The organism is Glycomyces sp. NPDC047010 (genome assembly GCF_040644205.1).
Taxonomy (GTDB): domain Bacteria; phylum Actinomycetota; class Actinomycetes; order Mycobacteriales; family Micromonosporaceae; genus Glycomyces.
Genome location: NZ_JBEYVY010000011.1, coordinates 1 through 57,542, shown reverse-complemented (window position 1 = coordinate 57,542; position 57,542 = coordinate 1). Strand labels below are relative to the sequence as shown.

Annotated in this window: 46 protein-coding genes; 20 read left to right on the top strand and 26 right to left on the bottom strand. The window is 71.4% G+C overall.

The window, feature by feature from the left end; translation table 11 throughout:
* The first annotated feature begins 17 nt into the window (after window positions 1–17).
* Both AB0A65_RS21150 and AB0A65_RS21145 read left to right on the top strand, forming a co-directional pair.
* On the top strand, window positions 18–788 hold the full coding sequence (locus AB0A65_RS21150) for an alpha/beta fold hydrolase (RefSeq protein WP_359953587.1): 771 nt from the start codon (window positions 18–20) through the stop codon (window positions 786–788).
* Window positions 781–1,275: a DUF308 domain-containing protein gene (locus AB0A65_RS21145; RefSeq protein ID WP_359953585.1), complete on the top strand. Its 495-nt coding sequence runs from the start codon at window positions 781–783 to the stop codon at window positions 1,273–1,275. The genes AB0A65_RS21150 and AB0A65_RS21145 overlap by 8 nt, the downstream gene beginning before the upstream one ends.
* A gap of 207 nt (window positions 1,276–1,482) precedes the next feature.
* On the opposite strand, the gene AB0A65_RS21140 is transcribed toward AB0A65_RS21145, so the two are convergent.
* The gene (locus tag AB0A65_RS21140; RefSeq protein WP_359953583.1) at window positions 1,483–2,112 is read right to left on the bottom strand and encodes a hypothetical protein; all 630 of its coding nucleotides are present in this window, start codon (window positions 2,110–2,112) and stop codon (window positions 1,483–1,485) included.
* A complete protein-coding gene (locus tag AB0A65_RS21135; protein ID WP_359953581.1) occupies window positions 2,109–3,458 on the bottom strand; it encodes an NAD(P)-binding domain-containing protein in 1,350 nt (449 codons plus the stop codon). The genes AB0A65_RS21140 and AB0A65_RS21135 overlap by 4 nt, the downstream gene beginning before the upstream one ends.
* Window positions 3,459–3,617: 159 nt before the next feature.
* Here AB0A65_RS21135 and AB0A65_RS21130 point away from each other — a divergent pair, with 159 nt between their 5' ends.
* Together AB0A65_RS21130 and AB0A65_RS21125 are read left to right on the top strand one after the other, a co-directional pair.
* Window positions 3,618–4,742, top strand: coding sequence for a cytochrome P450 (locus AB0A65_RS21130; RefSeq protein ID WP_359953580.1), 1,125 nt, complete (start codon window positions 3,618–3,620; stop codon window positions 4,740–4,742).
* Between the two features lie 80 nt (window positions 4,743–4,822).
* Window positions 4,823–5,308 carry an NUDIX domain-containing protein gene (locus AB0A65_RS21125; protein ID WP_359953579.1) on the top strand — a complete coding sequence of 162 codons (486 nt, stop codon included), beginning with the start codon at window positions 4,823–4,825 and terminating at the stop codon, window positions 5,306–5,308.
* 138 nt (window positions 5,309–5,446) lie between these two features.
* Here the strand turns inward: AB0A65_RS21125 and bioD are convergent, their stop codons facing one another.
* From bioD to bioA, 3 genes are read right to left on the bottom strand one after another with little or no spacing between them, the layout of a single operon-like run.
* Window positions 5,447–6,100: a dethiobiotin synthase gene (bioD, locus tag AB0A65_RS21120; RefSeq protein WP_359953577.1), complete on the bottom strand. Its 654-nt coding sequence runs from the start codon at window positions 6,098–6,100 to the stop codon at window positions 5,447–5,449.
* Window positions 6,097–7,227, bottom strand: a complete 1,131-nt coding sequence (locus AB0A65_RS21115) for an aminotransferase class I/II-fold pyridoxal phosphate-dependent enzyme (RefSeq protein ID WP_359953576.1) — start codon at window positions 7,225–7,227, stop codon at window positions 6,097–6,099. Before AB0A65_RS21115 ends, bioD begins: the two co-directional genes overlap by 4 nt.
* Complete coding sequence (bioA, locus tag AB0A65_RS21110; protein ID WP_359953574.1) at window positions 7,224–8,546, bottom strand: adenosylmethionine--8-amino-7-oxononanoate transaminase; 1,323 nt, start codon at window positions 8,544–8,546, stop codon at window positions 7,224–7,226. The genes AB0A65_RS21115 and bioA overlap by 4 nt, the downstream gene beginning before the upstream one ends.
* Window positions 8,547–8,941: 395 nt before the next feature.
* On the opposite strand from bioA, the gene AB0A65_RS21105 reads away from it, so the two are divergent.
* From AB0A65_RS21105 to AB0A65_RS21090, 4 genes are all read left to right on the top strand, one after another.
* A complete protein-coding gene (locus AB0A65_RS21105; protein WP_359953572.1) occupies window positions 8,942–10,240 on the top strand; it encodes an MFS transporter in 1,299 nt (432 codons plus the stop codon).
* 122 nt (window positions 10,241–10,362) lie between these two features.
* Window positions 10,363–11,607, top strand: coding sequence for a TIGR00300 family protein (locus tag AB0A65_RS21100; protein ID WP_359953570.1), 1,245 nt, complete (start codon window positions 10,363–10,365; stop codon window positions 11,605–11,607).
* A gap of 224 nt (window positions 11,608–11,831) precedes the next feature.
* Window positions 11,832–14,540 (top strand): cellulose binding domain-containing protein, encoded by a 2,709-nt coding sequence (locus AB0A65_RS21095; RefSeq protein ID WP_359953568.1) that lies wholly within the window; start codon window positions 11,832–11,834, stop codon window positions 14,538–14,540.
* A 329-nt stretch (window positions 14,541–14,869) separates the two neighbouring features.
* The gene (locus tag AB0A65_RS21090) at window positions 14,870–15,991 is read left to right on the top strand and encodes a right-handed parallel beta-helix repeat-containing protein (RefSeq protein ID WP_359953566.1); all 1,122 of its coding nucleotides are present in this window, start codon (window positions 14,870–14,872) and stop codon (window positions 15,989–15,991) included.
* A gap of 75 nt (window positions 15,992–16,066) precedes the next feature.
* On the opposite strand, the gene AB0A65_RS21085 is transcribed toward AB0A65_RS21090, so the two are convergent.
* Complete coding sequence (locus AB0A65_RS21085) at window positions 16,067–17,026, bottom strand: ROK family glucokinase (protein WP_359953564.1); 960 nt, start codon at window positions 17,024–17,026, stop codon at window positions 16,067–16,069.
* A gap of 282 nt (window positions 17,027–17,308) precedes the next feature.
* Here AB0A65_RS21085 and AB0A65_RS21080 point away from each other — a divergent pair, with 282 nt between their 5' ends.
* From AB0A65_RS21080 to AB0A65_RS21070, 3 genes are read left to right on the top strand one after another with little or no spacing between them, the layout of a single operon-like run.
* Window positions 17,309–19,120: an AMP-binding protein gene (locus AB0A65_RS21080; RefSeq protein ID WP_359953562.1), complete on the top strand. Its 1,812-nt coding sequence runs from the start codon at window positions 17,309–17,311 to the stop codon at window positions 19,118–19,120.
* A gap of 12 nt (window positions 19,121–19,132) precedes the next feature.
* Complete coding sequence (locus tag AB0A65_RS21075; protein ID WP_359953560.1) at window positions 19,133–20,890, top strand: GAF domain-containing sensor histidine kinase; 1,758 nt, start codon at window positions 19,133–19,135, stop codon at window positions 20,888–20,890.
* A 12-nt stretch (window positions 20,891–20,902) separates the two neighbouring features.
* Window positions 20,903–21,574, top strand: a complete 672-nt coding sequence (locus AB0A65_RS21070) for a response regulator transcription factor (RefSeq protein ID WP_106362196.1) — start codon at window positions 20,903–20,905, stop codon at window positions 21,572–21,574.
* 5 nt (window positions 21,575–21,579) lie between these two features.
* On the opposite strand, the gene AB0A65_RS21065 is transcribed toward AB0A65_RS21070, so the two are convergent.
* Complete coding sequence (locus AB0A65_RS21065; protein ID WP_359953557.1) at window positions 21,580–22,716, bottom strand: glycosyltransferase family 4 protein; 1,137 nt, start codon at window positions 22,714–22,716, stop codon at window positions 21,580–21,582.
* 131 nt (window positions 22,717–22,847) lie between these two features.
* Between AB0A65_RS21065 and AB0A65_RS21060 the strand changes: the two genes are divergently transcribed.
* Window positions 22,848–24,263, top strand: coding sequence for an NYN domain-containing protein (locus AB0A65_RS21060; RefSeq protein ID WP_359953555.1), 1,416 nt, complete (start codon window positions 22,848–22,850; stop codon window positions 24,261–24,263).
* A 1-nt stretch (window position 24,264) separates the two neighbouring features.
* Here the strand turns inward: AB0A65_RS21060 and AB0A65_RS21055 are convergent, their stop codons facing one another.
* Window positions 24,265–24,696 (bottom strand): RDD family protein, encoded by a 432-nt coding sequence (locus tag AB0A65_RS21055; RefSeq protein WP_359953553.1) that lies wholly within the window; start codon window positions 24,694–24,696, stop codon window positions 24,265–24,267.
* Window positions 24,697–24,972: 276 nt separating this feature from the next.
* Here AB0A65_RS21055 and glnA point away from each other — a divergent pair, with 276 nt between their 5' ends.
* The 3 genes from glnA to AB0A65_RS21040 all read left to right on the top strand — a co-directional run bounded on the left by glnA (window position 24,973) and on the right by AB0A65_RS21040 (window position 27,503).
* Window positions 24,973–26,397, top strand: a complete 1,425-nt coding sequence (gene glnA / locus AB0A65_RS21050; protein ID WP_359953551.1) for a type I glutamate--ammonia ligase — start codon at window positions 24,973–24,975, stop codon at window positions 26,395–26,397.
* A 99-nt stretch (window positions 26,398–26,496) separates the two neighbouring features.
* Window positions 26,497–27,195 (top strand): AzlC family ABC transporter permease, encoded by a 699-nt coding sequence (locus tag AB0A65_RS21045; RefSeq protein ID WP_359953549.1) that lies wholly within the window; start codon window positions 26,497–26,499, stop codon window positions 27,193–27,195.
* The gene (locus AB0A65_RS21040) at window positions 27,192–27,503 is read left to right on the top strand and encodes an AzlD domain-containing protein (RefSeq protein WP_359953547.1); all 312 of its coding nucleotides are present in this window, start codon (window positions 27,192–27,194) and stop codon (window positions 27,501–27,503) included. The genes AB0A65_RS21045 and AB0A65_RS21040 overlap by 4 nt, the downstream gene beginning before the upstream one ends.
* An 86-nt stretch (window positions 27,504–27,589) precedes the next feature.
* On the opposite strand, the gene AB0A65_RS21035 is transcribed toward AB0A65_RS21040, so the two are convergent.
* Both AB0A65_RS21035 and AB0A65_RS21030 read right to left on the bottom strand, forming a co-directional pair.
* A complete protein-coding gene (locus tag AB0A65_RS21035) occupies window positions 27,590–28,690 on the bottom strand; it encodes an LPXTG cell wall anchor domain-containing protein (RefSeq protein WP_359953546.1) in 1,101 nt (366 codons plus the stop codon).
* Between the two features lie 266 nt (window positions 28,691–28,956).
* A complete protein-coding gene (locus AB0A65_RS21030) occupies window positions 28,957–30,060 on the bottom strand; it encodes a sugar-binding protein (RefSeq protein ID WP_359953544.1) in 1,104 nt (367 codons plus the stop codon).
* Window positions 30,061–30,333: 273 nt separating this feature from the next.
* Between AB0A65_RS21030 and AB0A65_RS21025 the strand changes: the two genes are divergently transcribed.
* The gene (locus tag AB0A65_RS21025) at window positions 30,334–31,239 is read left to right on the top strand and encodes an MBL fold metallo-hydrolase (protein ID WP_359953542.1); all 906 of its coding nucleotides are present in this window, start codon (window positions 30,334–30,336) and stop codon (window positions 31,237–31,239) included.
* On the opposite strand, the gene AB0A65_RS21020 is transcribed toward AB0A65_RS21025, so the two are convergent.
* Entirely contained in the window at window positions 31,236–31,769 is a 534-nt protein-coding gene (locus AB0A65_RS21020; protein ID WP_359953540.1) for a MarR family transcriptional regulator, read from the bottom strand. The two genes, AB0A65_RS21025 and AB0A65_RS21020, sit on opposite strands and share 4 nt — an antisense overlap.
* 134 nt (window positions 31,770–31,903) lie before the next feature.
* Here AB0A65_RS21020 and AB0A65_RS21015 point away from each other — a divergent pair, with 134 nt between their 5' ends.
* Window positions 31,904–32,809, top strand: a complete 906-nt coding sequence (locus AB0A65_RS21015) for an EamA family transporter (protein ID WP_359953539.1) — start codon at window positions 31,904–31,906, stop codon at window positions 32,807–32,809.
* A 49-nt stretch (window positions 32,810–32,858) separates the two neighbouring features.
* Here AB0A65_RS21015 and AB0A65_RS21010 read toward each other — a convergent pair whose 3' ends face one another.
* From AB0A65_RS21010 to AB0A65_RS20970, 9 genes are all read right to left on the bottom strand, one after another.
* A complete protein-coding gene (locus tag AB0A65_RS21010; RefSeq protein WP_359953537.1) occupies window positions 32,859–33,668 on the bottom strand; it encodes an ABC transporter permease in 810 nt (269 codons plus the stop codon).
* A complete protein-coding gene (locus AB0A65_RS21005; RefSeq protein ID WP_359953535.1) occupies window positions 33,665–34,678 on the bottom strand; it encodes an ATP-binding cassette domain-containing protein in 1,014 nt (337 codons plus the stop codon). The genes AB0A65_RS21010 and AB0A65_RS21005 overlap by 4 nt, the downstream gene beginning before the upstream one ends.
* A 159-nt stretch (window positions 34,679–34,837) precedes the next feature.
* On the bottom strand, window positions 34,838–35,527 hold the full coding sequence (locus tag AB0A65_RS21000) for a hypothetical protein (RefSeq protein WP_359953533.1): 690 nt from the start codon (window positions 35,525–35,527) through the stop codon (window positions 34,838–34,840).
* A gap of 77 nt (window positions 35,528–35,604) precedes the next feature.
* Window positions 35,605–39,498, bottom strand: coding sequence for an ATP-dependent RNA helicase HrpA (gene hrpA / locus AB0A65_RS20995; protein ID WP_359953532.1), 3,894 nt, complete (start codon window positions 39,496–39,498; stop codon window positions 35,605–35,607).
* Between the two features lie 61 nt (window positions 39,499–39,559).
* Window positions 39,560–40,066 (bottom strand): hypothetical protein, encoded by a 507-nt coding sequence (locus AB0A65_RS20990; RefSeq protein ID WP_359953530.1) that lies wholly within the window; start codon window positions 40,064–40,066, stop codon window positions 39,560–39,562.
* A gap of 112 nt (window positions 40,067–40,178) precedes the next feature.
* Window positions 40,179–41,771: an ATP-binding cassette domain-containing protein gene (locus AB0A65_RS20985; RefSeq protein ID WP_359953528.1), complete on the bottom strand. Its 1,593-nt coding sequence runs from the start codon at window positions 41,769–41,771 to the stop codon at window positions 40,179–40,181.
* Between the two features lie 336 nt (window positions 41,772–42,107).
* Window positions 42,108–42,920: a lytic polysaccharide monooxygenase gene (locus AB0A65_RS20980; RefSeq protein WP_359953526.1), complete on the bottom strand. Its 813-nt coding sequence runs from the start codon at window positions 42,918–42,920 to the stop codon at window positions 42,108–42,110.
* A 217-nt stretch (window positions 42,921–43,137) separates the two neighbouring features.
* A complete protein-coding gene (locus tag AB0A65_RS20975; protein WP_359953525.1) occupies window positions 43,138–43,248 on the bottom strand; it encodes a methionine/alanine import family NSS transporter small subunit in 111 nt (36 codons plus the stop codon).
* On the bottom strand, window positions 43,245–44,777 hold the full coding sequence (locus tag AB0A65_RS20970) for a sodium-dependent transporter (RefSeq protein WP_359953523.1): 1,533 nt from the start codon (window positions 44,775–44,777) through the stop codon (window positions 43,245–43,247). Before AB0A65_RS20970 ends, AB0A65_RS20975 begins: the two co-directional genes overlap by 4 nt.
* A 262-nt stretch (window positions 44,778–45,039) precedes the next feature.
* On the opposite strand from AB0A65_RS20970, the gene AB0A65_RS20965 reads away from it, so the two are divergent.
* Both AB0A65_RS20965 and AB0A65_RS20960 read left to right on the top strand, forming a co-directional pair.
* Window positions 45,040–47,256, top strand: coding sequence for an ATP-binding domain-containing protein (locus AB0A65_RS20965; RefSeq protein WP_359953521.1), 2,217 nt, complete (start codon window positions 45,040–45,042; stop codon window positions 47,254–47,256).
* A gap of 47 nt (window positions 47,257–47,303) precedes the next feature.
* Window positions 47,304–49,103, top strand: a complete 1,800-nt coding sequence (locus AB0A65_RS20960) for a PASTA domain-containing protein (RefSeq protein WP_359953519.1) — start codon at window positions 47,304–47,306, stop codon at window positions 49,101–49,103.
* A gap of 53 nt (window positions 49,104–49,156) precedes the next feature.
* Here AB0A65_RS20960 and pyrE read toward each other — a convergent pair whose 3' ends face one another.
* From pyrE to AB0A65_RS20930, 6 genes are all read right to left on the bottom strand, one after another.
* Entirely contained in the window at window positions 49,157–49,690 is a 534-nt protein-coding gene (gene pyrE / locus AB0A65_RS20955) for an orotate phosphoribosyltransferase (RefSeq protein ID WP_359953517.1), read from the bottom strand.
* Between the two features lie 26 nt (window positions 49,691–49,716).
* A complete protein-coding gene (locus tag AB0A65_RS20950; protein WP_359953515.1) occupies window positions 49,717–50,595 on the bottom strand; it encodes a phytanoyl-CoA dioxygenase family protein in 879 nt (292 codons plus the stop codon).
* A 221-nt stretch (window positions 50,596–50,816) separates the two neighbouring features.
* Window positions 50,817–52,451: a protein kinase gene (locus AB0A65_RS20945; RefSeq protein WP_359953514.1), complete on the bottom strand. Its 1,635-nt coding sequence runs from the start codon at window positions 52,449–52,451 to the stop codon at window positions 50,817–50,819.
* Window positions 52,452–52,571: 120 nt separating this feature from the next.
* Entirely contained in the window at window positions 52,572–52,994 is a 423-nt protein-coding gene (locus AB0A65_RS20940) for a hypothetical protein (RefSeq protein ID WP_359953512.1), read from the bottom strand.
* Window positions 52,995–53,117: 123 nt separating this feature from the next.
* On the bottom strand, window positions 53,118–53,585 hold the full coding sequence (locus AB0A65_RS20935) for a ribose-5-phosphate isomerase (protein WP_359953510.1): 468 nt from the start codon (window positions 53,583–53,585) through the stop codon (window positions 53,118–53,120).
* 11 nt (window positions 53,586–53,596) lie between these two features.
* Window positions 53,597–54,802, bottom strand: a complete 1,206-nt coding sequence (locus AB0A65_RS20930; RefSeq protein ID WP_359953508.1) for a DUF1015 family protein — start codon at window positions 54,800–54,802, stop codon at window positions 53,597–53,599.
* Between the two features lie 104 nt (window positions 54,803–54,906).
* Here AB0A65_RS20930 and pepN point away from each other — a divergent pair, with 104 nt between their 5' ends.
* The gene (gene pepN / locus AB0A65_RS20925) at window positions 54,907–57,444 is read left to right on the top strand and encodes an aminopeptidase N (RefSeq protein ID WP_359953506.1); all 2,538 of its coding nucleotides are present in this window, start codon (window positions 54,907–54,909) and stop codon (window positions 57,442–57,444) included.
* The last annotated feature ends 98 nt before the right edge of the window (window positions 57,445–57,542 follow it).

Sequence of the window (57,542 nt, the reverse complement as noted above, 5' to 3'; positions counted from 1 at the left end):
GCGAGCCGGGAGGCGACGTGACGATCGATTCCGAGGAGTTCGCGTTCGACCTCGGTCCTGACGCCAAGGCCACGATGGTGCTGTGCCACGGGTTCACGTCGGACCCGGCGTCGATGCGGCCGTGGGGCGAGCACCTGCGGGACGCGGGCTTCAACGTCATCGCGCCGCTCCTGCCGGGGCACGGCGAGACATGGCAGGTGCTGGCGAAGACGACGTGGCAGCAGTGGTACGCCCGCCTGGAGCAGGCGCTGGACGAGGCGCTGGCCCTGGGCCTGCCGGTGTTCGCGGGGGGCCTGTCGATGGGCGGGTCGCTGTGCCTGCGGCTGGCGGAGCAGCGCGGGGGCGACCTCGCGGGGCTGGTGCTGGTGAACCCGGCGATCTTCGACAGCAAGCGTGAAGGATTCCTGGCGCCGGTGCTGCGGTACGTGATGCCGAGCGTCGCGTCGATCGGGTCGGACCTGAACAAGCCGGACGTGCGGGAGCAGACGACCGACCGGACGCCGGTGGCGGCGTACGTGTCGCTGCGGAGGCTGTGGAAGGTGACGCGGCCGGAGCTGGCGCGGGTGACGGTGCCGTTGCGGCTGTTCACGAGTGCGCAGGACCATGTGGTGAACCCGCGGAACAGCGCGGTGGTGCGCGCGGGGGTGCGGTCGAAGGACGTGGAGGCGACGGTGCTGCCGAGGAGCTTCCATGTGGCGACGCTGGACTACGACGCGGAGACGATCTTCTCGGGGAGCGCCGAGTTCATGGAGCGGCAGCTGGCGAAGGCGCGGTCGGTCCATGACTGAGCGGGGCGAGGAGCCCGAGGCCGGCGGCCAGGAGGACGGCCGGGAGGGCGAGCTGCTGCCGGAGGACGTGGACCGGCGGTTCGAGGAGCTGGTGCGGGGTCTTGAGGACCCGTCGCTGTCGCAGTCGCCTGAGCCGGAGGAGGAGGTCGCGGCGGAGGCGGTGACGCCGCCGTCGCGGATGTCGTCGTCCGATGAGGAGCCGGGCCTGCTGGAGCTGTGGGACGCGGACCTGCCGGAGGACGAGGAGGACGAGTACCGTCCCCCGGAGCCGCCGCCGGTGCCGTGGCCGAGCCTGCCCGCGGTGGGCGGGGTGCTGCTGATCGTGGCGGGCCTGGCGCTGCTGGTGAATCCGGGCATGGCGCCGCTGGGGACGAACCCGGGCCGCCTGGTCGGCTTCGTGGGGTTCCTCATCGGCGTGTGGCTGCTCATCAGCCGCCTGCGCCCGGACAAGGACGCCGACGACACGGACGACGGCGCGGTCGTCTGACTCTTCCGGGGGACGCGCTTCAGCTCCCCTTCAGCTCTCCCCCGGTAGCTTGGAAACCGGGGGCCCTTTCCCGACGCCCCGTCGAGGCTGCCGTGTGCGCTGCGATGCGGCGGGCCGCTTCAGGTTCCCTTCAGCATTCCCCCGGTAGCTTGGAAAACGGGGGGCCTTCCCCAGGGCCCTGCCGGGCCCTTGGCGTGCGCGCCGGGGCTATTCCTTTCGGGCGAGCCAGGAGAGGATCGCGTCGAGGAGTCCTTCGGCGCCGGCGCCTTTGAAGACGTCGTCGGGGGAGCCCGCGAAGGTGAGGGGCGCGATGCCGTAGGCGTCGGCGACGGCCTGGGCGTCCTTCGACTGGGTCTCGGACTCGGCGACGACGAGGAGCACGGGCGGGCCGCCGACGGGGGTCGGGGGCTGCTTCGGGACCTGCTGCGGGGAGACGAGGACGAGCGCGGAGGCCGGGTAGCGGCCCGCGGCGATCGCGGCCCAGGCAGCGCCCTCCTTGTGTCCGATGAGGACGGTCTGGCGGGGCACGGTGACCGCGGCCTGGACGAGGTCGTGGGCGCGGGCCTCCAGGCCGCCGTCGGCGGCAGGGGTGCCGCCCTGGCCGCGGACGCTCACCGAGGCCGCGTACCGGCCGGTGCCCGCGATCCGCTTGAGCCACAGGGCCTGGAAGGCCGCGGCGCCGGCGGCGTCGCCGGTGCAGCAGAGGACGGGGCTGGCCTCGGGGTCGTCCTTGATCTCCATGTCGAAGAGGTCGGCGGGTTCGAGGTAGGCGTACTCGCGCGCGACCGGCGCGGGGGCGGGGGTGCGGGCGCGCCGGACCCAGGCGGCGAGGCTCATTTGGCGGGCTCCTGTTCGAGGGTGTCGATGATGCGGCCGAGGCTGGCGAGGTAGGTCCCGGCGTCGACGGCGAGCCGGTGGCGCGGCGACGTCCCGGCGGGGGCGGTGTCCTGCTCGGCCTCGGTGCGGACCTGGATGCGGAAGTTCGCGGCGCGCTCGGGGTCGCTCTTGCGCACCAGGAGCCAGTGGGCGATCGCGTGGGTCTGCCAGTGGACGATCGGGAGGACGCCGACGCCGGGTTCGACGAGGCCCGCGACGGCGAGGGTCTCCATCTTCGGGGAGAACATGCGCGCGTACAGGTTCGGGTACGGCGACTCGTCCTGGATGCCGAGGAGCTTCGGGTCCACGGACGTGAACTTCGGCCGGTAGCCGGTGGCGAGGACGACCAGGTCGGGGCGCATCTCGGTGCCGTCGGCGAACGCCACGTCGAAGCCGTCGAAGCGGGCGACCTCGCCGCGGCGGCGGATGGAGCCGTCGCCGACGTGCTCCATGTAGCGGCCGTTGCGCACCGGCTCCTCCTCGAACGGCTTCCCCTCGGCGACGACGCCCATGCGGGCGGCGAGGCTGGCGGGGCCCTTGAGGAGGCGGTCGGTGAGGAAGCGGCGCAGGAACTTCGGACGGGCGGCGAGGCGCGCGAGCGCGTAGTCGCCGGGTTCGCCGCCGAGGTACTTCGGCAGGTGCCAGGAGCCGCGGCGCACGGAGTGGGTGCAGGAGGCCGCGTTCACGGCCGCCTCGCAGGCGATGTCGGTGCCGGAGTTCCCGCCGCCGATGACGAGGACGTGCTTGCCGCGCAGGCGGGACGGGTCCTTCAGCTGCGAGGAGTGGAGGACGGTGCCGCGGAACTGGTCCAGGCCCGGGTAGGACGGGAGGTTCGGGGACCAGTGGTGGCCGGTGGCGATGATGACCGCGGCGTAGCGCAGGCGCCGGGCGGCGTTGCCCGCGGCGGGCTTGACGACGACCTCGAAGCGGGAGCCCTCGACGGGTTCGACGTGGGAGATCTCGGAGCCGTACCAGATGTGCTCGGAGAGCCCGAAGTGCTTGGCGTACGCGGTCAGGTAGGTGAGCATCTGCGCCGAGGACGGGTAGTCGGGCCAGTCGTCGGGCATGGGGAAGTCGGGGATCTCGGTCTGGGACCGGGACGTCACGAGGTGCGTGTTCGGGTACAGCGGGCTGTGCTGGTTCTGCGGGTTCCAGAGGCCGCCGAGGACCGTGTCCCGCTCGTAGCAGTCCACTTCGAAGCCGTTCTCGCGGAGGTTCTTGACGGCGATGAGGCCCGCGGCCCCGGCGCCGATCACGCAGACGGCCTCGCCGCGGTCGTACGCGGCCTGGGAGGAGTACTCCTGCAAGGGAACGGTCTCCTTCTGTGGGCATTGGGTGCTGCGCCGGACGGCGTTCCCGGTGCGCCGCGCCCGCGGGCGCGGCCGTCCGGGGTGAAATGCGCCGAAAGACTGCAAGCAGATTACCGTGAGCGGACCTCGTACTTTCGGGGGAGGTAGGCTGCGCCCGTGCTGTTCGAGCTGTGGAAACATCCGCGCCCCGCAGCCCCGGTGTTCCGGCGCGACGGGCAGGTCGTGGTCGCCTCGCACCGCCTCGCCCGCGAGGTCCTCGCCGACCGGGAGCGGTTCTCGTCCGCGAACGCCCTGGACGCGGTGGTCCCCGTCCCGGCCGGGCCGCTCCGAGAGCTCGCGTCCCACCGGTTCCGGCTCCCCGCGACCCTCGCGAACAACGACACCGCGACCCACGGCCCGATCCGCGAGCGCTTCGGCGAGGTCTTCGCGCCCGCCAGGGTCGCCGCTCTGCGCCCCTGGCTCACCGGCCTCGCCCGCCGCGCGGCCGCCGTTGCGGCGCACCGGCTCCGGGCCGGGGAGGACGTGGACCTCGACGCGGCCGTGTCCTCGGAGGTCCCGCTCGCCGCGCTCGCCCGGCTCATGGACCTCGACGTGGCCGCGACCAGGGAGGTCAAGCGGTTCAGCCGGGCCGCGCTCGAACTGTTCTGGGGCGACCCGGACCCGGGGCGGCAGCGCGAGCTCGCGGAGGACGTCGGGCCGTTCCACGCGCTGCTGCGCGCCCGCGCCAGGACCGCGGGCGGCGCCACCGGGGACCTGCGCGACGCGTACGGCGAGGACGCTGCGACCGCGGCCCTGTTCTTCCTCCTGGTCGCGGGCCAGGAGACGACCTCACAGTTCCTGACCCTGCTGCTGCACCGGCTGCTCGAGGAGCCCACGCTGCTCGACCACGAGCCCGCCTCGATCGTGGAGGAGGGCCTGCGGCTGCTCCCCCCGATCACGTCGTGGCGGCGGGTCGCCCTGCACGACACCCAGATCGGTGACGTCGCGGTGCACGCCGGGGACTCGGTCCTGGTGTGGCTCGCCGCCGCGGGCGCCGACGAGGGCGTGGCCGAGTGCCCGGCGCGGATGGTCCCGGGCCAGCGCGGCTCGCGGCGCCACCTGGCGTTCGGGGCGGGCGCGCACCGGTGCCTGGGCAGCCAGTTGTCGCGCCTGGAGGCGGAGGTGGTGGTCGCGGAGCTGGCGCGGCTGCTCCCCCGCTGCGCGGTGGTCGCGGCGCCGGTGAGCGACCCGAACCTGTCCTTCCGCATGCCGAGCCCGCTCGTGGTGCGGCTGCGTGGCTGAACGACGCGCGACTGAACGACGCGGGCCTGACGCGCGCTAATGCGTTGCGGCGCGGTGCATGCGCTTGCCAGACTGGCGGGATGTCTGAGCGATTCTTGAAGTTCCGCCAGCGCGGCACCGCCTACGTCCTGCGGGAGGGACCGAGCGGGACGGAGGTGCTCGTGATGCTCCACGTGGACCGGCCGGAGGACGGCGTGCAGGTCCCGGGCGGCGGGGCGCGGCCCGGCGAGACGCCCGGTGAGACGGCGATGCGGGAGGCCGCGGAGGAGACCGGCGTCAGGAACCTGGTGTTCGGGGAGGTCCTGGGCTCCAAGCTGATGAAGGTCGACTGGGTCGCCTACGACTACCAGGTGAACACGTACTCGTGGATGACCACGACGGACCCGCGGGACGCGTGGGACCACACGGTGCCGCACACGGGGGATGGGGACGACGGGCTGCGGATGCGCGCGGAGTTCCGTCCGATCGGGGATTCGGGGATCGACTGGGGCCTGGACTGGCTCCTGGAGTTCGCGGTGCCGCGGTACCTGGCGCGGCGTGAGGCGCGGGATTCGCTGTCCGCCTGAAGAACTACCGCCTGAAGAGCTGCCGCGCGATGCGGGCGCCGGGGGTAGGGGCGCCCGCATCGCGTTGATATGGCCCGATTGGGCCAGATCGCTGCCAAATGTAGCGGGGTAGTGCAACCGCCGGGTCTGGCGGCGCGGTCAGGGCCGTTCGGGGAGGGCGAGCCATTCGGTGGCGGCGAGGCGGAACGCCTCGGGGTCGAGGGCGGCGGCGCCATCGGGGATCCAGCCGAGGCGGTCCCCGGTGAGGTCGGTGAGGTTCTCGTACTCGGCGATGCCGGGGTCGTGGGGCCAGGCGCCGACGAGGATCGCAGCGGGGACGCCGCGGTGCGCGAGCGCTTCGAGGGTGAGCGCGGTGTGGTTGAGGGTCCCCAGGCCCGCGCGGACGACGACCACGGCGGGGCAGCCGAGTTCCACGGCGAGGTCGCGGGCGGTCCAGCCGCCTTCGCCGAGCTGCACGAGGAGGCCCCCGGCGCCTTCGAGGAGGACGACTTCGGCAGTCGAGTCGAGCACGGTGTCGGCGACGTCGGCGAGTTTCAGCAGCGGCAGGCCGCTGCGGCGGGCGGCCGCGAAGGGCGCCAAGGGGTCCGGGTAGGCGGCGAGGGCGCGGGCGGGGGCGCCGGAGAGGCGGGTGACCTCGGCGGCGTCGTCGTCATCGCCGGTCTGGGCGAGCTTGACGACCTCGACGCTGCGGCCCTGCCGCATGAGGGCGGCGGCGAGCGCGGCGGTGGCGACGGTCTTGCCGACGCCGGTGTCGGTGCCGGTCACCAGGACCGGGCCGTTGAAGGGGATCACGGTCGTGCCTCCAGGACGGTGTCGAGGGCGTGCGCGAAGTCGGCCGCGGGCACGCCGGTGTTGACGGTGATGCGCAGGCGGGAGCGGTGGTCGGGGGTGGACGGGGGCCGGAAGCAGCCGACGGCGACGCCTCGTGCGGCGCAGCGGGCGGCCCAGGCGGTGGCGGCGCGGGCGTCCCCGGCGGGCGGGGAGCAGACTCCGGCGGCGGGCGCGGGGGTGCCGAGCAGCTCGGCGGCGAGGGCGGACCGGCGGGCGAGTTCGGTTCGGGCGCCGTCGGAGCCGCGGGCGATGCGGAGTGCGGCGGCCGCACCTGCGATGACGGCGGGCGGCGGCGCGGTGTCGTAGATGAAGGTGCGGCCGGTGTCGTGGAGGTGGCGGCGCAGGACCGCGGGACCGGCGACGACGCCGCCCGCGGCGCCGAGCGCTTTGGAGAGCGTCGCGGTGACGATGACGCCCGGGTCGCCCGCGAGTCCCGCGGCGGCGACGCCTCCGGAGCCGTGCGGGCCGACCGTGCCGATCGCATGGGCCTCGTCCACGAGGAGCAGTGCCCCGTGGGCGCTGGTGAGGGCGTGGAGGTCGCGCAGGGGCGCGGCGTCGCCGAGGACGGAGTAGACGGACTCGACGGCGACCAGCGCCGGACGAAGCGTCTTCAACTGCCGTTCGAGGTCGTCGAGGTCGTTGTGCGCGAACGTCTCCGCGCGGCGGCCCGCGAGGCGGGCGGCGTCGTGGAGCGAGGCGTGCGCGTGGGCGTCGAGCAGGACCGGGCCGGTGGCGAGCGCGGCGACCGCGCCGAGGTTCGCGAGGTACCCGGAGGAGTAGAGGACGGCGGTCCCGGTCCCGGTGTGGCGCGCGAAGTCGGCCTCGAACGACTCGTGGACCTCGGTGGTGCCGCGCACGAGCCGCGACCCGCTCGCGCCGAGCCCGTGGTCGGCGAGGGCCTCGGCGGCGGCGCCGAGGACGCCGGGGTGGCGGGAGAGGCCGAGGTAGTCGTTCCCGGCGAGGTCCACGGCCCCGGACCTGACGGCCGCGGTGCGGGTGAGCCCGGCCTTGGCGCGCAGGTCGGCCTTGCGGGACAGGCGGTCCCAGACCGCCGACACCGGCAGTGTCCCCTGGGGCGCGGTGCTCATCCCAGGACCTCGTCGATCGCGCCGTCGAGGGCTTCGACGAGGAGGTCGGCCTCGTCGTCGCCGAGCGTCAGGGGCGGCATGACGACGACGGTGTCGCCGAGGGGCCGCAGCCACACGCCGCGGTCGCGGGCGGCGCGGCAGACGCGGAAGCCGGTGCGGTCGCCGTCGGGGGCGACCTCGACGCCGATCATCGTGCCGAGGCGGCGGACCTCGGTGACCGCGTCCTTGGCGGCCACCGGTTCGAGGAGCTTCCCGAGGCGCTCGCCGAGCCGGTCGGCGCGGGCGACGACGTCCTGCTCCCCCATGACGCGGAGGTTCGCGAGCGCGGCGGCGCAGCACAGCGGGTTCGCGGTGTACGTGTGGCCGTGGAAGAACGTGCGCGGGGACGTGTCGCCGGGGCGGGTCAGGAACGCCTCGTAGACGTGCTCGGCGGCGAGGACCGCCGACAGCGGCAGGTACCCGCCGGTGATGCCCTTCCCGCAGGTGAGGAGGTCGGGGACGACGCCGGCGTGCTCGGCGGCCCACATGCGGCCGGTGCGGCCGATCCCGGTGGCGACCTCGTCGAAGATCAAGAGGGCGCCGTGGGCGTACGCGAGCCGCCTTGCGGCGCGCAGGAACTCGGCGTCGTAGTCGAGCATCCCGGCGGCGCCCTGCATCATCGGCTCGACGATGATCGCGCACACGTCGTCGCCCTGCTCGCGCATGACCAGTTCGAGTTCCGCGACGGCGACTGCGGTGCGGTCGGCCCCGAGGGCCCGGTCCCCGGGCGAGCTCACGCCGATGGTCTCCAGCAGGAGCGGCCGGTACGCCTCGTGGAAGAGGTCGTGGCCGCCGACGGCGACGGCGCCGAGGGTGTCGCCGTGGTAGGCGTGGTCGAGGCGCACGAACTTGGGGCGGGCGCGGCCGGTCTGCGTCGAGTACTGGTAGGCGATCTTGAGGGCGGCCTCGACGGCGGAGGAGCCGTCCCCGGCGTAGAAGACCTTCGTCAGCTCCGGGTCGTCGCCCTTGGGGGCCAGGGCGATCAGGGTCTCGGAGAGCTCGATGCCCGGGATGTGGGAGGCGCCGAGGAACGTCGCGTGGTCGAGCCGCGCGAGCTGCGCGGTGATCGCGGCGTTGACGTCGGGGTGGCCGTGCCCGAGGGTCGTGGTCCACAGTGAGGAGACGCCGTCGAGGTAGCGGCGGCCGTCCACGTCCCACAGCCAGGGCCCCTCCGCGCGGGCCACCACCGTCGGGTCGTCGCCGGTCCAGGTGGCGTGCTGGGTGAACGGGTGCCAGACGGCGGCGGCGTCTCGACTGACCCAGGAGGCACTGGCGGACATCACGGCTCCTTAGCGGTTTCCTACAACGACCGTTGGAGGATACCGTCAGGCATCACGGCTCCCGGGAGCCGACCACCGTTACGGGGCCGTGGCCCGCCGCGACCCTCCTGAAGTGACGCGCTTAGGCTGGGGCGCGGTTTCGCACGGTCGGACCGGACCCACCGGGTCCGTCCGCCTTTTTACACTTTGAACACACTGGGATGCTTGACAACCTCCTGCGCCAGCGGCAGACTAGTGACACTTGCGGCAATCGCGGAGGATTGTCGCTTACCGCCCCTTCAGGTATCGCACCCCCGGTGACGCCTGCGGAGCGCGGGTCCGCCCGCCCCGCCCGCCGAGCCGAGCACCGGCGCCACTGCGGGCGCACGGCAACGTGGAATGGCAGGGAAGGCCCCGTGTCCGACCAGAACCCCAAGGCCGCCGGATCCCCCGGCGGCCCGCCAGAGTCCGACCGGCGCCCGCGGTTCTCCGATGTCGTGCGGGACCGCGAGGCGGCCGCCTACCTGCTCGCGTTCTGCCTCTCCAACGCCGGGTCCATGCTCAACCGCGTCGCCGTCACCGCCCTCGTCTGGGCGAACACCGGGTCCTCGGCGCTCGCGGTCGCCTCCTTCGCCATCAGCTACGCCCCCTACCTGGGCCTCGCGCAGGTCCTCGGCGCGGTCGTCGACCGGTACGCCTACCGGAACGTCATGGTCGCCTGCGACGTCGCGCGCGCCGGACTCGTCGCGCTCCTGCTCATCCCCGGCATGCCCGTGCCCGCGATGATGGCCGTCGTCTTCGCCGTCGCCGCCGTCCAGCCCGCGTACAACGCCGCCCGCACCGCGACCCTCGCGCAGATCCTCACCGGCGACCGCCTCGCCACCGCCATGGCCCTCACCATGAGCACCGCCGGGATCGCGCAGATCCTCGGGTTCCTCGCGGGCGGCCTGCTCTCCTCGGTCGACCCGTATATCGCGCTCGCGGTGAACGCGGCCCTGTTCGCCGTCAGCGCCGTCGCCGTCCTCGGCCTGGTGAAGTACCGGCCCTCCGTGAACAAGCGCGAGGAGCGGCGGCACGTGCTCGCCGAGACCGCCGACGGCCTGCGGATGCTCCGCGACAACCGGGTCCTGCGCACCGTCTCGCTCGGCATCTGGGGCCTGTACGCCCTGACCGCGGTCCCCGAGGGCGTCGCCGTCCTGTGGGCCGCGCACCTCGGCCGCGGCTCCGCGACCCAGGGCCTCATCATGGCGATCGACGCCGCGGGCGCGGTCGTCGCCGTGCTCCTGTTCGCGCGGTTCGTGCGGCCCTCCATGCGGTACAAGCTCATCCGGCCCCTCGCGTTCCTCGCGCCGCTGGCCCTGACGGCCGCGCTCCTGGACCCGCCGCTGCCGGGCGTGCTCGTCCTCGCTGCCGGCGCGGGCGCGGCGACGATGATCATGGCGCCGATGAACGCGACGCTCGCGCAGTGCATCCCCGAGGGGTGGCGCGGCCGCGTCGTCTCCGCCGTCAACGCGGGGCTCCAGCTCAGCCAGGGCATCGCCATCGCCGGGGTCGGACTCGTCGCCGAACTCGGCGTGCCCGTGCCGTACGCGGTGGGCGCGTGGGGCGTCGTCGGGTTCGCGATCCACTTCCTCATCACCCGCGCCTGGCCCGGCCCCGACGAGGTCGAGGCCGCGAAGGCCGCCGCCGCTCCCCCGCAGCCCGCCGCCTCCTGACCGCCCCCTCCGGGCCACTCGCGACGCACCCGGCGGGCGGCGTCTCTCGCCGCACTCCGGTTAGGCTCGACCGGGCGCCGCCGTGCCGGGTCGGGGCGCCGGAAGCGACAGGAGCACTGAACGTGGAACACGCAATGACCGTCGAGCTGCGCGGGCACCTCATCGACCAGGGCGTCTTCGCCCGCGTCATGGACGACGTGCTGGAGTACTCGGGGGCCTACTCGATCGACCGCTTCGACGTGGGGCGCCACCACACCGACGAGTCGTACGCGCAGCTCACCATCTCCGCGGAGACGCCGGAGCTGCTGGAGCGCATCGTCATGCGGCTCCAGACCCACGGCGCGAACCCCCTCGAACCCGGCATCGCCTCGCTCAAACCGGCCCCGCGCGACGGCGTCTTCCCCGAGGACTTCTACTCCACCACCAACTTCGACACCCAGATCCGCCTCAACGGCGGCTGGATGGACGTCGAGAACTCCGAGATGGACTGCGGCATCATCGTCACCGAGGACCACGGCCGCGCCTGGACCCTCCCGGTGTCCGACGTCAAGGAGGGCGAGCTCGTCGTCTGCGGCGGCGAGGGCGTCAAAGTCCTCCCCCTGCCCGAGCCCGAGCGCAAGAGCCCCGAGGCGTCGAACTTCGAGTTCATGAGCGGCGGCGTCTCCTCCGAGCGCCCGCAGGCCCTCCAGGTCCGCCAGATCGCCCAGCACATGCGCGAGGTCAAGGCCCGCGGCGAGAAGATCCTCTGGGTCGGCGGCCCCGCAATCGTCCACACCGGAGCCGGGAAGGCCCTGGAGGCGCTCATCAACGAGGGGTACGCGGACGTCGTGTTCGCCGGGAACGCCCTCGCCGCCCACGACATCGAGTCGAACCTGTTCGGCACCTCCCTCGGCGTCGACCTCGACAAGGGCCACGGCGTGCCGCACGGCCACGAGCACCACATCCGCGCCATCAACAAGATCCGCACCTGCGGGTCCATCGCCGACGCGGTCGAGCAGGGCGTCCTCAAGGGCGGCATCATGCACGCGCTCGTCAAGAACCGCAAGGAGTTCGTGCTCGTCGGCTCCGTCCGCGACGACGGCCCCCTGCCCGACGTGCACACCGACGTCATCGAAGGCCAGCGCGCCATGCGCGCGGCCCTGCCGGGGGTCGGGTTCGCGATCATGGTCGCGACGATGCTCCACTCGATCGCGACGGGGAACCTGCTGCCCGCGAAGGTGCCGCTGGTGAGCGTCGACATCAACCCGGCGACGGTGACGAAGCTGGCCGACCGCGGCTCGGCGCAGGCGATCGGCGTCATCACCGACATCGGCCTGTTCTGCGAGCAGCTCGCGGGCGAGCTGGTCGTGGGCTACAAGCGCGACTAGCACGATCGTGAGGGGCGGCCGGCGAGCGCCGGCCGCCCTTCCGCGTCCCGTCCCCCGGGGTCGCCATGCCAAAGACATTGATTGACATCACATCGATGCCTTACTATATTTGGACGGTAAACTAACGTCCGGCATCCTAGGACCCGAAGCCCGGCACGTCCGGTCCGCGGCGCGGGCCGGGCCGCTTTCGACGCGCCTCCGATGCCCCCAAGGAGAGCAGTCCGATGAGAAGCACCAGAGGCATCGGCCTCGCCACGGTGGGAGCGGTCACACTGGCGACGGCGTTCGTCGCCACGCTGACCGCGCACTCCCAAGAGGCCCAGGCAGAGACGTACGAGTGGAGCAACGCCGCCGTCGCGGGCGGCGGCTTCGTCCCCGGGATCGTCTTCAACGAGACCCAGGAGGACCTGATCTACGCCCGCACCGACATCGGCGGGCTCTACCGGTGGCAGGAGGCGTCCCAGACCTGGAAGCCCCTGCTCGACTGGGTCGGCTGGGACGACTGGGGGTACACCGGCGTCGTGTCCGTGGCGACCGACCCCGTCGACCCCGAGCGGGTGTACGCGGCGGTCGGCACCTACACGAACGACTGGGACCCGAACAACGGCGCGGTCCTCTACTCCGACGACTACGGGGAGACCTGGGGCGTGGCCGAGCTGCCGTTCAAGCAGGGCGGCAACATGCCCGGCCGCGGCATGGGCGAACGCCTCGCGATCGACCCCAGCGACAACTCCACCCTGTACCTCGGCACGCCCAGCGGGAACGGGCTGTGGAAGTCCACGGACTACGGGCACACGTGGGCGAAGGTCACCGGCTTCCCGAACGCCGGGGACTTCGTGGTGACCCCCGGGGACCCGTACCTCGGCGACAACCAGGGCGTCCTGTGGACCGAGTTCTACGGGAACAGCATCTACGTGGGCGTGGCCGACCCGGACAACCCGGTGTACGTGTCCACCAACGACGGGGCGACGTGGGCGCCGCTCGCCGGGGCCTCCCAGATGGGGTCCGTGGACGGGTACCCGAACATCCCGAAGCAGGCCGCGATCGACGAGGTCAACGGCTACATGTACGTCATCACCTCCTGGGACCCCGGGCCCTACAACGGCCCGCCCGCGGACGGGGCGCGCGGCGGCTCGGTGTGGCGGTACCAGATCGCCACGGGCACCTGGACGCAGATCCACCCCGGCCCGAACGCGGCCTCGTACCAGGGCTTCGGGTTCGGCGGCCTGACCCTCGACGCGCAGGACCCCGGGACGCTCATGGTCACCAGCGTCAACGCGTGGTGGCCCGACGAGACCACGTACCGGTCCACCGACTCCGGTGCGACCTGGACGCAGTCGTGGACGTTCAACGGCTACCCGAACCGGGTCAACCGGTACGCGATCAACGCGTCGTCGGTGGGCTGGCTCGACTGGGGCACCTCGCCGAGCGCGCCCGAGCAGAACCCGAAGTACGGCTGGATGATCGAGTCGATGGCGATCGACCCGCACGACTCCGACCGGGTCATGTGGGGCACGGGTGCGACGATCTACGGGTCCACGAACCTCACCAACTGGGACTCCAACACCACGTTCAACGTGACCCCGATGGTCCACGGCCTGGAGGAGACCGCGGTGCAGGACCTCGCGGCGCCGCCGAGCGGCCCGGAGCTGTACTCGGCGCTCGGGGACATCGGCGGGTTCGCGCACACGAGCCTGACGAGCGTGCCCTCGGACTTCTTCCTCGCCCCGGCGATGACGACCGCGACGTCGATCGACTTCGCCGAGCTCAGCCCGAGCACGGTGGCGCGGGTCGGGGCACTGGACGGCACCGTGAACATCGGGATCTCCACGAGCAGCGGCTCGTCGTGGTGGGCCGGGCAGGTGCCGGGCGGCGCCACCGGCGGCGGCACGGTCGCGGTCACCGCGAACGCGGGCGCGATCGTATGGGCGCCCGACGGGTTGACGCCGCAGCGGTCGACCACGTACGGGTCGTCGTGGACGGCGGTCACGGGCCTGCCGACCGGCGCGCGCGTCGAGTCCGACCGGGCCGACGCGAACCGGGTGTACGGGTTCTCCGGCGGCCGGTTCTACTACTCCTCCAATGGAGGTGCGAGCTTCACGCAGGCCGCGTACACCGGGTTCCCGGCGACCGGGAACGTCAGGTTCGGGGCCGTCCCGGGCAAGGCCGGGCACGTGTGGCTCGCGGGCGGGGCCGACGACGGCACGTACGGGATGTGGCGGTCGACGGACGGCGGCGCCTCGTGGACCGCGGTCGCGGGCTTCGACGCGGCCGACACGGTCGGGTTCGGCGCGGCCGCGCCGGGCAAGACGTACCCGGCGATCTACGCGAGCGCCTCGCGCAGCGGCGAGCGCGGCATCTGGCGCTCGGTCGACGAGGGCGCGACGTGGACGCGCATCAACGACGACGAGCACCAGTGGGGCTGGACCGGTTCGGCGATCACGGGCGACCCGAACGTGTTCGGGCGCGTGTACATCGGCACGAACGGGCGCGGCATCATCGTGGGCGAGTCCTCGGACTACGTGCCGACCGACCCGACCTCGTCGCCGACCACGTCAGTGTCCCCGACGCAGTCGACCTCGCCCACGCAGTCGCCGAGCGAGAACCCGACGACCGGCGGGCCGGCGGGTTCGTGCACGGCGACGTGGTCGTCGACGAACGCGTGGCCCGGCGGGTACCAGGGGTCGGTGGTCGTCACGAACAGCACCGGCTCGGCGAAGACCGGCTGGACGCTGAAGTGGACGTTCGCGAACGGCGAGCAGATCGGCAGCCTGTGGGGCGGCAGGTGGACCCAGTCCGGCGGGGCGGTGACGGTGACGAACGAGTCGTGGAACGGCTCCCTCGCCAGCGGCGCCTCGGCGACCGTGGGCTACACGGCCACGATGCCGGGCAGCGCACCGGTGCGGCCGACGCCGACCTGCACGATGACCTGATCGCCGAGACGCATTGGGGGCTAGAGGTAGTGGACCATCCCTAGCCCCCACCCTCCCAGAGGGGACCGTAGCGGCGAGTCTTGCCGAGGGGTGCGACAGAAACGCCCGGCGGCGGGCCGCAGGTCACCCGATCGTGTCCACATGTTCCGCGGGAGCGGGGCCGGGGCGGCGCCCCGGCCCCGCTCCCGCGCCTTCCGGGATTACGGGTGGGTAGCGCTTTCCAAACCCGGGTCCGCCCGCTATGATCCCATTAAATCGATTCATTTCGATGTCTCGATCGAGAATCGATTGAAACGTTCAAATCGATGGGAATCTCAAGGAGCACAACGATGTCCCCCGCCGGCAATCCCAGACGACGGATCAGGCTCGCCCTCGCGGCGGCCGCGGTCGTGTTCACCGGCGCCCTCGGCGCCGTGGCGGTCCCCGAGGCCGCGATGGCGCAAGGGTGCGGCGCGGGCACGCCGCACGCCACCGTCACCGGCTCCTCCGGGGCCTACACCGCCAAGGACGGCGGCACGACCGTCTACTCCGGCTCCGACTACCGCGCCGCGGTCCAGGCCGGAGTCGACGCCATCGCCAGCGGCGAGCGCGTCGCCGTGATGGCCTCCGGCAACATCGGCGCCAGCACCATCACCATCCAGAGCGGCAAGACCTTCGAGGGCTGCGGCACGATCACCGTCGCCAACCGCTCCGGCCGCGGCGCGATCGAGGCCATCAACACCACCAACGTCAACATCGCGTACCTCAAGATGGCCGGGAACCCGTACTTCGGGCTCCGCTTCTCCGGCACCAACGGCCTCAAGCTCGGCGACATCGACCTCACCCTCAGCGGCGGCCTCGGCATCCGCTTCGACCGCGACGCCGCGTGGAACTACAACGTCACGATGAACGACATCTACGTCTCCGGCGCCGGATCGCACGCGGTCGAGACGTGGAACATCGACGGCTTCAACATCACCAAGGTGACCGCCCGGAACGTCGGCGAGTCGGGCCTGCTCATCCAGAACTCCCGCAACGGGTGGGTCGGCACGGTCGACGGGAACAACGTCGCCACCGGCACCGGGTACGCCACGTTCCGCATGGCGAACACCAACGGCAAGACCGCGAGCGGCGGCTACGCCACCAACATCTGGGTCGACAACGTCATCTCCCGCGGCGGCGGGCGCGGGGTCTTCTGCGTCTCGGCGTCCGGCGGCGTGGTCATCAAGAACGTCGACCTGGCGAGCAACGGCAACAACTCGATCCTCATCGAGAACTGCTACAACGTCTCGATCCGCGGCGGCACCGTCAACGGCGGCGGCGAAGTGCGCCTCGCGGCCCGCACGGAGTTCGCCAACAACAAGGACATCTGGATGATCATGACGGTGAACAACACGTCGGTCCGGGAGTCGCCCTGCGGCGAGAACACCAACTGGACGATCAGCGGCAACGCGTCGATGAACGTGTGCTGATCCTGGTTGTGGATATGCCCTATATATAAGGAAAGGACCGGGGCATTCGCCCCGGTCCTTTCCGCACGTGTCCGGCTACGGGACGATGTCGCGGTGGCGGGCCAGGTCGGCCGCGCCGATCACGCCGGCCTTCGAGCCGAGCTCGGCGGCGCGGACCTCCGCGAACGGCACCTGGTTGCGGTTCCCCAGGGCCTCCTCGTAGTGCTTGCGGATCGGGTCGAGGAGCAGGTCCCCCGCGTCCACGACGCCGCCGGCGATGAGGATGACGCCCGGGTCGATGAGGTTGACCATGTCGGCGGCCGAGTTGCCGAGGTAGTAGCCGATCGAGTCGAACGCGGCCAGCGCGACCTCGTCGCCCTCGCGGGCGGCGTCGGTGACCTGGCGGCCGGTGATCGCGTCGGCGTCGCCGCCGGCGAGCTTGAGGAGGACGGCGGCCTTGGCGGGGTCGGCCGCGGCGCCCTCGCGGGCGGCGCGGGTGAGGGCGCGGCCGGAGGCGTACTGCTCCAGGCAGCCGACGCGGCCGCAGCCGCAGGGGCGGCCGTCGGGCATGACGGAGCGGATGTGGCCGATCTCGGCGGCGACGCCGTGGGTGCCGCGGAGGAGGTTGTCCTTGACGACGATGCCGCCGCCGACGCCGGTGCCGATCGTGTAGAGCACGGAGGAGCGGTGGGCCTTGGCGGCGCCGAAGCGGTGCTCGCCCCAGATGGCGACGTTGGCGTCGTTCTCGACGACCACAGGGAGGTCGATGACCGCGGTGACCTTGTCGCGGAGGGGCTCGTTCTTCCAGGAGACGTTGGGGGCGAGCATGACGGTGGACCGGTCGGAGGAGATCCAGCCGGCCGCGCCGATGCCGACCGCTTCGATCTCGTGGCCGCCGCGCAGCTCCTCGACGACTTCCTTGACCGCCTGGATGACGCCGTCCTGGTCGTCCGCGGGGGTGGGGCGCCGGGCCGTGGCGAGCACTTCGCCGTTCTCGTCGACGAGTCCGCCGCCGACTTTCGTGCCCCCGATGTCGACTCCGATAGTCAGACTCACAGCTGTCCCTCCAGCGGTTCCCGGAATTGAGGCGTTGGCTGCCACGCGACGCTGCGGGCCACCGACAGACTTTACGGCACGATTAACTCCCGAGGAAATCGGCTGTTCCATCCCCCTTGGCGAAGGTATCACCGCAGTGACTTTCGATCTCGTTCTCGTTGCTCTAGCATCGGAATTCAACCTGACTTGCCAACGGAGTTAACTCACCGGTAAGTTGTGCCCATCACGTGTCGACCGCCTTTCTTACAACGCCGTAACCACGGCGCGTTGAACGGAGCCATAATGCGCGAGTTCGCCGTCCCCCCTGTGGTGACAGTGCCCGATGAAGACAACACCCTCACCGCGCTGTGGGACGCGGCCGAGAACCACCCCTCCTCGATTCTCTACATGCGCTCGTTCGACGAGGGCGCGACCTGGCAGGACGTCACCTCCGTGCAGTTCCGGGACCAGGTGGTCGCGGTGGCGCGGGGCCTGGCCGCGGCGGGCGTGCAGCCCGGCGACCGCGTCGCGCTCATGTCGGCGACCCGGTACGAGTGGACCCTGATGGACTACGCGATCTGGGCGGCCGGGGCGGTGACGGTGACGATCTACGAGACGTCATCGGCCGACCAGGCGAAATGGATCCTGGAGGACTCGGGCGCGACCGCGGTGATCACCGAGACCCCCGAGATGACCGCGATGGTCGAGGGCCTGTCCTCGCAGGTCCAGCACGTGTGGACGCTGGACGCGGGGGCCGTGGACGCCCTGACCGCGCTGGGCGCGGACGCCGACGTGGACATCGAGGAGCGCCGGGCCTCGCGGGGCGCGGGCGACCTCGCGACGATCGTGTACACCTCGGGCACGACCGGGCGCCCCAAGGGCTGCATGCTCACCCACGGGAACCTGCTGAACGACATCCGCAACGTCATCCCCGAGGTGCCGGGCGTGCTGTACGACGGCGCCAGGATGCTGCTGTTCCTGTCGCTGGCGCACGTGCTGGCCCGCATCCTCCAGATCGCGGGCATGGAGTCGCGCACGACGATCGCGCACGCCGACCGCACGAAGCTGACCGCGGTGATGCCGGTGGTCAAGCCGACGACGCTGCTGGCGATCCCGCGCGTGTTCGAGAAGGTGTACGCCGGGGCGTACCAGAAGGCCGTGGACGGCGGCAAGGGCCACCTGTTCGAGAAGGCCGCGGCGGCCGCGAAGGAGTACAGCCGCGCGCTCGACAAGCCCGGCGGGCCCGGCCTGGGCCTGAAGCTGCGCCACAAGCTGTGGGACGTGCTGGTGTACAAGAAGATCCGCGCGGCCGTGGGCGGCGAGTGCAACTCGGCGGTCTCGGGCGGGGCGGCGCTCGGCCCGGAGCTGGGGCACTTCTTCCGCGGCGTGGGCATCACGATCTTCGAGGGCTACGGGCTGACCGAGACCTCGCCGGTGCTGTCGCTGAACATGGAGACGGCCATCAAGGTCGGCTCGATCGGGCGGCCGACGCCGGGCACGGCGCTGCGCGTCGCCGACGACGGCGAGCTGGAGGCCAAGGGCCCGCAGGTGTTCCCGGGCTACTGGAACAACGACGCGGCGACCGCGGAGGTCCTCGACGCGGACGGCTGGTTCAAGACCGGCGACATCGCGGAGATCGACGACGACGGGTACGTGACCATCACCGGCCGCAAGAAGGACATCATCGTCACCGCGGGCGGGAAGAACGTGGCCCCCGGGCCGCTGGAGAAGATCCTCGACTCGCACCCCTTGATCGCGTACGCGCTGGTCGTGGGCGAGGCCCGGCCGTATATCGGGTGCCTGATCTCCATCGACGGCGACATCCTCCCCGACTGGCTCTCGCGCCACGGGAAGGACCCGGAGACGGCGATCGCGGACCTGGTGGAGGACGCGGAGCTGCTCGCGGAGCTCCAGGAGAAGGTCGACGAGGCCAACGCGACGGTCTCCCGCGCGGAGCAGATCAAGCGATTCCGGGTGATTCCGGTCGAGTTGAGCGAAGACGCCGGGGAAATCACTCCGTCAGTCAAGGTCAAACGTCACGTCGTCATGGAAAAATACTCAGGCGAGGTGAATGCGCTGTACGAGTCGGCGCAGCAGGAGACCAAGAGCAAGTAAGCGAGGGGCCCCATGGGCGAAGAGGCGGCGCTGGAACGCCAGTGGCAACTGCCCGCCGTCGCGCTGCGGGGCGCCCTGTTCGCGCTCGTCGCGGTCTTCGGCTGGGCCTCAGTGGGCCTGGCCGAGGCCGCGACCTGGTGCGGGATCCTCGCACTCGCGGCACTGCCCGGGGTGGTCCTGCCCCGGCACCGGCTGCTCGCGCCCGCCGGGCGCCTCGCCGAGGTCGCGGTGGTCGTCCTCGGGACACTCGCCACGGGCGGCCTCCCGGCGTGGATGCTCCCTTACCTGATCGCGCCGTTCGCGACGGCCGCGTTCGACGCGGCCGCGCCCCCCGAGGACGGCGACAAGTGGTCCCGGCTGCGCACCTGGGGCCCGCCCGCGCTCGTCGCGCTCGCCGCGGTGGGCCTGCTCGCGCAGGCGCCGCGGGTCGCGGACTTCAACCGGGGCACGTACGTCACGACCGCGGCCGTCGCGCTCGCGTTCGGGCTCGCGGCGGCGGTCGGCGCGTGGTGGCTGCGCCGCTCCCGCACCTCCGACATGCACCACTCGCAGCTCCCGTACGCCGAGGCCGCCGCGCTGCTCACGCAGCTGCGGGTCGTCGCCCGGCAGCTCCCGGGGTCCACGCTGGACCCGGGCGGGATCGCCACCGAGATCGTGGACACCGCCGCGCGCATCCCCGGCGTCGAGCGGGCCGCGGTCCTCTCGGCCGCCTCGGGGCGGCGCCTGGTCGTCCTCGCCGAGCACGCCGAGGAGCGCGTCGACTGGGAGACGTCCCCGCAGCTGAACTCGCTGCTCGCCGACGCCTGGGCGGGCCAGAAGCCGCAGGCCGGGCAGGTCCCGCTGTCGCGGTCCACGCAGGGGCCCGTCGCGTCCCTCGTCATCCCGCTCGTCGCCGAAGGGCGCACGGTGGGGCTCGTGGCGATCGAGTCCGACGACCCGGCCGCGTTCGGGCCCGAGGCGATCACCGCCGCCGAGGACCGCACCAAGGGCGCGGCCCTGCGCCTGGAGACCGCGCTCCTGTTCGAGGACGTCAGGTCCATGGCGACCACCGAGGAGCGCCAGCGCCTGGCCCGCGAGATCCACGACGGGATCGCGCAGGAGCTGGCGATGCTCGGGTACGGGATCGACAACGCGATGGCGATCCTGCCGCCGGAGGCCGGGGAGGCGAAGGGCGAGCTGGAGGACCTGCGCTCGGAGGTGACGCGGCTCGTCACGGAGCTGCGGTTCTCCCTGTTCGAGCTGCGGTCGAACGTCGACCGTCAGGGGGGCCTGGCCTCGGCGATCGCGGACTATGCTCGTACTGTGGGCGCCTCCGCCGGACTGCGGGTTCACCTGTCCCTGGACGAGGGCGGGGCGCGGCTGCCCGCGAGCACCGAGGCCGAGCTGCTGCGGATCGCCCAGGAGGCGATCACGAACGCGCGCAAGCACGCGAGGGCCGAGAACCTGTGGGTGACGTGTGAGGTGGACCCGCCTTACACCCGCATCGAGGTGACCGACGACGGACAGGGGCTCTCCGGTGAGGCGTCCGAGGGGCGCTACGGCCTGGCGATCATGAGCGAACGGGCCGAGCGCATCCGCGGCTCGCTGGAGATCCGACCGCACCAGCCGCACGGGACGACCGTGGCGGTGGTGCTCAACGCGGGGGCGCGGCCCACCCCGAGGGCCGAGGCCCCCCGCCCCGGGTCCGCGGCTTGGGCGGCCGCCGACCGCGCCAGAACTGAACAGCCGGCCCGACGGCCAGACCACGGTGGTGGCCGTGGCAGCCAATGAGGAGAGACACGCATGAACGCTGACGCGCTGGAGACGACCGGTCAGACGACGGTGCTGATCGTCGACGACCACGATCTGATCCGCAAGGGCCTCCGGCATGCCTTCGACCGCGACCCCGAGTTCGAGGTGGTCGGCGAGGCCGACACCGCCGCCGACGCGCTCCGCCAGGCGGCGTCCCTCATGCCCTCCGTGGTGATCATGGACCTGCGCCTGCCCGACGGTTCGGGCCTGGACGCGACCCGCAAGCTCCGCAAGGCCCACCCCAACATGGGCATCGTGGTGCTGACGATGTACGCCGGCGACGACCAGCTGTTCGGCGCCCTGGACGCGGGCGCGTCGGCGTTCGTGCCGAAGTCGGCCCCGGCGAACGACGTGGTGTCGGCGGCGCGGCACGCCGCGTCGAACCCGACGGCGTTCAGCGCCGCGGACCTCGCCGAGGCGATGCAGCGGCGCCTGACCCCCACCGGCCCCCAGCTGTCGCCGCGCGAGTCGCAGGTGCTGAAGCTCCTCGCCGACGGGCTGTCGGTGGCGGGCATCGCGAAGCAGCTGTACGTGTCGGAGTCGACGGCGAAGACGCACATCTCGAAGCTGTACGAGAAGCTCGGCGCCGGGAACCGCGCGCAGGCGCTCATGACGGCGCTGAAGCTGGGGCTGCTGGAGGCCCCGGACCAGCCGAAGTTCTAAGCCGCTCATACGGTCTCGCCGTAGAGCATCCCTTCGAGGCGACCGGCCTGGCGCTCCCAGGTCCACTCGGCGAGGGCCCAGTCGCGGCTGGCCTCGCCGAGTTTGCGCGCCAGGGGCGGGTCGGACAGGACCTGGCTGAGGCGGTAGGCGATCTCGCCGAGGTCGCGGCCGTCCACGACCCACCCGGACTGGTCGTGGAGGACGGTGTCGGGGGCGCCGCCGGAGTCCCCGGCGATGACCGGGAGGCCGGTGGCGGCCGCTTCGAGGAACACCGCGCCGAGCCCTTCGACGTCGAGGCCGCGGCGGCGGGTCCTGCAGGGCATCGCGAAGACGTCCCCGGCGGCGAAGTGCGCGGCGAGCTCGTGCTCGGGGACGCCGCCGGTGAAGACGACCTGGTCGGCGACGCCGTGGCGGCGGGTCTCGGAGCGGAGCGTCGCCTCGTAGGGGCCCTGGCCGACGATGAGGAGCCTGACGTCGGCGCCGACCTGCTCGCGGACGTGCGGGAGGGCGGCGATGAGCTTGTCCTGGCCCTTGCGGGGCACGAGGCGGGAGACGCAGACGATGACGGGCAGGTCGCCGAGGCCGTGGCGCTCGCGGATGGGGGTGCCGTCGACGCCGGGGTGGAACGTCTCGGTGTCGATGCCGAAGGTGAGCTGTTCGAGCCGCGTGTAGGGGGCGGCGACGGGCGCGAGGCGCCGGTACGTGTAGTCCCCCAGGTAGGTCATGACGTCGAGTGAGGACGCGATCCGGCGCAGGAGCCCGCGGGTGCCGGGCATGGCGGCCCAGCCGACCTCGTGGCCGTGGGTGAGGGCGATGGCGCGCTCGATGCCGGTGTCGTGCTTGAGGCCCGCGGCGAGGAGCCCGAGGGGCGCGGCGGCGCCGAACCAGACGCGGTCGCAGCGGTGCTCGCGGGCGAGGTCGGTGACGGCGCGGGCCACGCGGGGGGTCGGCAGGAGCATCGCGGTGCGGTCGCGGACGACGGTGAACGGCTGGGCGGCGTCGAACTCGGCCCACCCGGGCGAGGTCGAGGTGTAGACGACGAGGCCGTCGGAGGGCAGCCGCAGCGCCATGCCGTGCACGAAGGTCTGGATGCCGCCCCGGCGGGGCGGGAAGTCGTTGGTCACCAGCAGTGTCCGGCTCACATCATGACCCCCTTCATGATCGGACCAGTCTGCCACGCCCCGCGGTCGGGCGCGGCGATCCCGGATGACCGGCGCATGAAGGGGCGCGGTCGGCGGTTCCGGGCTGTGACGGCGATGGCACACTGGTGCCTATGAGCAGCGGCGACGAGACCAGCGACCCCGGGCCCGACGCCGGCCTGCCGGAGGCGCCCGCCGCCTCCGCGGCCGGCGACGACGCCTCGGGCGAGGGGGACCCGGCCGAACGGACCGAGCCCGGCCCGATCGTGTTCCTGACCGAACCGGTGCGGCGCAGGGCCGTCGAGATCGCGGCGGTCGCGATGCCGGGGCTGGCGCAGGCGCGCGTCCCGGCCCGGCTGCGCCGCTTCATGAAGTTCAGTCCCCCCAAGCGCGCCAAGCTCGCCCGCGGGGAGCTCGCGGCGGCCCTGGACCGGGACGAGGAGTTCCGGGCGGGCCTCGCGGAGGTCCTCGCGTCGACCGACTCGCCGCTGGTCGCCGTCATCGGCGAGGGCGGCGCGGTGTCGCCGATGGCCGACCCGGTGGAGGTCGCGGCCCTGACGTACCTGCTGCGCCCGGACGGGTGGCGGGACCTGATCGCGTCCGCGGTGGACGCGATCCCCGACGCACCGGAGGCCCCGGCCGCGCCCGCGGCGCCGGACGAGGCGGGGCAGCGGCGGATCGCGTCGCTGGAGAAGGAGAACGGGAAGCTCCGCGGCGCGCTCGCCGACCAGCGGACGGCCGCCGGAGTGCTCCAGGAGGACCTGCGGCGGGCCCGCCGGGACCTGCGGGACGCCGAGGAGCGGGCCGCGAAGGCCGCCGGGGACCTCGCCGCCGAGAAGGGCCGGCTCAAGCACGCCGAGACCGAGCGGCGCTCCGAGCGCCGCCGCCTCGACGCCGAAGTGGAGTCCCTGCGGGGCCAGCTCGACCGCATCCGCAAGGCCGACAAGGAGACCGAACGGCTCGCGTCGGTGCGCCTGTGGCTGCTCATGGAGACCCTGTCGGGGGCCGCCACGGGCCTGCGGCGCGAGCTCGGGCTCGAACCGGTCGACGACCGGCCCGCGGACTACATCGCCGAGGAGTACTGCGACGACCCCGAGGAGCGGCCCTTCGAGGGTTCGCGGGGGCTCGGCCAGGCCGACCCGCAGCGCCTGGACCACCTCCTGTCGCTGCCGAACCCGCACCTCATCGTCGACGGGTACAACGTGACGATCTCCGCGTGGGGCGAGACGCTCACCCTGGAGCAGCAGCGCAACCGGCTCGTGCAGGGCCTCGGGGCGGCCGCCGCGCAGACGAACGCGGAGGTGACGGTGGTCTTCGACGGCGCCGACGCGATCTTCGGCGCGAAGCCGTCCGCGCGGGGCGTGCGGGTCCTGTTCAGCGCGAAGGGGCAGATCGCCGACGACGTGGTCGTGGAGCTGGCGCGCGTGGAGCCCGAGGGCCGGCCCGTCATCGTCGTCTCCTCCGACCAGGAGGTCGCCGACCGGGCCCGGCGCGAGGGCGCCTACCCGGTGCCCTCGGCGGTGCTCGTCAAGTGGATGCAGCGGACCTGACCTATTTCGCGGCCGGGACCTTGAGGACCACCGAACCGGCCGCGAGGTCGTGGAGGCCGCGGTTGTACGGGTGGAAGACCGCCGTCAGCGCCGGGATGACGAGGGACAGCAGGACCGCGCGCACCAGGGCCCGGAGGAGGCCGAGGCGGCCGCCGTCGCTCGCCGACACGCACGCGATCTTCATCAGCGCCATGCCGAGGCTCTGCGTGCCGACGGCCATGCAGCAGGTGTAGTAGACCGCGAACAGCCCCGCGATCACCAGGTTGAACGCGAACGGGTCCGGGGTGAGCAGGCCCGCCCACTGGAGCAGGTACGGGAGGATGAGGCACGCGACCCAGTCGATCACCAGCGCGAGGAAGCGCAGGCTGATCGAGGCCAGGTCCTGTCCGGAGCCGGTGGTTTCGGGGGTCTTCGCACCGCGTTCGCTCGTCATGGCGCGAGTCTACGACTCGCCCCGATCGGTACGGACTGCACCGGTCTGAGCTGTGGTTTCGGCCGATTGTGAACAGGCCCGCATTTTGCAAGTAACACACGCGAAACAATTGATTTACGGTGAGGCAATTGACCGCGGTTAGCGTTTCGCCTAATAAGCTTAGGCGTCGACAGCGAGGTCGGCCCGACCGGACCGGGTGTTCGACGATCCGGGACCCGCTGGGCGGGGCCGCGCCACGGTCCTCCCGGCACCTCACCTACCGAGAGGAATACCTTCGTGTTCTCCAGCCCTGAAGAGCTCCTCGGCTACGTCCGCGACAACGACGTGAAGTTCATCGACGTCCGCTTCTGCGACCTGCCCGGCGTCATGCAGCACTTCAACATCCCGGCCGACTCCTTCGACGACGACCTCCTTGAGGAGGGCCTCGCGTTCGACGGCTCCTCGATCCGCGGGTTCCAAGAGATCCACGAGTCGGACATGCTGCTCCTGCCGGACGTGGCGACCGCGTTCGTCGACCCCTTCCGCGAGCAGAAGACCCTCGCGCTGAACTTCTTCGTGCACGACCCCTTCACCCGCGAGGCGTACAGCCGCGACCCCCGCAACGTCGCGAAGAAGGCCGAGCAGTACCTCGCCGGCTCCGGCATCGCCGACACCGCGTACTTCGGCGCCGAGGCCGAGTTCTACATCTTCGACTCGATCCGCTTCGACCAGACCGCCAACCAGGCGTTCTACGAGATCGACTCGATCGAGGGCGCCTGGAACACCGGCGCCGACGAGCCCGGCGGGAACCTCGGCTACAAGCCCCGCCACAAGGGCGGGTACTTCCCCGTCGGCCCCGTCGACCACTTCGCGGACCTGCGCGACCGCATGGTCACCAACCTCATCGAGGGCGGCCTCACCATCGAGCGCGCCCACCACGAGGTCGGCACCGCGGGCCAGTCGGAGATCAACTACCGCTTCGACACGCTCCTGCACTCCGGCGACGACGTGCAGAAGTTCAAGTACATCATCAAGAACACCGCCACCCAGGCCGGCAAGACCGTGACGTTCATGCCGAAGCCGCTGTTCGGCGACAACGGCTCGGGCATGCACACCCACCAGTCGCTGTGGGCGAACGGCGAGCCGCTGTTCTACGACGAGACCGGCTACGCGGGCCTCTCGGACACCGCCCGCCACTACATCGGCGGCCTGCTGCGCCACGCCCCGTCGCTGCTCGCGTTCACGAACCCGTCGGTGAACTCCTACCGCCGCCTCGTGCCGGGCTTCGAGGCCCCCGTGAACCTCGTGTACTCGCAGCGCAACCGCTCCGCGTGCACCCGCATCCCGGTGACCGGCTCCAACGCCAAGGCCAAGCGCGTCGAGTTCCGCGTGCCGGACCCGTCGAGCAACCCGTACCTGGCGTTCTCCGCCATGCTCATGGCGGGCCTGGACGGCATCAAGAACAAGATCGAACCGCCGGCGCCGGTCGACAAGGACCTGTACGAGCTCGGCCCGGACGAGTACGGCGACATCGAGCAGGTCCCCGGCTCGCTCGACGCGGTCCTCGACAACCTGGAGGCCGACCACGACTTCCTCACCGAGGGCGGCGTGTTCACGCCCGACCTCATCGAGACGTGGATCAGCTACAAGCGCGAGAACGAGATCGACCCGATCCGCCTCCGCCCGACCCCGCACGAGTTCGACCTGTATTACGAGGTGTAGTCCTGTTGTAGGGCAACATGTCTGAAGGGCGCGTCCGGCATCGCCGGGCGCGCCCTTGAACGTTTGTTCACTGCCCCCGCCGAGGGGCATACTTCGGCGATGCCCATCAGATACCTACAGCGCCTGGACCGGGGGCTGCTGCGCGACATCGCGGCCCTCGACGCCGGGCTGTTCATCGTCGGGGTGTCCTTCGGGGCCATCGCGACCTCGCAGGGCGTCCCCTGGTGGCAGTCGACCGCCATGTCCCTCTTCGTGTTCGCGGGCGCCTCCCAGTTCGCGACCATGGGGATCATGACCGCGGGCGGCGGCCTCCTCGCGGGCGTCGCCGCGGGCCTGGTCCTCAACCTGCGGCACGTCCCCTACGGCATGGCCGTCGGCGACGTCTACTGGACCTCCCTGCGCGCCAAGCTCATCGGCACGCACCTGCTGGTCGACCACTCCGCGGCCTTCGCACTCGCGGCCGGGGACGACCGGCGGCGGGCCCGCCAGGCGTACTGGACCGTCGGGGTGAGCCTCTTCGTCATCTGGAACCTCGGGAGCCTGCTCGGCGCGTTCGCCGGGCGGCTCATCGCCGACCCCAAGGCCCTCGGCCTCGACGCGGCCCTGCCCGCGATCCTCCTGGCGCTCATCATGCCGAACCTGCGCGACCGCCGCACCCTCGCGGCAGGGCTCCTCGGCGTCGCGGTCGCCCTCGGCACCAGCTTCTTCCTGCCCGCGGGCGTGCCGGTGCTGCTGGCGCTCGTCGGGCTCGTGGTGATGTGGAAGGGCGGCAACCGGAACGAGGAGGCCGCGGCATGACGATGCTGATCGCGATCCTGGCGCTGGCCGTCGGGACCTACCTGATCCGGCTCTCGGGGCCGCTGCTGCGGCGGCGCATGACCCTCTCCGACCACGCCGAGCAGGTCATCCGGGCCGGTGCCACGGTGGTCCTGCTGGCGCTCACGGTGACCTCGGCGCTCCTGGTCGACGGCGGCTTCGCGGGCTGGGCGCTGCCCGCCGGGGTGCTCGTCGGCGGCGTCCTCGCGTGGCGGAAGGCCCCGCTGGCGCTCGTGGTCGTCGCGGCGGCCGCGACGACGGCGCTGCTGCGCCTCGCGGGCGTCGCATAGGGAACGGCGAGGGGCCCCGCAGCTGCTGCTGCGGGGCCCCTGACCTTGTCAGCTTCTACCGGAGTCCGTACCCCTGAAGGGTGTGACTACCAGTCCTGAGCGGCGCGGCGGCGACGCATCAGGAAGAAGATCACGCCGGCGGCCACGATGAGCGCGGCGGCCGATCCGATCATGATCGAGAGCGAGCTACCGGTCTTGGGCAGCTCGGGCTTCGGCGAAGGCGACTCGGAAGGAGTCTCCTCCGGCGGGCACGGGGTCCAGCGGACCTCGCCCGTGATCTCGTCCTTCTGGGTCGAGATGTAGTAGTAGACCTGGAGGCCCTCCTGGCCGGGGACCTCGACGGTCTCGGACTCGCCCGGGGCGAGTTCGAAGGACCACTCGTCGTCGGTCAGGTTCGTCCAGATCTCGAAGTACGCGGGCTCGCCGTCGGCCGGGGACGTCAGCGTGAAGGTGAGGCTGTCGCAGTTCGACTCGACCGAGATGTACGCGCAGAGGTCGTTCGGCTCCCAGGTGATGGTGTCGACCAGCTCTTCGCCGACGTAGATGTCGACCGAGAGGCCGGCCTCGAAGTCCTGCACGAAGAAGGTGTAGTCGATGTAGTCGCCGACCTCGGGGGTACCGGAGATCTCTTCGCCGTCAGAGGAGACGAAGGTGAACTCGGCGAGGGCGTCCTCGGAGTAGTTCTCGGCCCAGGCGTAGACGCTGGTGCACTCGTAGAACCCGCCGTACTCGTAAGAAGGCGTGGGCTCCTCGGGGGTCTCCTCGCCGCAGCCGCCCTCGGGCTGAGAGACGGTCGCGGTGCGGGAGTTGGTGTTGCCGTTCGGCCAGACCCCGTTGAGGGTCAGCGTCGCGGTGGCGTCGTCCGTGCTCAGCGTCTGGGTGCCGGTGATCGGGGTGGCCCCGAACTCCGGGAGCACTGCGTTGGGGGCGAACAGGTCGCCGGACACGTCCTCGGTGTTGGCCGTGTAGCTCGCGACCGACCCGGCGCCGATGTCGGCGGGCTTGCCTTCCCAGTCGGTGGCCGACCAGGTGACGGTCCAGTCTCCGGAGCCGTCCTCGACACAGGAAGCGGCGCCGGAGAACTCGACGTGGTGGGCTTGGGCTGCGGAGGCGAAGGTGACCGCTCCGGCGAGGCCCAGGACGGCGCTGCCGGCCAGTCCGAGCACCCGCTTGAGGGTACGGTTCATGTCTCTCCTAAGTAGATGACTGTTGGGTTTGGGGGGATCGGGGGCGCCGGCGGTCAGGGGGTGAGCGTGACCGGTCCGGGCACCGTACCAAATGAGACACGCAGCAAGCCGAAGAAGGGTCGCATAACAATCCAGTAACGGAGACCCCGTCACCTGCTGCGACGCAGGCGTTCCCGATCGTTCCGGGCGCTTCAGGCGGATCGGGCGAAACGGAAGCGGCCGGACCCCGCGCGGGGTCCGGCCGCATTCCCAGTGCGACGGGTCGGCTACGCCTCCCCGGCGTCGATCTGCTCTTCGGTGAGGTACTGGCTCTCCACGATGACCTCGACGTAGTTGTCGGCCGTGACGTCCACGGGCTCCAGGAGGAGCGAGGGGACGAACTTGAAGCCGTTGTCGTAGGTCCCGAGGTCGTTGACCTCCGGGTCGCCGCCGTCGACGATCGCCTTGACCATGCTGGTGACCGTGTGGGCGAGCTGGCGGGTGTCCTTGAAGACGGTCTCGGTCTGGCCGGTGCCGTCCTTGATGGCCTTGACCGAGGCGGCCTCGGCATCCTGTCCGGTGACGACGGGGAAGCCGCCGGTGCCGGGTTCGAGGTCGGCCTCGACGAGCGCGGCCACCACGCCGCGGCTGATGCCGTCGTAGGGGGACAGGACGGCGTGGAGCTCGGTGTCCTCGTCGTCGTAGAACTCCGCGAGGAGGTCGGTCATGCGCTCCTGGGCGACGTCGCCGCTCCAGCCCGCGGTCGCGGTCGGCTCCTGCTCGGTCTGGCCCGAGGGGATGACCACGGTGCCTTCGTAGATGAAGCTCTCAAGGGTGTCGAGGCCGCCGAGGAAGAAGTACTGCGAGTTGTTGTCGCCGAGGTCGCCGGAGAACAGCTCGATGTTGAAGGGGCCCGGGTTGTCGCGCATGCCGAGCCGCTCGATGATGTGCGTGGCCTGGAGGACGCCGACCTGGTAGTTGTCGAACGAGGCGTAGTAGTCGACGTCGGGGGTTTCGAGGATGAGCCGGTCGTAGGCGATGACGGTGACGCCCTTGTCCTTCGCGTCGGCGAGGACCTGGCCGAGGGAGGTGTTGTCGATGGCGGCGATGACGAGGAACTCGACGCCCTCGTCGACCATGGACTGGATCTGCGCGATCTGGTCCTCGACGACGTCCTTGGCGTTCTGGTGGATGACGTCGTACCCGAGGTCCTTGAGGTTGGCCTCCAGCGCCTTGCCCTCGATCACCCACCGCTCGGAGGTGTCCGTGGGCATCGAGATGCCGGTGAAGCCGGTCAGCTGCGCCGACTCCTCACCGGCGCCGCACCCGGCCAAAGACACCGCGGCGGCGCCCGCCGATCCGTACAGCAGGCCACGACGACTGAGGTGCATAAGGGTGGTACTCCTTCGTACACGGGAGGGGGTTCGTATTCCCCCCGAAACTAACACGGCCCTGGAATGGGACTATCGGGTCGATCCGTGATCCGACCGTGTCCTGAGCAGGGGATAAATCAGGACGTGAGCCGTATTGCGGCTCGCATGTGTATCACTTCGACGCATGTTCGGCGCCATTCGGTAATGCTCCTCAGTGAAGGTAGATCGGGCCCGGAGATCGCTCTCCGGCGCCCCCGTCCCGAGGGGTGCGCGCCGCATACCATTGCGGTCATGAGCGACCGTTGGATCGAAGTGGCCGACCGCGTGTGGGTGCGGCGGCTGAAGGAGCTCGACCAGTCCCTGGGGCTGGTCGTGGGGGACGACTGCTGCCTGGTCATCGACACCGGGATCAGCGCCGAGGCCGGGTTCGCGTTCGCCACGGCGATCCGGGAGCTGACCGACCTGCCCTGGCAGGTCGCGTACACGCACGACCACTTCGACCACTGGTTCGGGACCGCCGCGTTCGGCGAGTCCTCGGTGTGGGCCGTGGCCGACGGCGCGCACTACGTGCGGTTCGGCGACGAGCAGCGCCGCAAGTGGGTCGCGAAGTACCGGCTCGACGGGCGCGAGGAGGAGGCCCGGCAGATGGGCGCCTCGCGGCTGGTGCCGCCGAACTGCCGCGTGCAGGGCGCGATCGGGCTGAACCTCGGCGGGCGCACGGTGGTCCTGCGGCAGGTCGGATTGGCGCACAGCGACAACGACATGGTCGTGGAGGTGCCCGACGCGGGCGTGCTGTTCGCCGGGGACCTGCTGGAGCAGGGCGCGCCGCCGTCCTACAGCGCCGCCTACCCGATCGAGTGGCCGCAGGCCGTGGAGCACCTGCTCGGCTGGAAGCCGCCCGTGGTGGTGCCGGGCCACGGCGAGCCCGGGGACTACTGGTGGGCGCGGGCGCAGGCCCGGGACCTCGCCGAGGTCGCGCGGCTGTGCGCGGAGACCGCGCAGGGCTTCATCACCGAGGACGAGGCGGCCGAGCACTCCCCGTTCGGGCCCGAGGCGATGCGGACCGCGATCGCCCGCTGGAAGGAGCTGACGCCGCCCGCCCCCGAGCCCGCGCCGCAGCCGGACCCGGCGCGCACTCCCCCGCCGCCGGTCGTCATCTACGACCTCATCGACTACCAGATCGACATGCGGCCCTAATCGAACGGCTGGTCCTCGAAGCCGGCGTGGAGTTTGCGGAGGAGCGCGCCGAGCTGGTCGCGCTCCTTCGCCGTGAGCGGTGACAGGGCCTCGTTCTGCGCGGCTATGCCGATCCGCACGGAGTCCTCGATGACCTCGCGGCCGAGCGGGGTCATGCGGACCTTGATGCCGCGGCGGTCGCCGGGGTCGGGCAGGCGCTCGACGAACCCGGCGGCCTCCAGCTTGTCGAGGCGGCCGGTGAGGCCGCCCGAGGAGAGCATCATGGCGGCGCTGATCTCTTTGGGCGAGAGCGTGTACGGCTCGCCGGAGCGGCGGATCGTGGCGAGCACGTCGAACTCGTTGCGGCCCAGGCCCTTCTCCGAGCGCAGCTTGTGGAGGCGGGCGCCGAGCTTCTGGGAGATGCGGTGGATCCTCCCGAACAGCGCCATCGAGTCGAGCTCCAGCTCGGGCATCTCGCGGTGCCACTGGCCGATGATGCGGTCCACGGCGTCGGTATCTGCGGCGGCGTTCTCGGCGGCGTCGTCACTCATGAGCGGTATTCTCCCCTACCTGCGCGGGCGCCAGGCAAGTACCTGGCGGTGATCTAACTCTATCTCAAGTATCTTGACTTCAAGCTAATTTGTTGTAAGCTAATTTCAGTCAAGCGAAACCTGAAGGGGCCGTCATGAACCGCAGCACCAAGGACCTCCTGCTCACCGCCCTCGCGCCGGTCATGTGGGGCACCACCTACTTCGTCACCACCGAGTTCCTCCCGGCCGAGCGCCCGCTCCTCACCGCGCTCCTGCGGGCACTGCCCGCCGGACTCCTGCTGATACTCCTGGCACGAAGGCTGCCGCGGGGCTCGTGGTGGTGGAAGTCGGCGGTCATCGGCCTGCTCAACATCGCCGTGTTCTTCGCGTTCCTGTTCATCGCGACGTACCGGCTCCCCGGCGGCGTCGCGGCCGTCCTCGGCGCGGTCGGACCCCTCGTGACCGCGGGGATCACGATGCTGGTGCTGCACACCCGGGTCCCGCTGCGCACGTGGGTGCTCGGCATCGCCGGGGTCGCGGGCGTCTCGATGGTGGTGCTCACCGCCCAGGCGCAGCTGGACCTGACGGGGGCCCTCGCGGGCGTCGGCGGCGCGATCTCCATGGCGACCGCGGTGGTGCTCACCAAGAAGTGGGGCCTGCCGCAGAACGCCGGGCCCGCGGCCCTCGCGGGTTGGCAGCTCACCGCGGGCGGCCTGCTCCTCGCCCCGCTCGCGCTCCTCGTCGAAGGCGGCATCCCGGAGCTGACTGGTACCAACGTCCTCGGCTACCTGTACCTCGGCCTCGTCAACACGGCCCTGGGCTACTGGCTGTGGTTCCGCGGCATCGGGCGGCTCTCGGTGGTGCCCTTGAGCTTCCTGGGCCTGCTCTCGCCGCTGACGGCCGCCACGGTGGGCTGGCTGCTCGCGGGCGAGACGTTCACGGTGTGGCAGACCCTCGGGTTCGCCGTGGCGCTCGGCGCGACCCTGCTCGCGCAGCTCCAGCACCGGCCGAAGCGCCCCGCCCCGGAGCCCGAGGCGCCGCGGGTCCTCGCGCGGGTCTGAGAACACAGGGAAAGGGCCCGGCCGTGCGGCCGGGCCCTTTCGCGCTGCGCTAGACCATCTTGCGGCGGTACGCGCGCATCGCGAGCGGGGCGGTCACCGCGAAGATGACCACGGCCCACACGAAGGTCCACATGAGCGGCTCGCCGATCGGGCCGTACGACAGCAGGCCGCGCATCGCGTCGGCCAGGTGCGTCACCGGGTTGACCTTCGCCCACGCCTGCATGAACCCCGGCATCGTGTTGATGTCGACGAACGCCGAGGAGGTGAACGTCAGCGGCATGATGATGACGAACGCGTAGATCTGGACCTTCTCCTCGGAGTCGGCGACCACGCCCATGAGCACCGAGATCCACGAGATCGCCAGCGCGAATACCACGAGCACGAGCGTCGCCAGGAGCGCGTAGCCGACGCTGCGCAGCTCGAAGCCCATGAGCAGGCCCAGGCCGACCATGATGACCACGGACCAGACCTGCTTGAACATGTCGGCGAAGATCTTCCCGGCGAGGGGCGCGGACCTGGCGATGGGCAGGGACCGGAAGCGGTCGTAGACGCCCTTGCGGAGGTCGGCGTTGATGCCGGTGCCGGTGTACATGGTGAGGAAGATGGCGTTCTGGGCGATGAGGCCGCCGAGGACGTACTGGAGGTAGTCGGAGGTCGAGCCGGCCATCTGGCCGCCGAAGACGTAGACGAACAGCAGCAGGAACATGATCGGGCTCAGGGACAGGTCGACGAGCTCGAAGGGGTTGTGCTTGATGCGCACCATCTGGCGCCAGGCCATGGAGAGGGTCTGGCTGACGGTGGCGCCGAGGCCGGGGCGGCCGAGTGACGGTGCGGGGGCCTCGATGGTCGCGGCGGTCATTTCGCCTCCTCCTCGTTCTCGTCGTCGGCGGTCTCTTCTTCGGTGCGGCGGCCGGTGAGGGTCAGGAAGACCTCGTCGAGGCTGGAGAGGCCGAGGTGGAACTCGGTGAGCGCGATGCCGCGGTCGCGCAGGTCGGCGGCGAGGGTCGGCATGACGCCGTCGTCGTTGACGCCGATGGTGATGGCGCCGGCCTCGACCATGGGGTCGAGGTCGGGGAAGCGCTCGGCGACGAGGTCGCGGAGGGCGTCGAGCTGGCCGTGGTCCTCGGGCTGGATGCGGAGGGTCTGGCCGCCGATCTTGGCCTTGAGCTGGGTGGGGGTGCCGGTGGCGATGACGCGGCCGTGGTCGATGACGGCGATCTCGTGGGCGAGCTGGTCGGCCTCTTCGAGGTACTGGGTGGTGAGGAGGACGGTGGTGCCGTCGGCGACGAGGCCGCGGACGAGGCCCCAGAGTTCGCCGCGGGCCCGGGGGTCCAGGCCGGTGGTGGGTTCGTCGAGGAAGAGGATCTTGGGGCGGCCGACGAGGCTGGCGGCGAGGTCGAGGCGGCGGCGCATGCCGCCGGAGTACGCCTTGGCGGGCTTGTCGGCGGCGTCGGCGAGGTTGAACTGCGCGAGGAGTTCGCGCGAGCGGGCCTTGGCGTCGCGGGTGGGCATGCCGAGGAGGCGTCCGATGAACCGGAGGTTCTCCTCGCCGGTGAGCAGTTCGTCGATGCCCGCGAACTGGCCGGTGAGGCCGATGAGGGAGCGGACTTCGGGGGCGTTCCTGACGATGTCGTAGCCGCCGACGCGGCCGGTCCCGGCGGTGGGCTGGGAGAGGGTGGCGAGCATGCGGACCATGGTGGTCTTCCCGGCGCCGTTGGGGCCGAGGACGCCGAGGACGGTCCCGGCGCGGGCGTTCAGGTCGATGTGGTCGACCGCCACGAGGTCGCCGAAGTGCTTGGTGATGCCCTCGGTCTCGATGGCGTAGTCGGTGGAATGCGACACGTCGTCCTCCTTCGGAAGCGTTCGCACGGTGCAAGGGTTCTGGTTTCCGTGGCGCATGTGCGCCACCTCATATGATGTCAGATTGACGCCCAGTTGGCATCACCCGGCGCGGAGGAATCTCGCGGCCGGATTCTGATCATGCACCCTGGGTCCGACACACGTGCGGGAATCGCCCGGACGCGGGGGTCAGCGCACCTCGGGCCGGGAGTAGCCGGCGGCCTCGCAGTGGTCCTCGAACCCGATCGGGAGCCAGCCGCCGGAGAGCCAGCGCGGGTGGTTGGGGAACGAGTCGTGGGCGGCGAGCGCGAAGATGAGCACGGCCGACATGGTCTGGAACTGGACGATCGTGTCGGCGCCGGTGCTGTTGCCGCGGTAGCGGAAGACGACGGTGTCGGGGCCGGTCAGGTCGATCATGTCGAGCCCGGACCAGTAGAGGCTGTACTGCTCGGTGTGGCTCCAGAACATGACCCGGGTGGTGGAGACCATGAGCGCGCCGGGCGGGCCGGGCATCCAGCGGCGCTGGAGGTCGGCCTGGGCGCGGCGCTTGGCGGCGTTGTTGGCGATGGCGTTGACGGCGAGCGCGCCCGCGACGAACCCGACGCTGCCGAACGCGAACATCCCTGACGTGGAGTAGCTGCCGTCCCCGGCGGCCTGGAAGTACATGGGCGTGGCCTGCCCGTCGGCGACGGGGAGCTCCCCGGGGTCGGTGCGGACGAGGGTCGGGACCGGCCTCCAGTCGCTGAGGCCGTTGCGGCGCAGGCCCTGGACGACGGCGCACGCGTAGTGGAGGTGCGAGTCGTACTGGGTCCACTCGGCGGCGGGCGGCCCGTCTGCGGGCTGCTCGCCGACGGGTTCGAGTGCATCGGACGGGCTCATGGCGCTCCGGCGTAGGAGGGTGCGAACGGCGCCATGCTACTGCGGCCGGGCCAGGCCCGTCACCCGTCCGTCACCCGTCAGAGCGACTGGAGGAGCTTCCTGACGCGCTTCTCGGAGACCTGGTAGCGGGTGCCGAGCTGCTGCGCGAAGAAGGAGATGCGGAGTTCTTCGAGCATCCAGCGGACTTCCCGGCCCTCGCCGGTGCGCAGGGCGGCCGGGCGGGTGCGGGCGAGGGCGTCGCGTTCGGCTTCGAGGGAGTGGATGACGTCCATCTTCCCCTTGTCGCCGTTGACGTCCGCGACGACGCGCTTGGCGCGGTAGGCGATGCCCTTGACGTACCGGAGGACGTCGTCCAGGCGCCACCAGCCGGTCGCGCCGACGAACCCGTCGGCGCCGGTGAGCGTTTCGAGCTGGCGGCGCATGTCGCTCATCGCGGCGAGCATCGTGAAGTCGAACTTGCCTTCGAGGAGGCGCGCGGCGGTGCGGGTCTCGGTGAGGATCGCGGCGGCCTTGCGGGCCACGGCCGGGGACTCCCCCGCGACCTCGGGGCGGGCGCGCTTGAGGAGCGCCTCGAACCCGGCCTTGTCCCAGGCGGGGCCGCCGCCTTCGATGAGGACCTTGTCGAGGACGGTGCGCACGCAGTCGGACAGGAGCGCGTCGACGTTCGCGTACGGGCCCGTGGCGAGCGCGAGCTGCTCGTTGCGGGTGAGGGCCTCTTTCAGGCGCGGGTCGGGGCAGTTCAGGCGCAGGAGGCGTCGGGTCCCGGCCCACATGTTCGCGGCCTGCGAGCCCGGGTCGGGGAACGCCTTGATCCCGACGGTGGGCCCCTCGTCGGTGAGCGCGGGGTACGCCTTCGCGGTGTAGCCCTTGCGCGGGGTCTCGTGGAGCTTCGGGAGCGCCTCGAAGTCCCAGGCCGTGAGGCCGGTGCGTTCGAGGTCGAACGCCTCCGCGGCCGCTTCCTGGGTCTTGGGGGCGAGCTGGCGCTGGAGGGCGCCGAGCTCCTTGCCCTCGGCGAGGACCGCCCCTTCTTCGTCCTTGACCTGGAACGTCATGAGCAGGTGCCCGGGGACCTTCGTCAGGTCGAAGGCGTCCTCGGGGACGTGGACGTTCGTCATCGACTTGAGGGTGTCGGCGAGGGAGGCCGTCATGGGGCGGCCGGGGGCCGGGGCCATGCGGGCGACCGCGGCGCGGGCGAAGTCGGGGGCCGGGACGAAGCTGCGGCGCAGGGACTTCGGGAGGCTCTTGATGAGCGCCTCGGCGAACTCGATGCGCAGGCCCGGGACCTGCCAGGTGAACGCGTCCTGGTCGAGCTGCTGGAGCGCCGGGAGCGGGACGGCGACGGTGACGCCGTCGCGGGCCGAACCGGGCTCGAACTCGTAGTCCAGTTCGAGGTCGGCGCCCTCGGAGGTCCACATCTCGGGGTAGGAGTCGGCGGCCACGGCCTCGGCGCGGTCGCCCAGGAGCAGCGCCTCGTCGAAGTCGAGGACCGCCTTGTCCTGCTGCTTCTTCCACCACGTGTCGAAGTGGCGGCCGGAGACGACGTCGGCGGGGACGCGCTCGTCGTAGAAGTCGAAGAGGGTCTGCTCGTCGGCGAGGAGGCCCCGCTGCCGGACCCGGCTCTCCAACTCCTCGACCTCGGTGATCTTCGCGAGGTTGCGGGCCAGGAACCGGTGGTGGGTCTCCCACTCGCCCTGGACGAGCGCGTGCCGGATGAACAGCTCGCGGCTCGTCTCCGGGTCGATCCGCCCGAAGTTGACCTTGCGGCGGGCCACGATCGGGACGCCGTACAGGGTGACCCGCTCGAAGGCCATGACCGCGCCGGAGCGCTTGGACCAGTGCGGCTCGGAGTAGGTGCGCTTGACGAGGTGCTGGGCGATCGGCTCGACCCACTCGGGCTCGATCTTGGCGCACACGCGGCCCCACAGGCGGCTGGTCTCCACCAGCTCCCCGGCGACGACCCAGCGCGGCTGCTTCTTCGCCAGGCCCGAGCCGGGGAAGATCGCGAACTTCGCGTTCCGCCCGCCCAGGTACTCGCGGGTGTCGGCCTCCTTGACGCCGATGTGCGACAGGAGCCCGGCCAGCAGCGCCGTGTGGACGCGCTTGGGGTCGGCGGTCACCTCGGGCGCCTCGACCGGGATCTTCAGGCTCTTGAGGACGCCGAGGATCTGCCGCACCAGGTCCTGCCACTCGCGGATGCGCAAGTAGTGCAGGTACTCCTGCTTGCACATGCGGCGGAACGAGCTCGACGAGCGGGTGGTCCGCTCGTCCTCCAGGTACCGCCACAGGTTGAGGAACGCCGAGAAGTCCGAGTCCGGGTCGTTGAACCGGGCGTGCGACTGGTCGGCCTGCGCCCGCTTGTCCGCCGGGCGCTCCTTCGGGTCCTGGATGGACATCGCGGCGGTGATGACCGCGACCGACCGGACGCAGCCCTCCTCGCGGGCCTGGAGGATCATCCGCGCCAGGCGCGGGTCGATCGGCAGGCGCGCGATGTCGCGCCCGGCCTTCGTCAGGCGCCGCTCCCCCGCCCGCACGTCCTCCAGGGCTCCCAGTTCCACCAGGAGGTCCATGCCGTCCTTGATGTTCCGCGAGTCGGGGGCGTCGACGAACGGGAACGTCTCGACGCGGCCGAGCTTCGCCGCGGTCATCTGGAGGATGACGGACGCGAGGTTCGTGCGCAGGATCTCCGCGTCCGTGAACTCCGGGCGCGCGTTGAAGTCCTCTTCGGAGTACAGGCGGATGCAGATACCCTCGGCGACGCGGCCGCAGCGCCCGGCGCGCTGGTTGGCGCTGGCCTGGCTGATCGCCTCGATGGGGAGGCGCTGGACCTTCGTGCGGGCAGAGTAGCGGGAGATGCGCGCGTACCCGGCGTCCACGACGTACCGGATGCCCGGCACCGTCAACGAGGTCTCGGCGACGTTGGTGGACAGGATGATCCGGCGGCCGGTGTGGGACCGGAAGACCCGGTGCTGCTCCTCCGCGGAGAGGCGCGCGTACAGCGGGACGACCTCGGTGTGGCGGAGCTTGGCCTTCTCCAGTGCGTCCGCGGTGTCGCGGATCTCCTGCTCGCCGGAGAGGAACACGAGGATGTCGCCGTCCCCGACCCGGCCGAGTTCGTTGACGGCGTCGAGGATCCCGTCGATCTGGTCGCGGTCCTCGTCGCCCTCCTCGTCGCGCAGGGGCCGGTAGCGGACCTCCACGGGGTAGGTGCGGCCGGAGACTTCGAGGATCGGCGCGGGCTTCGCCTCAGTGCCGAAGTGCTTCGCGAAGCGCTCGGGGTCGATGGTCGCGGAGGTGACGACGACCTTCAGGTCCGGGCGCTTGGGGAGGATCTGCTTGAGGCAGCCCAGGATGAAGTCGATGTTGAGGCTGCGCTCGTGGGCCTCGTCGATGATGATCGTGTCGTAGGCGCTCAGGAGCCGGTCGTGCTGGATCTCGGTGAGCAGGATGCCGTCGGTCATGAGCTTGACGTAGCTCTTGTCCGACACCTGGTCGGTGAAGCGGACCTTCCAGCCCACGGCCTCCCCGAGCGGGGACCCCAGCTCCTCGGCGATGCGCTCGGCGACCGCGCGGGCCGCGATGCGCCTCGGCTGCGTGTGGCCGATCATGCCGCGCACGCCGCGGCCCAGTTCGAGGCAGATCTTCGGGATCTGCGTGGTCTTGCCCGAGCCGGTCTCGCCCGCGATGATGACGACCTGGTGGTCGCGGATCGCTTCGAGGATGTCGTCCTTGCGCTGCGCGACGGGCAGCTCTTCGGGGTAGACGATCTTCGGGACGCCGGCCGCGCGGGCCGCCAGCGCGGCCTCCCTGGACTCGACGTCGGCTTCGAGGCGCGCGAACGCGTCGGTGCGGGCCTGCCCGTCGAGGTCGCGGGCCTCCCTCAGTCGCCGCCGGAGGGCGCGCTGATCGGCCGTGCGCAGCGCGGAGACGCGCTCGTGCAGGCTGGGACGGGATTTCGGGACGCTGCTGGGCATGACGATAGGCAAGGATACTTGGGCGCCCGGGCCGGGCGCCATGCATTAACCGCGGGTGTGCTCACTCGGCCTTGAGGTCGCCGCAGAGGACGCGGTTGGAGTCGGCGCCCTCGTCGGTGGCGAGGTCGTCGGGGGCGTGGACGACGATGCTCTTCGCGCGGTCGTCGGGGACCAGGTCCGTGGAGTCGGTGGCCGCGGCCGTGCCGGTCCCGTCGGTGGTGAACGACAGCTCGATGATGTTCCCCGTCGCGTCCTCACCGTCGGGGTCGGCGAGCCAGTGGCCGCCGCCGGGCGGGTCCTCGTCGCAGGCGCCGTCGTGGACGTGCGCCATGTACGCGGTGTCGGGGTGCAGGCCCGCGACCGCCAGGTGGACCGAGGTGCTGCCCGTGGAGGAGACGTCGGCGGTGCCGGTGGCCTGCGGGTCGAGGTCGGCCCAGGCGGCGGTCGGTTCGAGCGCGGCGGTCCAGGTGCCGCCCGGGGCGTCGGCGACGTCCTCGGCGCCCCCGCAGCCGGACAGTGCCGCGGCGGCGAGCAGGGCGGTCAGGGCGGTGGCTGCGCGGGACGGCATGGGCGCTCCTTCATCGGTCGGCCCGACCAGTATCGGGCCGCACGGGCGCCGCGGCCGGGATTCCGCGGCCGTGTCGGCCCGACCGGACCGCGAGGTCCGGCCGGGCCCGGGTTCAGGCGGCCACGGGCACGTCCTCGACGATGCCCTCGCCACGCACCAGCCCGACCCGGCGGGTCAGGCCGATCCCGTCGAGGAACGCCTCGTCGTGGCTGACCACGACCAGCGCGCCCTCGAACGCGGTGAGCGCCTGCTGGAGCTGGCGGGTCGAGGACATGTCGAGGTTGTTCGTCGGCTCGTCGAGCAGCAGCAGCTGCGGCGCGGGCTGCGAGGACAGCACCGTCGCCAGGGCCGCGCGCAGCCGCTGGCCGCCCGAGAGCGTGCCGACCTTCTGGAACACGGAGTCGCCGCGCATCCCGAAGCGCGCCAGGCGGGTCCGCAGGAGCGCCTGCGGGGCCTCGGGCGCCGCGGAGCGCACGTTGTCGAGCACTGTGGCGTCCTCGTCGAGCAGTTCCAGGCGCTGCGTGAGGAACCCGTGCGGGACCCGCGCGGCCTCGGCGACCGCCCGCAGCAGCGTGGTCTTGCCCGACCCGTTGTCGCCGGTCACGGCGACCCGCTCGGGCCCGCGCAGGTGCAGGCCCACGCCCTCGCCGTAGATGTCGGCGACCTTGAGTCCCTCCACGAGCGCGATCTCCCGGTGGGAGGACACGTTCGTCTCGGGCAGGTCGACGCTGATGGCGCCGTCGTCGCGCACGGCCTCCTCGGCGGCGTCGAGGCGCTCGCGGGCCTCGGCGACGTCCTCCTGCTTGGACAGCAGGATCTTCGCCGACGAGACCTCACCGGCGTTCTTCTTGCCGTTGAGGAGGATCTTCGGCGTGCCGCCGCGGTCGCGCTCGCGCTTCCACGCGGACGCGCCCTTGTCGTTCTGGATGCGGGTCGCGACCAGCTCCTTGCGCTGCCTCGTCAAGTCCTGCTTGGCGTCGCGCACGGCGCGGGCCGCGGCCTCCTGCTCGGCGGCCACGACCGCCTCGTAGGCGCTGTAGTTGCCGTCGAAGACGCGGATGCGTCCCCTGTAGAGCTCGGCGACGGCGTCCACGTGCTCCAGCAGGGCCCGGTCGTGGCTGACGACCACGAGCGTGCCGCCGAAGCGGCGGATCGCCTGGTACAGGCGGTGCCGGGCGGAGGCGTCGAGGTTGTTCGACGGCTCGTCGAGCAGGAGCACGTCCGGGCGGCGCACGAGCCGCCCGGCCAGGCCCACGAGCATCGACTCCCCGCCGGACAGGGTCGCGACGGTCCGCTCGAACCCGACGTGGTCGAGGCCGAGCTCGTCGAGCGCGACCCGCGAGCGGTCGAGGAAGTCCCAGTCGTCGCCGATCACGGCGAAGTGCTCCTCGCCCGTGTCGCCCGCCTCGATCGCGAGGAGCGCGCGGCGCTTATCGGCGATGCCGAGCAGGTCGGCGACGGTGTCGCCCAGGCGAAGCGGGAGCTCCTGCGGCAGGTACTCGATGAGCCCCGACGCGGTGATCGTCCCGGACTCCTGCTTGAGGAGCCCGGCGACGAGGCGCATGAGCGTGGACTTGCCGGTGCCGTTGTCGCCGACGAGGGCGGTGCGGCCGTCGGAGAACACGACGTCGACGCCGTCGAAGACGCGGTCGCCGTCCGGCCAGGCGAAGCGCAGCTGCTGGACGTTGATATAGGTGTTGGCCATGGAGACCTCTCTCAGGTGCGTTGTGGAACGGGATCACATGAGAGACATCGCGCCAGAGTGGCGGAAAAGGGAACTGTCCCGGAAATGGGCACCCTCTCGATCGAAGACACACCGTGCACGTGCGCAGAGACGTGGCGGCGCGATGTCTACGACCTAGAGCTTCAAGTGGGTGCCTAACGTCGGGAACAAGGACCGGACAACCGTATCCGCAGCTGCGAAGGGTGTCAAGGGAGACGCGCGCCACGGGCCGCCTGACACTCCCCAGATTTACGGCTCGCAAGCTTCGCCGAGGCCGGGGTGGATCAGGCGGCCCGTGGACTTGTGTGCGGAGGTTGGCTAACAGGTGGAGGTCTGCCTCCAGACCCCCCATTCGCCGGTGGTGCCGGGCTCCTCGCCCTGCGTCCACCAGGACGCGCGGTAGGCGGTCCCGTTGTGGGTCACCTCGTCGCCGCCGTTGTACACCGAGCCGGTGGCCCATGCGGGGGCGTCGCAGCCGTCCCCGGTGCCGGGGTCGGTCGTGGTCGGCGGGTCGGACGGGTCGCCGCCCGATCCGCCGCCCCCGAAGTCCACGTCAATGCACGAGTAGAAGGCGTTCACGGTGTCCGCGATGTTCCAGACCGCGAGGACCAGGTGCTGGCCGGTGCGGGACGGGAGCGTCACGGTCTGCGTCATGGTGTGGTCGGGTTGCGCCCCGCCCATGTTGAACGAGGCGATCGGGGTGAGCCCGAGGTCGGCGCGGGTGAGCGGCTGCGCCGGGTCGTAGTTCGCGTTGGTGATGTAGTAGTCGAACGTGGCGGTGGAGTGGCGCGCGGTCATGGTCCACGTGAAGGTCCTCGGACCGGCGTTCACCGAGGTCGTGGGCCAGTTGCCGCCGCGCGGGTCGTCGAGCTGCGCGAACTGCCCGTTCCCGCCAGAGCAGATCGAGCCGTCCGCGGGGCCGGCCGCCGGGAAGCCCTTGGGGCCCTCGACGCTCTGGGGTTCGTACTGGATGTTCCCGCAGTTGGTGACCTCGCCGCTGGCGCACAGCGCCGAACGGGACGGCGGGTCGGAGGTGTAGCCGTGGCCCCATGCGAGGGCCGCCATTGACACCGACACCGCGAGGGTCGCGGCTCCGGCGATGGACAGGATGATCTTGCGCGACTTGCGCATCGTCGTCTCCTATCGGGGGTTGGGTTCAGCGATTCTCTTCAATGTCGTAACCCGATCTAGCTGGGACGACACGAATTAAAAAGTAACCTAACAGTTTGTGGCAAGGCACACAAGGGGATCGGGCGCGGTTTTTCCGGCTTTTCGGGGGATTGCAGCGCAATTGCACGGAACGACGGCGGCCGCGCACGTTCCGTGCGCGGCCGTCATTCGCGGCTGATCAGTCCTCTTCGGACTCCGGATTGCGGATCAGCGTGATCGCGGAGGCGACCAGGCCCCCGCCGACCACGAGGATCGAGATGACCAGCATGGTGATCGCACCGGCGCTCATCGGGCGGCCTCCTCGGCGTCGCGGGCTTCCTCTTCGGTCATGAACGGCGGGGTCTCCTTGCGGCGCAGCAGGAGCGCCATGATCAGGGCGAACGCGAGCGAGCCGCCCGCCACGGCCCAGCCGAACGCCTGGTACTCGTGGTACGCGGCGTTCGCGCTGTCGGGCCCGGCGGTCACCAGGTCGCGGACGTTGAGGAACAGGATGATCGTCAGCGCCAGCGGGGTGACCACCCCGAGGCAGGTGACCCAGATCGGGCCGACCTTGAACACGGAGGTCGCGTTCGCGTTGTCGCGCAGCTCCTTCCACTTCCACAGCACCCACACCACGGCGATGATGCTCGCGGGCGCGGCCACGGCGATGCCGTAGTTGTTGATGAAGTAGTCGGTGACGTCGAGGAGCATGAGCCCGTTGACCGTCGGGAACAGCGCGACCGAGACGAGGGCCATGCCGCCGCCCACGATCGCCGCGGACTTCCGGCGGCTCCAGCCGAAGCGGTCCTCGACCGCCGCCACCGGGACCTCCACCACGGAGATGAGCGAGGCGAACCCGGCGACCACCAGCGACAGGAAGAACAGGACCCCGAACAGGCCCGCGAGGTACGGCAGGGTGTTGATGATCGCGGGGAACGCGATGAACGCCAGGCCCACGCCCTGGTAGGACTGCTCGTCGATCGGCACGCCGGTCTCGAACGCGAGGAAGCCGAGCACCGCGAACACCGCGATGCCCGCGAGGATCTCGCCGAACGAGTTCGACATGCCCACGGTCCACGCCGAGGTCGTGATGTCGGACTTGCGCTTCAGGTAGGAGCCGTAGGTGACCATGATGCCGAAGCCCACCGACAGCGTGAAGAAGATCTGGCTGTAGGCCGCGAGCCACACCTGCGGGCCGCGGATCGCGTCCCAGTCGGGGGTGAAGAACGCGTTCAGGCCGTCGACCGCGCCGTCGAGCGTGAGCGACTGGACCACGAGGGCGCCGAACAGGAGGATCAGCAGCGGGATGAAGACCTTGCTGGTGGCCTCGATGCCCTTCTTGACGCCCGCGCCGATCACCGCGAGGGTCGCGACCCACACGAGCGCCAGCGCGATGCCGAGGCCCGGGAGCCAGGTCCCGAAGTCGTACAGGTCCCCGGCCTGGAGGAACTCGGCCATGAGGAAGGTCTCGGGGTCCTCGCCCCACTGCTGCCCGATCGAGAAGTAGGCGAACCACGCGGCCCACGAGATGATCACCGCGTAGTAGACGCCGATGACGATCGCGATGGCGACCTGCCACCAGCCGAGGAACTCGGCGTTGCGGTGGATGCGGCGGAAGGCGACCGGGGCGGAGCCGCGGTAGCGGCGCCCGATCGTGAACTCCAGGATGAGGAGGGGGATGCCCGCGGTGCACAGCGCCACGAGGTAGGGCACGAGGAAGGCGCCGCCGCCGTTCTCGTACGCGACGCCGGGGAAGCGCCAGATGTTCCCGAGCCCGAGGGCCGAGCCGACGGCGGCCAGGATGAACCCGACCCGGCTCCCCCATTGCTCTCTTGCCATAGTCCGTATCTCTCCAGTCACGCCAAGGGGCACTCAAAACGGCCTATACCGTAACCAATCCTCGGATCCGGGACGGGGCCGGTGCCCGAGGCGTGATCAGGGGCCTTGCCGCGGAAGGAGACGGAGCGGCCCCGGCGGCGGTAAGGTTGACCGGTTCCACCGCGATCGGCACGGCGCAGTCGGCGAGCCGTCCATCGGCGGTGAGCGACCTCAGCGCACCGTCTGCGCCCCCAATCAGTCCGCTCCGTCTCCGAGGAGAGCCGTGTCCGCTGCCATCACTCCGGCCGTCAAGGCCGAGCAGACCCGCCTTGACGGGCTGTACGCCCGGGTCGACCGCCTCCGCGACGAGGCCGCCGAGCGCCTCGGGGAGGCCGGGCGCAGGCACGTGGAGAACGACCAGGAGCGCTCGCAGCGCGACGCCGAGACGCTGCTGTACCGGCGGCGGATCGCGCTGCTCGACGCGGTCGAGGAGGGCCTGTGCTTCGGGCGGCTCGACTACATCGACGCGGCCGAGGCCCCGATGTACCTGGGGCGCATCGGCATCCACGCCGAGGGCGGGGAGCCGCTGCTCGTGGACTGGCGCAGCGAGGCGGGCCGCCGGTTCTACCTGGCGACCGCGGCGTCCCCGGCGGGCGTGCGGCGCCGCCGCCACCTGCACACCAAGGGGCGGCGGATCAGGTCGGTGAACGACGAGGTCCTGGACCTCGACGCGGCCGTGGACTCGGATTCGACGATCGGGTCGGAGGGCGCGCTGCTGGCGGCCCTGGACGCGGCCCGCACGGGCGCGATGCAGGACATCGTGGCGACGATCCAGGCCGAGCAGGACCGGATCATCCGCGCGCCCCTGGAGGGCGTCATGATCGTGGACGGCGCCCCGGGCACCGGGAAGACCGCCGTCGCGCTGCACCGGGCCGCCTATCTGCTGTACGAGCACCGCGAGCGGCTGAAGCGCCAGGGCGTGCTCATCATCGGCCCGGGGAAGCAGTTCCTGCGGTACATCTCCGACGTGCTCCCGGGCCTGGCCGAGACCGACGTGCTGCTGCGCACGCCCGCGCAGCTGTTCCCCGGGATCCTCGCGGACCGGCCCGAGACGGACGCGGTCGCCGCGGTGAAGGGCCGCGCGGTCATGGCCGGGGTCATCGCCAGCGCGGTCGCGGACCGGCAGGTCGTGCCGCGCGAGCCGCTGCCGGTGGACTTCGAGGGGCACGAGCTGTGGCTGCGGCCCGAGAAGATCACGTCGGCGCGGGACGCGGCCCGGGAGACGGGCCTGTCGCACAACGAGGCGCGCGAGACGTTCCACAAGCGGGTCATCGCGGACCTGGCGACGCAGTACGCGGACATCATCGGTGAGGACCCGCTCGGCGGGGAGAACCTGCTGGGGCTGGCCGACCGGGCGCAGTTCGCGGTGGAGATCGCCTCCGATGCGGTGATCCGCGGGCAGATCGAGGAATTGTGGCCGGAGCTGACGGCCGAGGAGCTGCTGGAGGACCTGTTCGCGTCGCGCGAGCGCATCGCGTCGGCGGCGGCGGTGCTGAAGAAGGAGTCCCGCGCGCTGCTGTACCGGCGGCCCGGCGGGTGGAGCGAAGCGGATGTGGCGCTGCTGGACGAGGCCGCGGAGCACCTGGGCGACGTGGCGCGGGCGCAGCGGGCGAGCGGGCCGAGCGCGGAGCAGATCGCGTACGCGCAGGACGTGTTGACGATCGCGGCCGGTTCGGCCTCGTTCGACTTCGAGGACGAGGAGTCGGAGCTGCTCCAGGCGACGGACGTCATCGACGAGTTCTGGCTCGGGGAGCGGCAGGTCGACGAGCGGTTCGTGTCGGTCGCGGAGCGGGCGGCGGCGGACCGGCGGTGGATCTTCGGGCACGTGATCGTGGACGAGGCGCAGGAGCTGTCGCCGATGGAGTGGCGGGCGCTCATGCGCCGGTGCGTGACGCGCTCGTTCACGGTGGCCGGGGACCTCGCGCAGGCGGCGGGCCCGGTGGCGCCGTCGAGCTGGGGCGAGGTGTTCGGGGACTGGGACCTGGACTGGCGGGCCGAGCAGCTGACGGTGTCGTACCGCACGCCGAAGGAGATCATGAACGTCGCGGTGCGGGTGCTCGACGCGATCGGCGTCGACGCGGCGCGGCCGCGTTCGGTGCGCGGGTCGGGGCACGAGCCGTGGCTTGAGGTCGCCGGCGAGGACGTGGACCGGGTCGTGGAGGAGCAGGTCGCGGCCGAGAAGGCGCTCGTCGGGGACGGGAGCGTCGCGGTGGTGGCGACCGCGGAGCGGGCCGCGGGCCTGGCGGGGATCGCGGACGCGGCGGTGCTGACGGTGAAGCAGGCCAAGGGACTTGAGTTCGACTCGGTGATCGTGGTGGACCCGGATGCGATCGCGGCGACGGGGCTGCGGAACCTGTACGTGGCGTTGACGAGGGCCACGAAGCGCCTCGGCGTTGTGGCACCGGACAAACCGGTGTTCCCCGGCTCGGAGGTCCTGTAGGGGAAGCCGCAAGCTCATACACTGTCACCAGGTGTAGGAGGTGCGGGTTGACAACGAGGACCGGGGACCTGACCGGTGCGCTCGTCGACGGGCGCTACCGGCTGAAGCGGCTGATCGCCCAGGGCGGCATGGCGGACGTGTACGAGGCCGAGGACGAGCGGCTGGACCGCACGGTGGCCGTGAAGATGATCACGGCGGGGCGGGCGAGCGGGTTCGACCTGACGGCGTTCACGCACGAGGCGCGCACGATCGCCCGGCTCTCGCACCCGAACGTCGTGGCCGTGTTCGACCAGGGCGTCCATGACGGACTGCCGTACGTGGTCATGGAGTACGTGCCCGGGACCACTTTGCGGGACCTGCTGAACCGGCGGCGGCGACTGCGCATCGACGAGGCCGTGGAGGTCTGCGCGCAGCTCCTCGACGGGCTCCAGGCCGCGCACGACTCGGGGCTGGTCCACCGGGACATCAAGCCCGAGAACATCCTCTTGAAGAACGGCGGCCGCGGCGACCGCGTGAAAGTGGTGGACTTCGGGCTGGCCGAGGCCGTCCACGGGGACCGCGAGACCGGCGGGCCGCTCGTGGCGACCGCCGCGTATGTGGCGCCGGAGCTGGTCGGCGGGAAGCCCGCGACGACCGCGAGCGACGTGTACTCGACGGCGATCGTGCTGTACGAGCTGCTGACCGGGGAGGTCCCGTTCGACGGGCCGGACTCGGGTGCGGTGGCGCGCAGGCACGTCGAGGAGGACGTGCCGTCCCCGCAGTTGAAGGCCCCTGACGTCCCGGAGGGCCTGGCGGAGCTGGTGGTCTCGGCGGCCTCCAGGCGGCCCGGGTCGCGGCCGGTGGACGCGGGCGCGTTCCTGCGGCGGCTCCAGGCCGTGGACCTGCGGCACGTGCCGGGCTCGACCGGGCAGGTGCCGCGCCCGACCCGCGCGGTCCAGACGACGATGGTCGTGGACCACCCGAAGGCGAAGCGGAACTGGAAGGCCCTGGTCACGCTGGGGCTCATCGCGGCGCTGCTCGTGTCCGTCGCGGCGGCGGGGTGGTGGATCGGCATCGGCCGGTACACGTCGACGCCGTCGCTGCTGGACCAGGACCGGGACTCGGTCGAGGCGTACGCCGAGGAGCAGGGCTTCGAGGTGGACCTCGTCGACGGGTACAGCTCGTCGGTGCCCGCGGGCGGCGTCGTCTCGCAGGACCCCGAAGTGGGCGAGCGCATCCGGCAGGGCGCGACGATCACCGTGGTGGTCTCGCTGGGCCCGGAGCGGTACTCGGTGCCGGACCTGTCGGGCGGGAGCGAGGAGGACGCGCGGGCGGCGCTCGCGGCGTTCGACGCCGAGGTCACGGTGGAGCGCGAGTACAGCACCGACGTCGAGAAGGACGCGGTGACGCGCACCGACCCGGCCGCGGGCGAGGAGGTCAAGGCGGGGACGCCGGTGACGGTCTACGTCTCGGACGGGTTCCCGCCGCTGAACGTCCCCGACGTCGTGGGCCTGTCCCAGGCGGACGCGACGGCGGCGCTGGAGGCCGAGGGCCTCGTGGCCGGGGCGGTCACGCAGCGGCACAGCGACTCGATCCCCGAGGGGTCGGTCATCGAGCAGTCCCCGGGCGCCGACGCGCCCGCGGGCCCGGACGACCCGGTGGACCTGGTCGTCAGCTCCGGTCCCGAACCCGTCGAGGTCCCCGACGTGCTCGGCATGGACATCGAGGACGCGAAGGACACCCTGGAAGCGCTCGGGTTCACGGTGAAGACCGCGCAGATCTGGTTCACGGGGACGGTCTTCGACCAGTCCCTGGACCCGGGCACCGAGTCGCCGAAGGGCTCCGAGATCTGGCTCTGGGCCAGGTAGGAGGCACAGCGAAGGGGCCGGGCGCATCAGCGCCCGGCCCCTTCCGCTCAGTCCTACGCCGCTCCGGCGGCCTTCAGCTCCGTCATGGTGAACAGGGCCTTGAGCTCGATCCCGATGTCGGACAGGTTCTTCAGCCCGCCCGATTCGCGGTCGATGACGCAGACGCCCTGCTCCACGACCGCGCCGCGGTCGCGGAGTTCGCCGACCGCGTCCAGAACCGCGCCACCGGAGGTGACAACGTCCTCGACGATGAACAGCCGCTGCCCTTCGACCTCGCCGCCCTCGGCCAGGCGGCACGTGCCGTAGGTCTTGGCCTCCTTGCGCACGAACAGCGCGGGGATGCCGGTGACCTGCGACAGCATCACCGCGATGGGGATGCCGCCGGTCTCCAGGCCCGCGAGCGCGTCCACGCCGTGCGCGGGCACCAGGGGCGCGAGCGCCTCGGCGATGCGCCGCAGCAGGACCGGGTCGGACTCGAACAGGTACTTGTCGAAGTACTCGTTCGCGACCACCCCGGACCGGAGCGTGAACTCGCCGGTCAGGTGCGAGCGGTCGAAGATGTCGCGGGCGAGGTCGGTGTGGGTCATGGGATCAGGCTGCCACGTCGGGGCCGCTACGGGCGCAGCGGCGGGTAGTCCGGGTCGAGGAGGTCACGCTCGGCGAGCCAGTTGTACAGCGGCGTCTCCTTCGGCCAGTGGCCCCAGCCGTGGTCGCCGGTGGCCGCGTGGCCGCCGAGGAGCTGCTGCTGCACCGGGTCGAGGTCGTCCCACCACGACTGCTGCGGGAGGTCCTCGACGAGGTCGCGGGCGCGGATCCAGCGCGGCGTGAACCCGAAGAACGCGACCTTGCGCGTCAGGTCCGAGTAGTTGTCGCTGCGGGCGTGCCAGATGCGGCGGTCGAAGAACATGACGTCGCCGGCGTTGCCGGTGACCTCGATGGCCCCTTCGGGGTCGGGCCACTCCATGTCGCGGCGCGGCGGGCCGTCGATGGTGTTCCACTTGTGCGAGCCCGGGATGATCTTCGTGTTCCCGCGGCCCTCGGCGGACAGGTCCGTGAAGAAGTACGCGAGCTTGACCGACAGGCGCGGGCGCGGGTCGGTCTCGGTCTCGCGGTTCTGGCGGCCGCCGTCCTGGTGCCACTCGAAGCGGAACGGGCGCTTGCCCGCGATGGGCGGGTGCTTGTCCACGTGGGAGTGGTAGACGTGGAAGTTCCATCCGAGGATCGACCACACGTAGTGGAAGGTCCGGGGGTGGTTGAGGAGGAACGCGAGCTCCGGGCAGGAGGTGACGGCGTCGAGGCGGTGCATGGCGCCTTCGGGGCTGAGCCGCCCGGCCTCCCGCTCGACTTCGTAGACCCTGTCGAGGGCGTCCGAGCACCTCTTGATCTCGTCGGCGTCGAGGGCGCCGCGGATCATGAGGTAGCCGTCGCGGTCGAAGGCTTCGCGCTGCTCAGGTGTCAGCGCTTCGGCACCGACCGATGTCACTGCGGTCATCTCAATGCCTTTCCGGTTTCTGGGGGTGTTTCGTCGTCACCTAGACGCGTCGTCCACCCGCATTGGTTGCGCCGCCGAACCTGGAAAAAACAAGGCAAGGATTCGGCGCCGCTCGTTACCGGAAATGGTAGGGCTCATCGCTTCACGAGCGCTGGAGAAATTCTCGATGTTCCATGAGAACTCGAATAAATCCCAAGAATCGTCGCGATTCGGACGATCTATCACTGTCCGAATAGGTCCGTGATCGAGTCGAGCCAGCCGAAGTCGAAGTCGAGCCAGCTCCAGCTGAGTTCGCCGAGGTAGTCGATCCCGACCATGAACAGGAAGATCCCCGCGGCCAGGTGCGCGAGTCGCGCGGACTTGCGTTTGGCGTGGAGCCAGCGGCCCCACAGGATGCCCCCGGCGACGCGGATGAGGAAGAAGACGCCGACGGCGACGGCGAGGACCAGCAGGTAGCCGAGGACCTGGGACTGGAGGGTCTCCAGGCCCGTGGAGATGGTCTTGAGCAGCCACATGATGAGCGAGAACAGGCCGCCGATGGCCGACAGCTCGAAGCCCTTCGCGAGGGACCCGGGCGGGCCGAGCAGCGGGGCCCGGTCCTCCTTGGCGAGGTCCTTCTCCTTGGGCTCCTCGGGGTCGGTGGCGAGGCGCAGCCGCGGCAGCGGGCCGCGGTGCTCCGCGGGCCCGGCGGACCGGCCCGGCGAGTAGGAGCCCTGGTCCGGGACGCGCACGCGGCCCGCGACGGGCGGCTCCTGGCCGTGGCCGCGCGCCCCGGCGTCCATGATGCGGGTGCTGGCGGGCGGCGGGGAGCCGACGACCTGGGTCGGCGGGACGCCCATGGGCCCGTCCATGCGGCGGGTCCGGTCGGCGCCGCCGGGAGCGTCGAGGCGGCGGGTCGCGTCGGCCATGGCAGTGCTGCGGCCCCAGTCGACGCCGAGGTCGGGGATGTTCGAGCGGGACACGACCGAGACGAGCTCGTTGATCCAGCGCGGCAGCTCCTCGGTGCGGGGCCGGTTCTCCGGGTCGTCGTCGAGCGGCGCGGTCAGCAGCTCGCGCAGGCGCGGGTTCGACTCCAGGACGGGGTGGCGGCGCAGCCGCGCCCACGGGACGCTCTGCTCCTGGCCGGGCGAGTCCGTGCGCGCCGTCGCGCCCGTGACGAGGTAGAACGCGATCGACCCGAAGCCGTGCACGTCGTAGGCCGGGCCCACGGTGCCCTGGTGGGCCTCCGGTCCGGCGGTCTCGCGCGTGTACGCGATGGTCGTCAGGTGCGCGGGCGTGTAGTAGCGGGCGCCGGTGAAGTCGATGACCTTCGCGGACCCGTCGGGGCCGATGATCACGTTGGCGGGCTTGAGGTCCATGTGCAGCACCGGGTGCGCGCCGACCGGCGGGTGGTGCATCGCGTTCATGACCTCGACGACCGAGCGGAGCGTGCGCGCGGCGTCGACGCGGCCTAGGCGCTGCGACAGGAGCTGGCGCAGGTCGTGGCCGGGGAGGTATTCGAGGACCTGGAAGGGCATCGGGTCGCCCTGCGGGGGGCGGCCCGACGGGTGCGGGGCGCGCCCGTAGAACGCGTCGATGCGGCGGCAGATCGAGCCGACGTTCCGCGAGTGGAGGTCCATGAGGACGGCGTCGCCCTTGTCCCAGGACCGGAACTGGTGCTCCCGGGTGTCCTGCGGGTTGGGGCGGAAGACCTTCACCGTCAGGGGCGCGGAGGAGATGCCCGCCGACACGCGCACGGCCTGGTACACGTCGGCCTGGCCGCCGGAGCCGAGCATGCCGGTGAGCCGGTAGCTCTGCTCTGACCCCGGGAGGGGGTCGGCCGGGCCGCAGACGAGGTCAACGGTGGCGTTCGACATTGATCGGTCCTTCGCGATTCAGGCTGAGCCCATAGCGTAACGCCCGGAATCCACCCTTCGCGGTCCGCGGAGGCCCGGTTGTTCGCATCATCTCAGCATCGCTTCGGAGGCAACCGTGCGTCAGCGGCCCGCGCCCCAGGGGCTCTCGCCCTGCGGCTGCGAGCCGAAGCCCGCCGCGGGCTGCCCGTAGGAGCTGGCGGGCGCGGCGGGGGCGGCCGCGGGGTTCATCGGCTCGAACACGCCGCCGGGCTTGCCGGGCTGCTGCGGGGCGGCCGGGGCCGGCGCGGCGCGGTCGAAGGAGCCGGAGGACGCGGCCACGGGGGCGGCGGAGCCGCCGCGGGCGAGCGACCACAGCGCGGGCGAGAGCGCCACGGTGAGGACGCCGAATCCGATCGCCCACTGTTCGAGCGGGGAGTCCTCGGCGAAGCCGGTGAAGTCGAGGTCGGCGAGGTGCCAGGCGAGGGAGGCGGCGAGGAACAGCAGCGTCCCGAGCAGGCCGACCACCTGGAGGGTCTGGAGGAGAATGCGGGGGCCTTTAGACATGGATTGACGATACCGACACCCGTCCAATAACTCCAGGTGCGATGTTCCGAATTCTCCTGGTTTTCGGGCAAGCGTGAAGGCCCGGGCCTGAGCCCGGGCCTTCACGTGCGGAACCGTTGCGACTTAAGGGAGTTCGGGCAGCTCGTGCGTGGCCTCCCACGCGGTCAGCATGTCGATGCGGCGCTGGTGGCGCTCGGCGCCCGAGAAGGGCTCGTCCACGAACGCGTCCGCGAACGCGGTGGCCTCTTCGAGCGGGTGCATGCGCCCGCCGATCGCCACGACGTTCGCGTCGTTGTGCTGGCGGCCCAGCTTCGCGGTCTCGACGCTCCAGGCGAGGGACGCGCGGCAGCCGGGGACCTTGTTCGCGGCGATCTGCTCGCCGTTCCCGGAACCGCCGATCACGATGCCGAGGCTGCCGGGGTCGGCGACGACGCGCGAGGCCGCGTGCAGGCAGAACGGCGGGTAGTCGTCCTCCGGGTCGTAGGCGTGCGGGCCGACGTCCACGACCTCGAAGCCGCGGCCGGACAGGTGCTTGACCAGGTGGTCCTTGAGTTCGAGGCCCGCGTGGTCGGAGCCGAGATAGATGCGCACGATGTCAGACCCTAACCCTTCGGGAGCTCGGCGATGGCCAGGCCCGCACGGGCCTTGGGCACGAACCACGTGGACTTGCGCGGCATCTTCAGCCGCTTGAGGTTCACGTCGATGAAGTCCGGGACGGTCACCGGCGCGATGAGGATCGCCAGGTCCGCCTTGCCCGCGTCGACCTGCTCCTTGAGCCACGAGGCCGGGTAGTCGCCGCCGACGTACGTGATGCGCTTGTCCCCCGCGTCCCAGCCGAGGAGCGCGGTGAACACCTCGTTCTCCACGCGCGAGTGGTCGAGCCGGTCGACCACCGAGCCGTCGAGGTCGCCGAAGGACACCTCCCAGGTGCGGCCCTGGCCGTACATGACGACCGTGCCGCCCTCGGCGGGCGTCTCGGGCGGGCCGTCGGTCTCGATGACGCTCGCGCCGATCTGCCCGATCTGCTCGACCAGCTGCGACGCGGAGCCCGGCAGGCCCTTGACGAGGCGGTGGTAGGGCCGGATGACGACCGACTGCGGGGTGGTGATCACCGCGAGGAACCGGTCCAGGCCGCCGACCTGCGCGGCGAGCGAGCGGTGGTTGCCGTCGGCGACGATGAGGTCGCCGTCCCCGGCCAGCGCGGTCAGGGCCTCCCCGGCCTCGCCGCCGACCGCCCAGATCTCGTGCGCGCGGCCGGACTCGTCGGTGTCGGCGGCCACGGGCGCGCCCGCGCCGGCGATGGCGGCCTCGATCGCGGCGTGCAGCTCGTCCCCGCGGGAGGACTGGAGCAGCAGCACCGGGCTGAGGAGGTGGCGCAGGAGCTGGTTGAGCTCGTTGCGCTGCCTGACCTTCTCGATGAAGACGTCCTCGTTGCGGATGACCTTGCCGGGCTCGTCGGCGGAGGACGAGATCTCGGCGGTGTCGACCAGGCAGAACACGCCGTACGCGGTCGGCTCCTCGCCGCCGGAGATGCGGTAGGCCACGGCGACGTCGCCGAACGCGGCGAAGCGCCCGGCGTCCTTGAGCGCGGCGAGGCGCTCCGCGGCCGCGGGCAGCGCGGCCGCGAAGTCGAGGCCCGCGGCCGCGGCCTCGGGCGTGTGCGCGGGCATCTCGACGCCCAGCATGGATGCGGGGTTCGCCTCGATGATCCGCGTGATCTCGGTTTCGTCGGGGAACTCGTCGTAGTTCTTCGCGCCCGTGCCTCCGGTGGAGAGCCAGGCCAGGTCGATCGGGTGTGCAGCAGTCACGCCAGAAGCGTAATCGGTCGCGGTTCGATCACCATGGCCGCCGACCGGACTCCGGGAATGTGACACACTTCTTTCATATCCGAACCCAAGACGCTGGAGGCATCGTGCCGTCGACGCACATTCTCACCAGAGACGAGGCCGAGCGGCGTGCAGCGCTGCTCTCGGTCGACTCCTACACCGTGGAGCTCGACCTCACCGGGCACGAGCGGGGCGACACCTTCGGCTCGCGGACCGCGGTGGTCTTCTCGTGCACCGAGCCGGGGGCCGAGACGTTCATCGAGATCGCCGCGGAGCGGATCGAGGACGCGTTCCTGAACGGGGAGCCGGTGGACACCACCGGGTTCGACCCGAAGGCGGGCCTGCGGATCACCGGCCTGGCCGCGGAGAACGAGCTGATCGTGAACGCGGTCTGCGCGTACTCGACCGACGGGCAGGGCCTGCACCGGATGACCGACCCGGTCGACAAGGAGACGTACCTCTACTCGCAGTTCGAGGTCGCCGACGCGCAGCGCGTGTACGCGTGCTTCGACCAGCCGGACCTGAAGGCGTCCTTCACGTTCCAGGTGCGCACCCCGCAGCACTGGACCGTGATCTCCAACATGCCCGCCGCCTCCGAGACCGAGATCGAGGCGATCCAGACCAAGGTCACGCTGTTCGAGACCTCGGTGCGGATGAGCCCGTACATCACCGCGATCTGCGCGGGCCCGTACTTCGGCGTCCACGAGGTCCACGACGGCATCGACATGGGCCTGTACTGCCGCCAGTCCATGAAGGACTACCTGGACCCCGAAGGGGTCTTCGAGGTGACGCGGCAGGGCTTCGACCACTTCCACGCCAACTTCGGGGTGCGGTACCCGCTGCCGAAGTACGACCAGGTGTTCGCGCCCGAGTACAACTTCGGCGCGATGGAGAACTTCGGCTGCATCACGATCGCCGAGGCGTCGTTCCTGTTCCGCTCGCAGGTCACCGACTTCGAGCTGGAGCAGCGCGCGAACGTCATCCTCCACGAGATGGCGCACATGTGGTTCGGCGACCTCGTGACCATGCGCTGGTGGGACGACCTGTGGCTCAACGAGTCCTTCGCCGAGTGGGCCTCCCACTGGGCGAACGTGGAGGCCACGCGGTTCGACGGGGCGTGGACGACGTTCCTGTCGGCGCGCAAGAACTGGGGCTACGGCGCCGACCAGCAGCCGACCACGCACCCGGTGTACACCGCCGCGGGCGACACCGAGGAGATCCAGGCGAACTTCGACGGGATCACCTACTCCAAGGGCGCCTCGATCCTCAAGCAGCTCGTCGCCTACGTCGGCATCGACCCGTTCCTGGCGGGCCTGCGCGCGTACTTCTCGAAGCACCAGTTCAAGAACGCGGTGTTCGCGGACCTGCTCGGCGAGCTGGAGGCCGCCAGCGGCAAGGAGCTCAAGGACTTCGCCGACACGTGGCTGCGCACGGCCGGGGTCTCGACCCTGCGCCCCGCGGTCGCCGTTGACGGCGACGGGAACTACACGAAGGTGACCGTGCTCCAGGAGGTGCCCGCGGAGCACCCGACGCACCGCACGCACCGGATCGCGATCGGCCTCTACGACCTCGACGGCGACGCGCTCGTGCGCCGCGACCGGATCGAAGTGGACGTCACGGGTGCGGCCACCGAGGTCCCGGCGCTGACGGGCGTGAAGCAGCCGGACCTGCTGCTGCTCAACGACGACGACCTCACCTACGCGAAGCTGCGCCTGGACGAGCGGTCCCTGGCGACCGCCGTCGCGCACACCTCGGCGCTGCCGGACTCCCTGGCGCGGGCGCTGATCTGGGCCGCGGCCTGGGACATGCTCCGCGACGCCGAGCTGACCGCGACGCAGTTCGTGGCGCTGGGCACCGGGAGCCTGACCGCCGAGGACGACATCAACATCGTCACCGTCGCGCAGCGGCAGGTCGCCGCCTCGCTCGCCTACGCGGCCCCCGCGCACCGCGCCGAACTGCGCGAGCAGTGGGCGCAGGCCGCCAAGGCCGCCATGGACGCCGCAGCGCCGGGCTCGGGCCCGCAGCGGTCCTGGGCGAAGGCGTACGCGTCGGCGTCCCGCTCCGAGGCCGACCTGGCCCGCGTCGCCGGATGGCTCGAAGGCGCCGACGTGCCCGAGGGCCTCGCGGTGGACGCGGACCTGCGCTGGGCGCTCCTGACGGTGCTCGTCGCGACGGGCACGCTCGCCGAGGACGCCATCGACGCCGAGCTGGACCGGGACTCGACCGCGGACGGCAAGCGCCTGTCGTTCATCGCCCGCGCCGTCGTCCCGACGCCTGAGGCCAAGCAGCGCGCCTGGGAGCGGATCACCGACCCGTCGACCGAGAACTACGTGCGCCGCTCCTCGATGCTCGGGTTCTCCACGCTCGACCAGGCCGACCTGGTCCGCCCGTACCTGCGCCCGTACCTGGACGCGGTGCCGGAGCTGTGGGAGAAGCTCGGCGCGCAGCAGGCCGTGGAGTACTCGAAGTACGCGTTCCCGTCGAGCCTGATCGACGAGGAGACCCTCGCGGTCCTCGACGCGTGGCTCGCCGAGGACCGGCCGGCCCCGATCCGCCGCGGCGTCGCCGAAGGCCGCGCCGACACCGCCCGGGCCCTCAGGGGCCAGGCGCTCGACGCGCAATAGCGAGTCCGCTCGGGGCTCCGGGACCGGCCTGGCCGGTCGCGCGGGCCAGCTCGCGGTTCACCTCCTGGGGCCTATCTCGCTTTGGCGGCGGGGGGCCG

Excerpts from the sequence above, each read along its gene's own strand:
- AB0A65_RS21140 (WP_359953583.1), bottom strand. The coding sequence starts at position 2,112 with ATGAGCCTCGCCGCCTGGGTCCGGCGCGCCCGCACCCCCGCCCCCGCG.
- AB0A65_RS21040 (WP_359953547.1), top strand. The coding sequence starts at position 27,192 with ATGACGATGCTGATCGCGATCCTGGCGCTGGCCGTCGGGACCTACCTG.
- AB0A65_RS21075 (WP_359953560.1), top strand. The coding sequence starts at position 19,133 with ATGGGCGAAGAGGCGGCGCTGGAACGCCAGTGGCAACTGCCCGCCGTC.
- AB0A65_RS20950 (WP_359953515.1), bottom strand. The coding sequence starts at position 50,595 with ATGACCGCAGTGACATCGGTCGGTGCCGAAGCGCTGACACCTGAGCAG.
- AB0A65_RS21090 (WP_359953566.1), top strand. The coding sequence starts at position 14,870 with ATGTCCCCCGCCGGCAATCCCAGACGACGGATCAGGCTCGCCCTCGCG.
- AB0A65_RS20940 (WP_359953512.1), bottom strand. The coding sequence starts at position 52,994 with ATGTCTAAAGGCCCCCGCATTCTCCTCCAGACCCTCCAGGTGGTCGGC.
- AB0A65_RS20970 (WP_359953523.1), bottom strand. The coding sequence starts at position 44,777 with ATGGCAAGAGAGCAATGGGGGAGCCGGGTCGGGTTCATCCTGGCCGCC.
- AB0A65_RS20945 (WP_359953514.1), bottom strand. The coding sequence starts at position 52,451 with ATGTCGAACGCCACCGTTGACCTCGTCTGCGGCCCGGCCGACCCCCTC.
- AB0A65_RS21000 (WP_359953533.1), bottom strand. The coding sequence starts at position 35,527 with ATGAGCCCGTCCGATGCACTCGAACCCGTCGGCGAGCAGCCCGCAGAC.
- AB0A65_RS21020 (WP_359953540.1), bottom strand. The coding sequence starts at position 31,769 with ATGAGTGACGACGCCGCCGAGAACGCCGCCGCAGATACCGACGCCGTG.
- AB0A65_RS21080 (WP_359953562.1), top strand. The coding sequence starts at position 17,309 with ATGCGCGAGTTCGCCGTCCCCCCTGTGGTGACAGTGCCCGATGAAGAC.
- hrpA (WP_359953532.1), bottom strand. The coding sequence starts at position 39,498 with ATGCCCAGCAGCGTCCCGAAATCCCGTCCCAGCCTGCACGAGCGCGTC.
- AB0A65_RS21095 (WP_359953568.1), top strand. The coding sequence starts at position 11,832 with ATGAGAAGCACCAGAGGCATCGGCCTCGCCACGGTGGGAGCGGTCACA.
- AB0A65_RS21025 (WP_359953542.1), top strand. The coding sequence starts at position 30,334 with ATGAGCGACCGTTGGATCGAAGTGGCCGACCGCGTGTGGGTGCGGCGG.
- AB0A65_RS21115 (WP_359953576.1), bottom strand. The coding sequence starts at position 7,227 with ATGAGCACCGCGCCCCAGGGGACACTGCCGGTGTCGGCGGTCTGGGAC.
- AB0A65_RS21060 (WP_359953555.1), top strand. The coding sequence starts at position 22,848 with ATGAGCAGCGGCGACGAGACCAGCGACCCCGGGCCCGACGCCGGCCTG.
- AB0A65_RS21070 (WP_106362196.1), top strand. The coding sequence starts at position 20,903 with ATGAACGCTGACGCGCTGGAGACGACCGGTCAGACGACGGTGCTGATC.
- AB0A65_RS21145 (WP_359953585.1), top strand. The coding sequence starts at position 781 with ATGACTGAGCGGGGCGAGGAGCCCGAGGCCGGCGGCCAGGAGGACGGC.
- AB0A65_RS21125 (WP_359953579.1), top strand. The coding sequence starts at position 4,823 with ATGTCTGAGCGATTCTTGAAGTTCCGCCAGCGCGGCACCGCCTACGTC.
- AB0A65_RS20975 (WP_359953525.1), bottom strand. The coding sequence starts at position 43,248 with ATGAGCGCCGGTGCGATCACCATGCTGGTCATCTCGATCCTCGTGGTC.
- AB0A65_RS21035 (WP_359953546.1), bottom strand. The coding sequence starts at position 28,690 with ATGAACCGTACCCTCAAGCGGGTGCTCGGACTGGCCGGCAGCGCCGTC.
- AB0A65_RS20980 (WP_359953526.1), bottom strand. The coding sequence starts at position 42,920 with ATGCGCAAGTCGCGCAAGATCATCCTGTCCATCGCCGGAGCCGCGACC.
- bioA (WP_359953574.1), bottom strand. The coding sequence starts at position 8,546 with ATGTCCGCCAGTGCCTCCTGGGTCAGTCGAGACGCCGCCGCCGTCTGG.
- AB0A65_RS21010 (WP_359953537.1), bottom strand. The coding sequence starts at position 33,668 with ATGACCGCCGCGACCATCGAGGCCCCCGCACCGTCACTCGGCCGCCCC.
- AB0A65_RS20990 (WP_359953530.1), bottom strand. The coding sequence starts at position 40,066 with ATGCCGTCCCGCGCAGCCACCGCCCTGACCGCCCTGCTCGCCGCCGCG.
- pyrE (WP_359953517.1), bottom strand. The coding sequence starts at position 49,690 with ATGACCCACACCGACCTCGCCCGCGACATCTTCGACCGCTCGCACCTG.
- AB0A65_RS21055 (WP_359953553.1), bottom strand. The coding sequence starts at position 24,696 with ATGACGAGCGAACGCGGTGCGAAGACCCCCGAAACCACCGGCTCCGGA.
- AB0A65_RS21015 (WP_359953539.1), top strand. The coding sequence starts at position 31,904 with ATGAACCGCAGCACCAAGGACCTCCTGCTCACCGCCCTCGCGCCGGTC.
- AB0A65_RS20985 (WP_359953528.1), bottom strand. The coding sequence starts at position 41,771 with ATGGCCAACACCTATATCAACGTCCAGCAGCTGCGCTTCGCCTGGCCG.
- AB0A65_RS21030 (WP_359953544.1), bottom strand. The coding sequence starts at position 30,060 with ATGCACCTCAGTCGTCGTGGCCTGCTGTACGGATCGGCGGGCGCCGCC.
- AB0A65_RS21045 (WP_359953549.1), top strand. The coding sequence starts at position 26,497 with ATGCCCATCAGATACCTACAGCGCCTGGACCGGGGGCTGCTGCGCGAC.